Below are 57671 nucleotides of genomic sequence, written 5' to 3'. Positions count from 1 at the left end.
GCCCGTGCCCGCGGACGACTTCGCGCCGAACACACACGTGATCAGCCACCACGGCCGCATCCTCGCCCTGCAGGAGTCCGGTCCCCCGCCGTACGAACTCGACGACGAGCTGAACACGGTGGGGCCGTTCGATTTCAGCGGTTCCCTGGACGGCTCCTACACCGCGCACACCAAGTTCGACGCCCACGCCGACGAACTGCACGCGGTGACCTACTACCCGACGTGGGACCACGTGCGGCATCTGATGATCGACCGGACCGGCCGCGTGGTGCGGACCACCCGGATCCCGGTCACCGACAGCCCGATGATGCACGACTTCGGGCTCACCAAGAACTACGTTGTCGTCTTCGACGTGCCCGTCACGTTCGACCCGCGGCCGGGGAAAGTGGTGCCTTACAAGTGGAACACCGAGCACCCGGCCAGGGTCGGGGTCATGAAGCGCGAGGGCGGACCGGTGCGCTGGTTCGGGGTGGATCCGGTGTTCTACTCGCATACGCTCAACGCCTACGAACAGGGCTCCACGGTGGTGGTGGACCTGACCACGATGCCGGCGCCGTTCGAGGCGGCCGGTAAGCAGGGCTTCGGCGGCCCGTCCGCGTCCGGCCCGCCGGTGCTGGAGCGCTGGACGATCGACCTGACCCGGGGCCGTGTCCAGCGCCGCGTGCTCGACGACCGGCCGCAGGAGTTCCCGCGGGTCAACGAAAGCCTGGTCTCACGACGGCACCGGTACGGCTACTCGGCTTCCCCCGGTGAACTCTTCGACGTCTACCTGGACAAGCCCGCCGGCACCTTCGGCAACGCGCTGATCAAGCACGACCTGTTCAGCGGGCGTTCGGAGGTGCACCGCTTCGGCCGGGGCGCCGACGCGAGCGAAGCGGTCTTCGTGCCCTCGTCCCACGGTAAATCCGAGGACGACGGCTACGCCCTCGCCTATGTCGACAACCCTGACCGCAACGCCTCGGACCTGGTGATCCTCGCCGCACAGGACTTCACCGCGAAACCCTTGGCACGCATCCACTTGCCCAGGCCCGTGCCGCTGGGCTTCCACAGCAGCTGGGTAGCGGACTGAGGGTCCGGGCGGGCGCCGGTGTCCCCCGGCGACCGCCCCCGAAGGTCACACGCCGATGAGCACCTCCTCCAACGCCACCGCGGAGTCCGGATACCGCTCAAGCAGCGCCAGGCCTGCCGGGGCGGTGCTCCCCCACGGTTCGTCACAGCCCAGCAGGTTCGCCACCGCGTCACAGGTCGCCGGATGCGCGGCCAGGAGCGGCAAGCCGTTCCCGCCCGGCTTCCTCGATGCGGTAAGGGATTCCGGCTGGTTCTTCCAGGGCGGGACCCAGGCGTCGAGCGCCGCGAGACGGCCGGGGAAGACCCGTCCGGCTTCACGGACGAGCAGCGGAACGAGTTCCGCCCCGCGCGAGCGCAGCGTGGTGATCAACGTCGGCAGCCACGGCAGCAGCAACCTGTCCGGAAGCTCGGCGAAGGCGTTCGACACCGCCTCGACGACGAAGTCAGCCAGCCCTGGCGCTGGTTCCAGCGCGTGGACGAAACCACTCAGGTAGCGCGGATACGCGGGCAGCACCAACGGGTTCGCCAGCAGAGTGGCGCACCGCTCCCTCAGTTCCGCGCGAGAGAGCCGGCCGAGCTGCACCTGGGCCGCCCACAGCAGCGCGACCTTCGACGGCTCCTGCGGATGTGATCCGGCGATCGCCAACTCCAGCTGGGTCCGGTCGCATCCCAGCGACAGGGCGAGCGCCTCCATGCTGAACAGGAAGCCCAGCATCGCGGCGACCTGCTCGACACCGGCCTCCTCGTCGGTGAAAGCCGCCGGAAGCAGGGTGCAGTAATGCGCGTACCCCGTCCTGACGAAGTCCTCGATCCACCGAGGCAGTACCGGCTCGCTGGTCCGGTAATGCGCGAGCAGCCTCCGCACCCGCCGCAGGACCTCCGGCGCTCCGTCGACGCTGCGTTCGGTGGCCAGGACCTCCAGGGCACGCGTGCCCAGCTCCCCCGCCAGCCGGGCGCTGCGCAGATAGAGCGTCGCGTCTTCGACGGCTCCGAGCACCTTCGCCGCGGTGGCCCGCGGGTGGTACGCGGCCCGCCGGAGCCGTTGTTCCAGCACCTGTTCGATGCTGACACCCTCGTAACCCAGCTCGATGAGCGCACGCTGGTGGGTGCCCAGCGCCAGATCCCATGACTCCTGGATCGGCCGCTCACCGAGCCGCCGCTCCCCCATGATCGGCCGCGCCGCGCCGTGCGGCATCAGGTACCGGAGCATCCACAGCAGATCGGAGCAAGGCTCGAGCTCCGGTCGGGAAGCGATGTCGAGCAACGCCCGCTGCACCCCACGTTGCTGCAACTTGAGGTTCAGCGGTTCGAGCCTGTCGTGCACGTCGCGCGCCAGCGGCGGCAACGCGTCGTAACCGACTTGGCCGATCCGATCGCCGCCCATCATGATTTCGACGATGCGGCGCACGTCTCGCCTGCCCGGCACGACGTCCTTCTCGATGCAGGTGACCGCCGCGTCCTGGAAGTCGTACGGCGTGGGTTTCGCCCGATCGCGCAAGCCCGCCAGCAGGATCGAGGTCTCGAACACCGCGATGGCGTCGGCCGTCGACGACAGGTACCCGTTGCGGCGCGCCGCCCGCACGACCTCGACCGACCAGCCGAGCAGTTCGGCCTCGTCCAGCCGGTCCAGGACCGGAGGCCGTTGCAGGAAACCGGAAAGATGATCCGACGACGCCGGATCCGACGTGGGCGCGGGCAGCTCAGCGGCCTTCTTTCGCTTCGGCCCGCCCACCTGTCCTTCCAGCTGGAACTGCTTGACCTTGGTGCGCTTGAGGTTCTTCGCCCACTCGGTCGCGGCGATCGACACCGATCCCCCGGCGAGGCCGAACTGCGTCTCGATCGACGCGTGGCTCGATGGGATCAGCCCGTACTGCCAGGTGCTCCCGCTGCGCGGGCTGATCACGAACCCGTCCGTGCCCTCGACGCCGAACTCCGCGACCCGGCTGGCCGCGTGGAACGCGCCGCAGACGTAGAGGCAGTCCGCGGGATCGGCGCCCGAAGCGGCGAGGTGCTCGCGCATCCGGGTCCACATGTAGCGTTCACGGTCCTCGTCCACCCGCACGCGGCGGGTGTCCCCGGGGGCGAGCCGGCGGAACAGGCTGCCGATCAGGAACATGACCTGGCGATAGGTTTCATGGTCACCCTCGCCGAGCGGCAGCTCGACGTACTGGTGCCACCATTCCGACCAGTGCCGCACCCGCCCGTGACGCAGCAGGTGCTCCTCGAGTTCGGCGAAGCGGGGCCGTAGGTCACCGATCTCGACGCCGATCGCGTCGCCGTGCAGCGCCGCCTCTTCCTCGGCGGGCGGCGTGTCCGGATCCGCTTGGGGCTCGCGCTCGTCCCCTTGGAAGACGTGGTCGGCCGAGCGGTCGACGAGGACGAGTTCGACACCCGGGGTGTCGAGGGCGTACGCGATCGCCTGGTACTCGGCCGAGGCCTCGGTGATCGGCGCGACCACCGAGAGCGGCGCCCACTCCGCGGGGAATCCCTTCACGTCCGTCGCGAAAGCCTGGACGGCCACCGGGAGACGGCAGTTACGCAGCTCGGTCAGCAGTGGCGCCATGTCCTCGCACAGTTCGAGGTAGACCACCTTCGGCTGTTTCTCCCGCAACCGCCGTGCCATCGCCACGGCCGAAGCCGGGGAATGGTGGCAGACCGGAAAGATCTCCAAAGGCTCCCGCACCGCGCGGTCGACGTCGTCGACCAGTCCGAGCAGGATGCCCTCCAGAGCACCGGGTCCGTCGGCGAAGACTGCCGCGGCCTCCTGCAACTGACCGCGCAGCGCCTCGAAGGCGCCGCTCACGAGAGGGTGGCGATCGCGTCGCGGCCGCCGTCGAGGAACTCCGGCCAGTCTCCGCCCTCGTCCTTGCTGCGCGGCTCGACGACGCCGTGCAGGTACTTGTTGAGAATCGCCAGGTCCTCCGGCTCACGACGGGCGAGCGAGCCGACGAGTGAGGACGCCAGCGCGCGGGCCGTCAGCGCGCGTTCTCCGAAGAAGTTGCTGTGCAGTACCGCGTCTTCGAGGACGCCGATCTGTTCGGCCGTCGACAACGCGGACTCCAGCTTCTCGTCGTCGCTGCCCGCCGACGCAGCCGCGGCACGCAGGTCGCCGAAGCTGCGCAGGAGCACGTCGAGCAGTGTCGGCGGCACGTCCAGCTCGATCTGGTGGCGGCGAAGGAGTTCCTCGGTACGGAAGCGGACGATCTCCGCCTCGCTCTTCTTGTTCGTCACCACCGGGATGCGGACGAAGTTGAACCGGCGCTTGAGCGCGGACGACAGGTCGTTGACACCGCGGTCGCGGCTGTTGGCGGTGGCGATCACGGAGAAACCGGGTTTGGCGAAGACGATGCCGTCGCTGTCCAGTTCCGGGACCGAGATGTACTTCTCGGACAGGATCGAGATCAGCGCGTCCTGCACGTCGCTGGTGGAGCGGGTCAGCTCCTCGAAACGACCGATGGAGCCCGCCTCCATCGCGGTCATGATCGGCGACGGGATCATCGATTCGCGGGACTGGCCCTTGGCGATGACCATGGAGACGTTCCACGAGTACTTGATGTGGTCCTCGGTGGTGCCCGCGGTCCCCTGCACGACGAGCGTGGAGTTGCGGGAGATCGCCGCGGCCAAAAGTTCGGCGAGCCAGCTCTTGCCGGTGCCGGGGTCGCCGATCAGCAGCAGCCCGCGGTCGGAGGCGAGCGTGACGATGGCTCGTTCGACGATGCTCCGATCGCCGAACCATTTCTGCGAGATCTCGCGGTCGAGGCCGTCGGCGCGCTCGGCGCCGAGGACGAACAGGCGCACCATCTTCGGGGACAGGCGCCAGGCGAACGGTTTGGGGCTGTCGTCGATCGACTCCAGCCAGTCCAGCTCTTCGGCGTACTTGAGTTCGGCGGGGGCGCGCAGGACGTCGGACATGTCGTGCCTTTCGAGAAAAGTTCAGGAGGTGAGGAAGGTCTTGAGTTCGTGGACGAGCTTGGTGATGTGGCCGGAGATCACCGGGGTGCCGAGGTCTTTGAAGCGCTCGCGGAACCACGGGTTCACGCTGCCTCGGCCGGCGCTGGTGACCGAACCGACCGGGATGAACTTCGCCCCGGACCGGTGGATCGCGGCCATGCTTTCGAAGAGCTGCTCGACGCGGGTCTCGTAGAAGTCGGAGATCCACACCACCACGGTGTTGGCGGGCTCGGTGATCTTCGGCTGGGTGAGCGCCATCGCGACCATGCCGTCGTTGCCGCCGCCGAGATTGGTGCGCAGCAGGGTTTCGAAGGGATCGTGCACCCACGGCGTGAGGTCGAGTGCCTGGGTGTCGTAGGCGATCAGGTGAACGTCCACTTTGGGCAGTCCGGCGAAGATCGAGGCCAGCACGGCGCAGTTGACCATCGAGTCGACCATGGAACCGGACTGGTCGACGACCGCGATGAGCCGCTGCGGCGTGGTCTTCTTCGCGGTCTGCTTGTAGTAGAGGCGATCGACGTAGAGCCGTTCCTCTTCCGGGCTCCAGTTGGTGAGGTTCTTCCAGATGGTGCGATCGAGGTCGAGGTTGCGGAACACGCGCTTGGGCGGGACCGAGCGGTCCACCTTGCCCGTCGAGGCCTTCTCGACCTGAGTCCGCAGGACCTCCGCGATCTCGTCGACGTAGCGGCGGATCAGCGATTTGGCGTTGGCCAGCGCCACTCCGGACAGGTTGTCCTTGTCCCGCAGCAACTGTTCGATGAGTGACATGCTCGGGCTCAGCTTCGCCGCGAGCGCCGGATCGGCGAGAACCTCACGCAGACGCATCCGCTTGACGAGGTCCGCCTCGATGGCGCCGAGTTCGGGGCCGATCGCCGGGAGCAGCGTGCTCAGGTCGGGAGCACCGCCCCCGCCGGTGCCGCCGAGCCCGGTCGGCGCCCCGCCGGGACGTCCGCCACGCAGTTCCCCCGGACGGCATCCCAGCGAGCGCTCGAGCCAGCCCGCGTCGGCCTGCCAGCAGGACAGCTGGCCCGCGGTCACCGTAGGGGGCGCCGGAGCGAAGACGTTGAGGAGCACCTTCGACACGAGCGCCGCGCGCCGTACTTCCGCGGCCTTGTCCCGGCTGTCCTCCGCTTCGGGAACCATCAGCCCGTCGAACTCGGCGGCCAGTTCGGGATGACGCTGGACGATCGAGTCGACGGCGACGTTCGGGTCCAGCAACGCGGACGGCAGGCCGATGTCCTCGACCACGGCCACGCTCGCCGATTCGAGCGCGGCCTGCTCGTCGTTGTCGAAGAGCCGGGCGAGCAGCCGCCAGTACAGGACCTGGCGGCGGTTGTCCTCGGGTTCGGTCATTTCCGCAACAGCCTTCCGGCACGTTCACGCAGCACGGCCGCGGCGTCGGTGGCCGCCTTTTCGGCTTTCACCCCGGCCTTGTCCGTGGTCCCCCCGGCCCACGCCCCGGCGTGCACGGCGGTGGTCTTCTTGCGCACGGTGGTCTCGACGGCGAGCGGCTGGAGCCGGAAACCGCCGTCCCATCGGAGCAGGCCGATGCACGCGCTGGAGCCTACGACCGCCTTCGGGGTCAGCGGACCGGCGGCGGGAATGCGATCCGTCTCGACGGCGAGGTGATTCCCGGCGAAGGTGAACGTGAGCGCGTCTTCGTCGCCCTCAGTGCTGTAGCCCTCGAGGAAGACGGGCACGGCGATACGCGCCGGATGCCGGTCCAACGGCGTCACCGGCGGCGTGATGGCCTTCGGCAGGATGACCCGCGCGGTGGCGAACGCGTCCGCGGGCTCGCCAAGACGGGCGAACTCGTCCTGCCAGAGAAGATCGCCTTCCGCGGTCACCGGCATGTCGACGAGGTCCATCGAGCGCCCCTCACCGACCGCCGCGAGCAAGGACAACTGTGGGCGCAGCAGTTGCCAGATCCCGGCTCCGATGATCGTGTCCGGCTTCGGCACGGTCACACTCGCGCGCACAAGACGCGGCGCGGTGCCGTCGTCCGGTTCGAGCACCGCATGGATCTGGGCCTGGGCGGCCGTCGCATGCTCCAGCAGGTCGACCCCGAGCGGCAGCAGGCGGCCGGTGACGGTGCCGATCGCGGGCGTCGCCGCCACGCCGGGCACGGTCAGCAACATCCCGCGCGACCACAGGTCGTCCCAGCGCCGGACGGGGACGCGCTCCAGCGCCGCACCGGGGCAGGACGCCGCGAGTTCGGCAGCGAAGCCGTCGAGCAGGACCGCCAGCCGACGCAGGCCCGGTTCCGCGAGCAGCGCGGAGATCACCGGCGCCGAGGCCGAAATCAGGTCGTGGTCGATGCTCTGCCAGCCGGCACGGGCCAGATCGGACAGCCACGAACGAGCGGCGGCCAGCAGATTCGGCGATTCCGTCTCGGCGGCCGCTTGGACGATTTCCTCTCCAGACGGCCGGCCCGTGGCTTCGGCGGCCCGGATGACGAGGGCGTCGTGCACCGAGCCGAACACCGCGATCCTCGCCGCGGCAAGGGAAACGAAGTGTTCCTCCCCGGCAGCCCCGGCCGCGGTCTTCTCGGCGGCCTCGGCGACACGCGCCGCCAGCGGTGACCCCGCGACGGCGTCGGCCAGTTCGGTCAGACCGGCGATCTGTTGAGGACGAAGCAGCCCTGAGACGAGTACTCGATCGAAGGCGTCGACGGTCGCCAACGCCTCGTCGAGACCGGCGACGGGGTCGGTGAGCAGATCGGTGCGCATCACACCACCGTCCTGGTCGGCGGGAACCACTGCAGTTCCGGCACCGGCGCCGTCGACGGTCCGAATTCCAGGTATGCCAAGTGCCGCAAGAACTGGCTGAACACCGACGCCGCCGCGGTGTTGTCCCCCTGCGACGGCCGGGTCGCGCTCATGGTCTGCGAAATGGCCTGGGCGGTCAGTTCGTCCGGCTCCACACGCAAATAGCGCGCGACACGCTCGGCACCGTATTGAAGTACCGCTTCGTTGAGCAAGGCGAGGATGTGCTTGCAGAACATGCCCCGCGCCCCGCCGCAAGGCCGGTTGTTGTTGGTACTACAGGCGAATTCATAGGTGCCCGCCGCGACCGACGAGACGTACACCCGCCCGATGTCCGAACCGCTGGACACCACGCCCTGCACCCGTCCGTCGGCCAGTTCGACGAACGGGACCTTCGCGAGCTTGCGCGGGCGGGCAGGTGGCAACACCCGGGCCGTGCTGGCTCTTTCCCAGTCTGACAACGCATCTTCTCCTTGCGGGGTGCCTCGGTGGGGACTGGGAAGAACCTAGCGGGAAGCACCGACAGTTCTGATCAAGTCCCGTGTTTTCCGAGCTGAACGGCCAGATCGGCGAGGTCCTCGGCATGGAAGTCGAACCGATCCGTCGCCGACGGCGGGTCCCCGATGGGCCTGGCGACGTACGCGGTCCGGAGACCGACGCTCTGGGCACCCCGCAGGTCCCAGGCATGGGCGGCGACCATCAGCAGCCGCTCCGGCGATGCACCGGACACCTTGACTGCCAGTTCGTAGACGGCGGGATCCGGCTTGTAGCTCCGCACCTCCTCGGCGGAGAGCGCCTGATGCCAGCGGAGGCCCGCGTAGGCGTTCATCCGGAGCAGGGTCGTCCGGCTGGCGTTGGAGAGACCGATGAGCGGGTACTGCCCGGCAAGCCTCGTTAGTCCTTCGACAGTGTCAGGCCAGGGCGGCATCCTTCGGCCCGCTGTCGCGAGCGCATCCGATTGGGCTGCTTCGCGGTCAAGGACGTCACTCGCGACGTACGGCCTCTCCCCCGCGACGATGCGCCGCTGCTCGGTTCCGACGTGCTCCAGCCACCGCTCGACCAGCTCATCCGCGTCGGCGTCCGGTGCGGCCTGCCGGACGGCCGCACGAATCCCGGCGGGCTCGTCGACGAGCGTGCCGAGTATGTCGAACACCACCGCGTCGATCTCCACGGACAACCTCCTGGTAAGGGTTAAAGTAGTTTTTAACCAAGAAAATACGAGAGGTCGGTAAGGGATGCAAGTAGTGTTGGACGATTACGTCCGGGCGGCAGGCATCGCAACCGAACTGGTCAACACCGCGCCTGAGGTCTGGCATGGCGAAGACCACCTACTCGATCTCGCCGCCTTCGCCGACCTTCACTCTCTGCCCGAGCCCACCCGGCCCGGTGATCTGCGGGCCGTCCATCGGCTGCGCGCCACGGTGCGGGATTTGATCGATCACCCGGACCGGGCGCGCCTCATCACCGGTGCTTCCGCCCTCACTTCGCCCGCCGGTGGCGTGACCCTCGCCGACAACCCCCCACGCTGGGCAGTTTCGCTCCAGCCAGGCGCTTCGGTGTCAGACGCGCTGTCCCTGATCTGTGGCGTCGGGATACTCGGCGTTGTCCGGACTCTCGGCGCGGAACGGTTCCGTGCGTGTAGCGCGCCTACTTGCCAAGGCGCGTTCATCGACACGACACGGCCCGGACGGCGTCGCTATTGCATGCCAGGGTTGTGCGGAAACCGCGTCAACGTCGCCAACCACCGGGCACGCTTCAAGCGTCGCGGCGTTTGAAGCGGCCACTCCGGCGATCAGCGAGAGAACGTACGTGTCGTTCGTTCCCGTGAACTGGGGCACCGCCGGAGGTCGATCCAGCGCGGCTCGATGTCGACCGATTCCGGAGGACCGGGTGCGGAGCATTGGCGCCGTCTACCGGACGCCACCCCACTCGACGTTTCCGTGGGTTGGACGGAACAGGATCCGGGCCGGGGAGCGGTTCTCCAGCCACCAACCGGCGGGCGAACGCGAGGACCTCCTTGATGCCTTCCACCCGTTGCCGGAATCGTGGCGCGAACGCCTTGTCCGCACTGCGGCTGTAAGAAATATAGGCGTCGAACGCGTACTGCTCATCGCTGTCCGTCCGTGATCGCTTTCCCCTCCCGCTCGCACCCTGATCGGTCCGGCGAATGCCGTTGCCGCAACGACCAAGGGCTACGTGAAACGGACCGCCGGGCTTCTTCGTCCGGTAACGTGAGCCGTCGCTTGCCGAGAGGCGGTGAACCATCCGCCGCAGGGAGAAGAGGGTCATGGTCAGCACCGTCAGCACGTCCGCCGACGGCCGGATCTCCTCGATGGGAGCCCGATTGCTCGTGTTCGGGGGCCTCGCGGCGCTGACAGTGGCACTCGGTCTGGTCGGCTTCTCCGCTTATCTGCCGACACATCCGGAGTTCGGCCGCAGCTTCCCCGACCGGCTCTTCTACAGCATCCAGCTGTTCTTCGTCGCGGCCGAGCCGGTGAAGAGCGGTGGGCCTATGCCGCTGGCGCTGAACGTCGCACGCTTTCTCGGCCCCATCGTGACGGCGTCGGCGGTGATCGAGCTCATCGCCGCCGTTTTCACCGCCCAAAGGCAGCAGTGGCGGGCGCGCCTTTCGCGGCGTCATGTCGTGGTGTGCGGAAGCGGCGGAGACGCGTTGTTGCTCGTCAGCCGAATGCGCGGGCAGGGGACGACCGTGGTGCTCGTCGACCCGCGTCCCACCGACGAGGCGACGAGCCTGTGCCGTCGGATCAGGGTCCCCATCGTCGTCGGGGATCCGACGGGCCAGGCGGTACTGCGCGGCGCCGGAACCGCGAACGCGGACACCGTCTACGCGATGTCGTCCAGCAGTGTGGCCAACACCTCGATCGCGGTCGCTGTCCGTGCTGTCACCGCGGACCGTCAAACCCCACTGACCTGCTTCGCGCTGGTGCCCGACCGGGATCTGCGGGCCGCTTTGCTCGCTCGCGGTCTGGGCCGCACCGGGGACCGGGGGTTCCGGCTCGTGTTGTTCAGCACCGACGAGATCGCCGCACGGGTACTGGCGCAGAACAATCCACTCAAAATGGGCACGACCGGCAAGGCACCACACGTTCTCATCGCCGGTCTGGACGACTTCGGTCAGACACTCGCGCTCGAATTCGCTCGCCGTTGGCGAGTGCACGTCAACCTAAGACGGCCCCGGCTGGTGCTCACGGTGGCGGGCCCGGACGCGACGGCCTTCGTCGAGCTGCTCCACCGCCGGTTTCCGTCGCTCGACGCGGTCTGTGACGTCAGGTGTGTGTCGACGCGGTTGACCTCGCTTGTCGATGAGCACGCGGACCTGCTGGAAGCGGCGGACCGGGTGTTCGTATGTGCCGGTGACGACGTCACGGGCGTCAAGATCGGCTTGTCCGTCTTGCGGGTGCTACGTGACCATCAGATCCAGGTCACGGTTCGAGTAGGCGATCACGGGGCCGAACTCGACGAAGCGTTTCATGGGGAGAGAGGCAGGCTGTTCGACGACATTTCGGGGTCGTTGCGGATCTTCGGTGCCTTGGACGAAGCATGCCGTCCGGACGCGATCCAGGCCGGTGTCGCCGTGGAGGAGATCGCACGATCCCTGCACGACGAGTACATCGCGCAAGCCACGGCGAACGGTGCCACACCGTCGGACAACCCGTCCATGGAACCGTGGGAAGAACTCATCGAAGACCTCAAGGAGGCCAACCGGGCACAGGCGAGACACATCGGGGAGAAACTGAGCGCGATCGGGTGCATCGTGGTCCCCGCCTTCGACGACAAGGCGTCGTTCGCCTTCCGAACAGCGCCTGACGAGGTGGCGCGGCTGGCTCGGCTGGAGCACCTCAGATGGGTCGCAGAACGCCGGGCACAGGGATATGTGCACGGCCCGAACCGGGAAGAGCAGATGCATCCCAACCTCCTCGATTGGGACGAACTCCCGGAATCCGCCAGGGAAAAGAACCGGATTTTCATCCGCGCGCTGCCGGCGGTGCTGACCGGCGCCGGATTCCAGATCCTCCGAATCCACAGTCCGACGTCGTGACTCAGGGCCGAACGGCTTCGGCAGGCCAGCAGACCCGGACCGGGCGGCCGATCCTCAGGGCATAGGTCACCGCGGCATGGGTTCCGCCCGGCCCGCGTGGGGCCTCGCCGTCCCAGATGGCGACCAGGAGATCGCAATGGTCGGCTATGTACCGGCCGGCCGCCGAGTACGCATCCGGGCCGGGTTCGGCGAAGTCCAGCACGGTGACTTCGGCCGCAGCGGCCAACAACCTGCCGTAGCTCTCGCTGTCCCGCACCGTGGCTTCGTAGCCCGCCGCGGGCAGCACCACGTGCACCGCCCCGCCTTGCTCCAGGACGGACGCGGCGAACAGCTGGTCGGCGCCGTCGGCCAAGCTGGTCACACCGACCAACGGTCGGGGTTGCTCGCCCAGCACCGCGACGATCTTGGCACGCAGGTGTGTGGTGATTCCGGCGGTCAACTGCCGGTGGCCGGTCACTCCGACGATAGAAATATCCGCCTCCAACGCTTCGGTGGCACCGTTCCCCCGTACGGATGATAATCCCGGCTGCGGCGCAGCACAGGTCACAGTGGTGGCCGGGCACTGGATCGGCCCGTGTAACGCGACCACCTCGCGGACCGACTACGCCCAGCGCCCGGACAATCGCACCACGTCAGCCAGACGTCTGTAGGAGCAATGGGAAAAATACGACCTCACGGCCGCGTCGAGCCCGCATGAACGCTCCGCGTGTCTACGTGTCTTCGACCTACCAGGATCTGCAGGAGTGTCGGCATGCGGTCCGGGTCGCCCTGCAACGGATGGGCCTGGACGACATCGCCATGGAGACGTACACCGCCGGCGAGAAACGACCACTTGACCGGTGTACGGATGACGTTCGTTCGGCCGACCTGTACGTGGGTGTCCTGGCTTGGCGATACGGTTTCGTACCGGCCGGTCAAAGCAGGTCGATCACCGAACTCGAGTACCGCGCGGCGGGCGAGGCCGGAGTTCCGCGGTTGATGTTCGTGCTGGATCTCGACGCGCCGTGGCCTCGTTCGGCCATGGACAAGGACTCCACCCGAATCGACGCGTTCCGCGAACAAGTCCTCGACGCACACGGGTGTGACTCGTTCGCCTCCGTGGACGACCTCCGCGCCAAGGTCGCCGAGGCGGTGAGCAAACACTTGCGGGACGGGACCGGGTTCACCGCGGGTACGGACGCCGCGTGGGAGGCGTACTGCGTGCGCTTGGTCCAGGAATATCGCCGATTGGACCTCCAAGCGCTGACACCTCCGGACCGCGACGAGCATTTGCAGATCGCCCTCAAGGATGTCTTCGTCGAGCCGGACGTCCGGGAAGACATGCCGGACACCGAACTGCCCAAGGAACTGCTCCGCAAACTCGCCGAAGCGGCGAATCCAGCACATTCGGAGCTACCCCGGGGGCTGGACCGGCGAATCGTGGACCAGGCGCGCGACTCGTATCAGCGCCAGCCTGCCCGGGGCGCGTTCGACGGACTCACCTCGCCGTTGGCCCGGACCTGCGTACTGCTCGGCGATCCGGGTGCTGGCAAGTCGACGCTCGCCCGGTACCTGGTGCTGGCCCTGGCCGAACAGCGCACCGGAACGGCTCTCGCCGCACTCGAAGGCCTGCAGCCCATCCTCATCGAATTACGCGACTACGCGCTAAAATGTGAAGAATACGAGACCTTCGGCAGCTATCTGGACTATCGCAAACGCACCGACGGGCTGGGACTCGAGCAGGACACGGTCGAGTCCTACCTCCGCGAGGACGGACGCGCGCTGGTCGTCTTCGACGGCCTGGACGAGATCTTCGAACTGCGGTTACGCGAGACGGTGTCCCGGCGCATCGTCGGGTTCGCGGCGCAATTCCCCGCCGTCCGGGTGATCGTGACCTCCCGGCTCGTCGGTTACCGGCCGCGTGTCTTCCGTGGCGCGGGCTTCGTGCAGTACACGGTGCAGGACCTCGATGCCGACAAGATCGATTCCTTCCTGCACAGCTGGTACCGACTCGCCTTGCACGACCGGCCGGCCGCGGTCGAGATGCGCAGGGAGCGGCTCACCCGGGCGATCACCGACTCCGCTCCCATTCGAGAGCTGGCGGGCAACCCCCTGCTGCTGACCATTCTCGCGATCATCGGCAAGCATCAGGAGCTGCCCCGTGAGCGCTGGAAGGTCTACGATCACGCCGCCGGAGTGCTGGTCCAGCACTGGGACGTGAACAAGCATCTGGTCGACGAGGACATCGACGCGGACGTCATCCGCGAGGACGACAAGAAGGAACTGCTGCGCAAACTCGCCATCCGGATGCAGCAGGGAAGCCACGGATTCGCCGGTAACAGCCTGCTGGAAGCCGATCTTCTCAAGGACATCGAAAGCTACCTGGTCGGCCGCTTCCGGTACGAGCCGGCGAAGGCGGCCGCGATCGGCACGGCGATGGTCAAGCAGCTACGCGAACGCAACTTCATCTTCGCCCGGTACGGTTCGGGAATCTACGGCTTCGTCCACCGCGCCCTGCTGGAGTTCTTCAGTGCCGGCGACATCGTCAACCGGTTCGAAAAAACCCGCACCCTGTCTGAAGACGGTCTGATCAAGCAGATCATCCTGCCGCGCAGTGAGGACCCGGCTTGGGCGGAAGTGCTCCGGTTGATCGTCGGCATGGTCGACGCGGTGGTGGCGACCCGGCTCGTCGATCATCTGCTCACCAGCACCGGCACGCATCGTTCGTCGGCGTTGGATCGACGGCCACTCGCCACGACGGCCCTGGCCGCGCAGTGCATCGCGGAGATCCGCAACGTGAACGCCGCGGCCAGCGCGGCCGAAGGCACGCTTCGAGCGATCATCGAGCTGCTCGAGTCACCTACCCGGTCCTTCGGTGACGACCTGCGTGAGGCACATCTCGAAAAGACTGTCCTTCCCGCGCTGAATTCCGTTTCCGCGTGGCCAGGGCGTTCCGCTTTCCGCGACTGGTTCGTCCAGCGGGGCCAGTACGCCACGATTCCCCCTGCCTCGAAGCTCGGCGCGCGTTTCCTGGCCGCACTGTTCCCGCATGACGATGAGGTGCACCGTCTGCTGTGCGAAACAGCCCGTAGCGGGATTCCACAGCAGCGGGAGGCCGCGCTACTGGGCATTGCCCAGTCCTGGAAGAACGACCCGAAGACCCTTCCACTCGTGATCGAGGGATTCTCCGACGAGGAACCCTTCGTCCGCCGCAGCGGCCTCGATGTCCTGGTCGCCAACTGGCCGGGCGACGAGCGGGTGCACGAGGTCATGTTCCGTGCCACCAAGGACGTGGACGATCAGGTACGCAGCCGGGCGGTAGCCGCGCTGGCCCAACACGCCGCCAAGGTGCCGAACGTGTGGCCGACCGTGGTCGCGGTCATGCGGGGAGATTCCAGTCAGTCGGTACGCAGCGCGGCCATGACCGCGCTGGCGTCCGGATCCACGGGTCCGAAGGACACGATGTCGCTTCTGCTCCAAGCCTGCTCCGACCCGGCGTGGCAGGTGCGGCGCTCGGCCCTGCGCTTGGTGGTGGCCCGCTTCGCGACGAACCGCGCGGTGTTCGACAGAGTGTTCGTCGCGACGCGGGACAGCGACGAGGACGTACGGCAGACAGCAGTCGAGCTGCTGACCGATCGGTGGCCGGAAGATCCCGCGTCCGTCGACATCGCCTGCCGCGCCGTCCGTGACAGTGATCCGAACGTACGGTTGGCGGCGGTCCAGGCCATGGCCAAACGATGGCGTGACGACCCGGCGATCCTGGACGCCTTGAAACACGCGCAGACCGATCACGACGGCGATGTGCTCGTTGCCGCCTCGACCGCCTGGTCAGACCCGATCAACCACGCGGCGGAGTACGTCGCCATCTTGGAATCGATCGTCGCCGACGATCCGGTCGCCGACGCCCGGCGGGCCGCCCTCGAAGCGTTGGTGTCGAACTCCGCCGAATACCACGGCCCGGCCTTGGCCCGTGGGATCGCCGACCCCAGTGCCGACGTCCGGTCGGCTGCCCTGCGGAGTCTGTCAGGCGTGACACCCCGGCTGTCCGACTTCCGCCCCGCCGTACTGCGGTTGTGCGAGGACGCCACGGACAACGTCCGCCGTCAGGCCGTCGAAGTCGCGGCGCGGTTCTGGGGCGATCGAGCCGAAACGGTACGAGTCCTGCACCGGGTCGCCCGGAGCCGATCCTGGTTGCTGCGCAGGACGGCCTTGGAATCACTCGCCGCGCGTCGGCCCGACGCGACAGACACAGCTCGCGCGTTGCACCGCGGACGCCGCGATCCCTCGGACTCCTTGCGCTACACGGCAACGACCATACTGGCGAGTCTCGCGCCCGGGGTCGTGGAACTCACGACCCTTGTCGACGCGGCCTTGACCGACCCTTACTACCAGCTACGGCGATGGGCGGCTTCGCTGGCCTGCACCCTCGCGGCGAATACGGTTCGGCCGTGTGGTCAAGCCGACGGACCCACCGGGAACCCCAAGCTTCGCCGAGCGGCCTTGCACACCGCGGCACGGTCCGGGTTCGACGAGAACGTCCTGTCCGCGGTCCGGTCCGCGACACAGGATCCCGAGCCGGACGTTCGCCTCGCGGCCGCTGAAATAATCAGCGCGCGACGCGAGAAGTTCCCTGATGCGATCGACTTGATCGCCGGGTTCTCGCGCGACGACGATTCAGAAGTCCGCTTCCACGGCTTGGCCGCGTTGCTGGCGGCCTGGCCGGACCATGCCGAGACGAGCAACGCACGCGAACGGGGGCTCACCGACTCGTCGGACGAGATACGCCGCATCGCGCTCGAATCGTTGATCGTCACCGAGCAGGACGCCACGATGGTCCACCGCGCCGCGACCGCGGCCACTACCGACCTCGACTGGTCCGTCCGGCGGCTCGGCCTGGACTCCCTCTGCGTCCGCTGGTACGAGGATCCGGAGACCGTCACAAGACTACAAGCGGTCTTGCACCACGAGGACCGCAACGTTCGACGGGCGGCAGGCGCCGCTCTGCGGGGAGCCTACGCGGACGAGGATTCGATGTTCGACACCTTGGCCGACGGCGCACGGGATCCGGAACCTGACCGTCGGATACAGGTATTGCGCGATCTCGCCACGAGCGGACCACAGGACAGCCGGGTCCGGGAACTGCTGGAGGCAGCCCGTCATGACGGTGATCCGGAAGTGGCCGTGGCAGCGTGGGAACTGCAACGCGGCGTGGCGGGCGGCGATGCCTTCGACGAGGCATGCGGATCCGCAGACCTTCGCCACCTCGACGTCGTCTCTCGTCAGTTGGGCGCGGTACGACTGGCACGCCTGTCCTCGATCACCGACGAATCCGAGAATCTTTTCCGTATCGGAATCAGCGACAACAGCGACAGCGTCCGGTCGCTCACGCAATTCGCCCTGACGTCGACAGTAGGAGAGCAACAGGCGAGATCGATTCTGCGAAACGCGGGAACTCACCCGAACTATCGCGTGCGCCTCGTCAACCTGGAGGTGAACGTCGCACGATGGCCCGGATCGAGCGCATCACTCGACATCATTCGACACTCTGTGCACGACTTTCATTATCTGGTGCGCCAGACCGCGCTGGAACTGCTCATCGAAGCCAAGCCCGAGGACGCTTCATCCTTTGACATCGCCGTCCGAGCACTCAGCGATCCTGTATGGACCGTGCGGTCCGCCGCGGTCCGACTGGTCGCCACCTACTGGCCCGGCGAGCCACGAACACTGCGCGTTCTGACAACCGCCTGTCGCGACTATAGTCCGGGCAACCGGCAAACAGCCTTGGAGGCCCTGCTGACAGGTTGGCCCAGGCATCCAGCGACGGCAGCCGCGATGGCGGATGCGGAAACGGACGTCACCCTGTCCGTGGTGGAATTCGCCAGGAGCACTCGAAAGCGGGAACAACTCGAACCGTCTCCTGCCCAGGCACGGATCGATGATCCGCGATTCGCCGCCCTCGAGCAGATCCGGAACGCCGACGTGCGAGTTCCGGACGATCCGGGATCCAGGCGGGTTGTGCTGGACCTGACCGAGTCGGTGGCGTGGCAGGTCCGCCAGGACGCCCTGGAAGTCTTGACACGTCGGTGGCCGGGCTGGCCGGAAACCAAGTCGGCGCTGGCAAAGGCCACCGACGACGACAATCAGCACGTTCGTCAGACTGCCGCGCGCTTGTCGGCGGGAATGCTCCCCGGTGCCGCTGTCACGATTCCGATGCTGCGCGAAGCGACGCGTAAACCGCATTGGACGGACTGGGGCAACGCAGCCGATCTGCTCGCGTTATGGCGCACTCCGGAAACTCAGGAGGCTCTGTTCGAAGCCGCGCGAGACCAGGAGATCAGGGTTCACAACTCGGCCATCCAGGCACTGGTCTCCGGCTGGCCGGTCGATGACCGGACAAGTGACGCCCTGGGCTGGGCCGTCTGTTCGTCGTTCGAATGGCTGCACTACATGGCCTACGAGCGCCTCAGCGGGAGCAAGTCCGCCGGAGAACACGATCGGTCGGAGCTACTCACCGTGCGACATGTCAGCGACCTCCTGCTCTTGGCATCCTGGTGGGGCGAGGATCCGGAGGCTTCGGCCGTTCTGCGCGAGCACTCGCCGCATCACGACATCGTCCGGGCGGCTTCGCTGTCAACCGCCCTGGCGTGGTCGAACGCGACCCCAGAAGTCAGAAGCCTGCTTCTGTCGTCCGCGAAGGACGAGTGTCCTGCAGTCCGACGACTCGCGCTGGAGGGGCTCCTCCGGCTGGGCGACCCGGCATGGAGAGCCGCCGCCACCGAAGATCCGGATCCGTATCTCCGATTTCTGTTGTCCTGTTCCCGCAGTGTCACCGACAAGTCCACGCGGTTCTCCGCCGAACTCGTCGACGCGCTCCGCGGTGATCCTGACGGCACCTTCGCTCGCTGGTTGTTCGACATCGCGGCGGCCCGGGCGTCCGCCGGCCTGCTCGACCCCGCGGCACTGGCAGAAGTGACACGAGAAACGAGCTACGTGCACCCTGCCGACCGGGACTGGCTTCAATGGCTGGTGAGGGTAACCACCACCGCGGCGCCATGAAAGCCGGGCAGAGCCATTCCAGGTCCAAGTTCGGTCGGCGAGCGCTGGGAGGAGCAATGATCGAGACCTGTGGATTGGCCGGGCAGGGGCGTACCTTCCCTGGTGATCCGGTGAAGGTTTCGATCAAGACCGGCGTTGCGGCCTCGGCTGGGAAGGTTCGACCCGATGCTCACCGTGGTCCCTGATCCTGCTGCTGACGATGGCCGTCCAGTGGCCGGTTCGTCGATGGCGAATGCCGGCTGAAGCCTTGCACTACGACGCCCAGTTCACCGACGAGCGCAGTCGCAGGTTGATGGTGTGTAACGGCTATCTGCACGGCCTGTCGAGTGGGGACTTCGTGCCCGCGTTGGAGCAGTTCCTCGGCTCGGCCAAGGGCTTGTCAGCGGCGATGATCACGAAACTGACCGGGCAGCGGCTGTTCGCCGAGCGTGATCTGTCCGATGTGGACTACGTGTATCCGTGGGCAGACGGCGTCCACGTCAAAATCCGCCTCGAAGAACTGTGCCTATTGGCGATGATCGGTGCGCGCGCCGACGAACTACTCGCGTCCTACGACCATCCGGCCGAGCACAGGGACCATCTGCGCACCACCGACCCGATCGAGTCGATTTTCGCCACCGTTCGGCACCGGACCGAGGTCACCAAAGGCCCCGGGTCGCGAGCAGCCGGCCTGGCCATGGCCTTCAAGCTCATCGAGTCCGCTCAGGCCCGCCGGCGCGTGGTCGACGCACCCCACTTGGTCGCACTCGTCCGTGCCGGTGCCCTTTTCCGCGACGGCGTCTTGGTCGAACGCCCCGAGCAGGACGCCGCGTGAGCGTCATCGGCCTGCGGCCGGCCATGCCCGCCGACAGCGAGTTCTGCTTCGAGCTGCACAAGGCCGCCATGGGCGACTACGTCACCGCGGTCTGGGGGTGGGACGAGCACGCCCAGCGGGACTATCACACCCGCGGGTTCGATCCGGACCAGTGGCAGATCATCACCGCCGACGGCGCTGATATCGGCATGCTCAACGTCGAGTACCGCGCCACCGAGATCTACCTTGCCCGCATCGAGATCCATCCCGACCATCAAGGGCGCGGCATCGGCACCCACCTCATCACCGCGCTGCTGAGCGAGGCCGACCAGCTACGCCAGGACTTGGTCCTGCACGTCCTAGCGGTCAACCACCGCGCATACGCCCTCTACCGGCGACTCGGCCTGCGGGAAACAGCACGACACGGCGACAACGACATCAAGATCACGATGCGCTACCCCCGGCCGCCCGGGTAACCACCACACCGCATCCACAAGTCTTGACTATTGCTCCGCTTGGAGTGCCCGAAGGTTGTCTTCGAGCATGGCGGCCGAGGTGAGGGTGTCAGGGTGACTGTCGCCGAGCACGGCCTTTCGGCGGCGAAGAGTGTCTTCATTGAGTTCGTGTGCCTGCACGAACTCGCCCAAGCGCAGCAAGTCGAGGGCGAGGTTCGCCGCCGTGGTGAGAGTGTGGGGGTGATCGTCGCCGAGTACCCGCCGACAGCGACCGAGGGTGTCCGCATTGAGCTCGCACGCCCGCTCCCGCTGGCCGACGCTCCACAGCACGAGCGCGAGATTCACTGCCGAGGCCAAAGTGTCCGGGTGATCGTCACCGAGAAGGCGCCGGTAGTGGTCGAGAGTGTCCTCGTTGAGTCCGCGCGCTCGCTCGAACTCACCGAGACTCCAAAGGCTCACGGCCAGATTACCGGCCGAGATGAGCGTGTCGGGGTGATCGTCACCGAGTACCCGCCGGTAGCGGTCGAGAGTGTCCTCGTTGAGTCCGCGCGCTCGCTCGAACTCACCCACGTCCCAGAGCGTGAGCGCGAGATTCCCGGCCGCGGCGAGAGTGATGGGGGCGTTCGGGCCTGACTCGGCACGGCGATGGCGATAGACCTCTTCGTAGAGCCGTTTGGCAGGCCGAGGTTCGCCTCGAGCCCGCAGGTAAGCGGCGGCGCCCTCGAGCAGGGAAAACGATTCCTCGACCGCGACACCGGTCGAACGGGCCAGTTCGGTCACCGCGAGAACATGCGGCAAGAGCTGCCGCCATGCCGGCCACACCGACGGGTTGGCCCCCGGAGCTTCCGGTGCGGCCTCCGCGAGCAGGCGCGCAACGCCTGCCACCCAGCCGTCTCCGGTAGTCGATTCATCGTCGCAGGTGCGAGTCCGCAGCAAGACGGCGGGAACACGGTGGAGCTGCACCGTCCGCGGGGTGATCCGGGCCAGGGCGTGGCGGCGCAACGTGGCGGTGACCGTGGCGAACGCCAACGGGTCCCTGACAGCCTCGGCCAGCGCGTGCGGAAGGTGGTCCGGGTGCTCGGTGAAGAGGGTGAACGGAACGGGTTCGGGAGCCAGCCAGCTGGTCATCGTCAGCATCTGCAGCGCCGCGAGGTTGTCGGTCGCGAGTTCATCGAACGCCAAGGCCCAGGAGCCTGCCAGGGACACCCGGTAGCCGGCCGCTGGCTCGCCGTGGGCCAGGATCTGATCGGCCCTGTCCTTCAACAACGCCAGGTAGGACGGCGCCGTCCAGCCGGTCTCCGACAGCAGGGCGGCGGCCTGGTCGATCGCCAACGGCAGGTCGCCGAGTTCCGTGGCGATCCGGTCCGCGTCCGTCTCACTCAGATGGGGTGCCTGCGCACGGAGTACTTCGATCGATTCGGGCCTGGTGAAGTCACCGATCGCCAGCGGGCGCCCCATACCGGCCCAGTCCGGGTTCCGGGAGGTGATGATGACGTGGCCAGGCCCGCTCGGGAGGAACTTGTTGACCGCCGCCGGGTTCTCGGCGTTGTCGAAGATCAGCAGCCATCGCTTTCGCAGCCGCAGCGTGCCCAGCAGCCGAGCCAGCGCGACGTCCGGCTGATCGTCGGCCGTGGCCACCCCGAGCGCCCGCGCCAGTTCCGCGAGCCGCTCCAGGATCAGTGCGGGCTCCGCGGGGATCCACCACGCCACGTCGTAGTCGTCGCCGTATCGATGCGCGTACTCCAGCGCGGCTGTCGTCTTGCCGACTCCGCCCATGCCGTGCACAGCCTGGACCACGGCCCGGCGGTCGGTGCCGAGCGCGGTCCTCAGTTCGGCCAGGAGGTCGTCGCGGCCGGTGAACTGGACGGAACGCGCCGGAACGCCCCAGACCCGCCCGGCGGAAGAGGTCTCCGCTCTCCGCGGGGAGAGCGCGGTCAGCGCCTGCAACACGGCGGTTTCCAACTGGTCCGGCGACGACACGATGGTCGTGGTGACACCGACGTCGTGCAGCCGTGCCCGAAATCCCTGTTGACGCGATCCGAAGCGAGTGTCCGAGAGAAGTTCGGCGGTGCCGACAGTGTCGGCACCGAGAAGAAACACCAGCCTCGGCAGTCCCGCCGCGGTAGCCGCTTCGAACTCGAGTTCGGTGTACGAGAGTTCAGGACGATCACGTACCGGCGTGCCGTAGCAGAACCCCGCGATCAGCAGGTAGACGTCGGCATCTGCCACCGTCTTCCGGCACACGTCCGCCGGCTTGGCGTCCTGTGCGGAGAAGTACGCCATGTCGATCGGGGTGTCACCGGCGCGGTGAATCGCCGACTCCGCGGCTTCGACGAACGAGCGCTCGGCGGGCAACCGCCGCAGCTCAGAGGTGTGGCTGACGAACACCCGTCGTGGTGGTGGCTTCTCCTCCGTCACGGTAGCCAGCATCTCAGGTCCCGGACGAGTTCAGGCACCAGCCCTCACCCACCGCGGACCGGCACACACGAACACGCACGGCGTCATTCCCCTATACCCTTGCCGTGATTTCCGACAGAGAGAATTCCGACCTCGCGACGGCGAGCAGCGCGACCAGTGAGATGTCGTTGACCGGCGTCGTCACTCCACCGCCGATCGACCCGGAAAACGAACCGGCACGAAGTAGGTCGACACAGGAATCCGAGGTGAAGGGAACACTGTCCACCTGAACATTTTCCCCTCGCCTGAAATGAAGGCCGACATCCTTTGCGGTCAGATTCGGTATCTTCACCTTGACCACGAGGTTCACGAGCATCTCGGACCACTCCGTGGCAATGGCGATCAACTGCAGCCGCGCTGATCCCAGCAGCTCGGAAGGGAGATTGAGCTCGTCTCGTTCGGACAGGCAGCGGCGCGCGGTCGCCGCCGGATGCGGCACCCCGGCGGAGGTCAGGTCCTGCTCCCAATCCATGCTCTCGCCGACGGAGACCATCCACGTTCCCGGCTCCGTGGCGACATGCCGCCCGCGACGGGTGAGGATCATCGTGCCGTCGCCTTCGGCGATGACCACGAGGTGCACGTCGAGACGTCGTGCCATCCGCAGCAAATCGATATTTCCACCGCGAACTTCCTGCTGAATTCGCGGAATCGATCGCTGCGTCGCTTCCGACAGCCAATAATCGGTTCTGATCACGTCGAGAGTCAAAATGTCGCCCTGGTCTATAATCGGCGCGTTCCAATCCACCAGATGCACTTTAGGGCGATTCGGCTTCGGCTCCGGACTCTTCCGCTTCTCGTCGAGAACGAACTCCGGATGCAAGACATTACCGTCGGCGACACCGGCGTGCTCGACCTTCACATTATCGAGAGCCAACCCGTCGTAATCACAGATCGCGGAGTCCAGAACAATCGAGCCTGCCACGAGCTCGGCACCCAGCTGGTACGCCTCGATGCCGACACGATTCGGCAGGTTCAGGCTTTCGAGCTGCACTGTGGAAAACCCATGGCCAGCGCCTCTGCCGTGTTCGCTCGTGGCACCAGACGACAGATTTCTTGATTCTGGACCAGTCAGCAAGTCGGACATTCTTTGAGAAGATGCTCCTAAATCGGATGAAAAATCGTGCAATACTTGCGAATTCGGGTCATCGATTTCGAGGGCAAGTCGCTGTTTTTTTATTTTCTCACTGATATCCCGTATAGCGGCCTCGATGACCGGACGCCTACCGGCCGGGACTCGCGGAAGCTCACGTCTGGCATCCAGGAGCTGCACCTCGAGTTCCGAGAGAACTCCCTGAGGAGTACGCATCCAGGCAAGATGCTGCCGAAGTCGTGCGAGCCCGGACGCGAAGTCCGCGAAATCGATGTACTGGCGACTGCCGAGCCGGAACGGCATCTCGGCGTCGACATCGAAACGCAACGGCAAGATCGGCTTCTTGTGGGTCAGCGCCCGGCTCCACTCCTGCTTGCACACCGACTCGGCTTTGACGCTGTCTTTGGTCATGACGAAAAGGAGTCCGCGACACAGCCGCAGCGCTTCGGCTATCTGCTCATCCCAGTCCTCACCCGGCCTCAAGGCGCGCCGGTCCAGCCACGCCGGGTAGGACGGAGGACCAGCTTCCAACGTATCCGCCAGCCTCAGTGCGAATTCTTCACCATCGACCGACGAGTAGCTGATGAAGTACCCCGCGGATGCCATGGTTTCTCCCGCCACTCATGGTGTTCGTAAGTTCGTCGGCCAGGAAACCACACACGCTCGACAGGGCATGAAGTACACCGTCAGCCTCTTTGGTCTCGCTCCCACATCGTGGGCTCCGCCATTTGCCCCAACGGTCCACACCGCTGCGACGCCGGCCTGCCTCGATCGCGGTTCCTTCCAACCTCGCCGTCGCGCTCTCTCCGCGACTCCGTGTCCTTCACGTGACAAGCATCGCACGGTGCAGATCGGATTGGCGCCATGACCCGAAGAACCGCAGGTCACTTGGTGCTGGCCACCCATTCGTGACTCCTCGATCCGACGCGCCGCCACGGGCCGCGACGACCTCGAATGCATAGCCCGTCTCCCCCAAGGTGATCGTCGACCTGGACGAAGGCCGATACCGCCACATGGGCGTACACGATGAAGCCGTCCGGACCGGCTCATTCACCGAAGCGAATGGCCCGTGCCGAATGGCGATATCGAATACGCAACCGGTGGCCACAGAGGTTGCCTCGGCAGGCGATCACCTGCGACGGTGCTCCTGGCACGTACCGCATTGCCTACACGGGTGGCGAACGCCGACGACCACAGGAGCGGGACTTCGATGGACCTCATGCCACATTCGCTGTTCGGTCGGGCAGAACGAGCCGCCATCTCGAAGGTGCTGACATCAGGGCAGCTTTGGCGAGGCAACGGCGCCGACTGGGGGAGTCAAGAGGAAGGCAAGGACGGCGGCGCGGCGGACGAACTGGAAGATGTTTTCTGCGAATGGACCGGACTCGCCTATTCCCACGGCGTCAACTCCGGGACTTCCGCGAACGAAGCGGCTATCGCCAGCTTGGGGCTCGAGCCTGGCGACGAGGTTCTCTGCCCGGCGATCTCCCCCGCGTTCGTGCCGCTCTCCATTCTCGCCGCAGGGTGCATTCCGGTATTCGTCGACGTGATTCCGGAAACCTTACTCATCGACCCCGAGCTGATCGAGCCTTCCCTCAGCGACAGAACCCGAGCGGTGGTCGTGGTCCACTTATGGGGCATGCCCGCCCCGATGGCAAGGCTGATGGACTTGGCAGGCAAGTTCGACCTGAAGGTGGTCGAAGACTGCGCACAGGCCTTCGGCACCACTATCGACGGACAACTCGTCGGCAGCTTCGGTGACGCATGCTGCTACAGTTTTCAGCAGTCCAAACACATAACCTGCGGCGAAGGTGGTATTTTCGCCACAAACAATGCCGACGGCTACGCGCGAGCCGTTCTCTATTCGAATGCCGGCATACCGAGCTTTCGCTTCGGTGTACCCCCGCCTTCCGGCAAACAGCCGGACGGCGCACGCGGACATCTTGTTTTCGGCCACAACCACCGCATCAGCGAACTGCAGGCAGCAATCGCCATGACCCAACTGGGGCGCATCGACGAGTTCAACCGGCGAAGGGTCGAGCTCGTCGACACGATCAACGAAAAACTGCGAGACCACCCGACTCTCGAACTCGGGCTTCCACCCGAGTTCCCCGGCTGCACCGTATCTTATTGGAGATATCCGATCAGGGTGCCACCCGGTCGAGGTACGTTCTTGGGCGTCTCCTACCTGGAGCAGGTATTCCAGCACATGAACGAGTGCCGACGTACTCCGTTCGGAGTGCAACTGCCGCGTCACCTAAGCTATGCACCTGGTTCTTGCCCGAGAGCGGAAGCGGGCGCGTTGCAGGTCCGCGCCTTACCCATCCACCATGGATTGACAGACGAAGACTTGCTGACACTGATGGACGACTGCTTCGAAGATCTACACACCGCGACCATGGCCGATTGAACCGGGGCACAAGTCGGAGTCCGATTGTCAGAAAGTAGTCGGCCTGATCGGGATTCACGCGAATATCGGGGAAACTTGCGACACTACAACGTGGTTGTGATCGGTTCGGGACCAGCGGGCGCCGCCATTGCCGAACGACTGTACGAGGCACACCCTTCCGTATCGATCGCCATCATCGAACAAGGACCGTTCCTTTTGGATCGACATTTCTACGATTCAGGAGGAACGATCCAGGATCGCGACAAGTTCCTCTCCGATCATCTGCATTGTCCTTGGGACGGCGATCTGCGGGACGGAGGCGCACTACTCCCTGCCGTCGGCGGCCGCGGAATCGTCGGAGGCAGCCAACTCCATCGGTTCTACGAAACCGATTTCTCCCTGTGGGACAATGGAGAATGGCGCTTCACAGAAGCCGACCTGCTACCCTACTTCACCGAAGCCGAGAATCGTCTGCTCGGCCCCATTCGATGCGTGGGAACCTCCCAAGACTACGCTTTCCTGCACCTGGCACGGTTTCACGCAAGACATCCTCCGTCCGCCTCGACCTCCGTGGTCCAAGGGGGACCGAATCTGGGGTTCCCACATCGGAGTTCGGTCGAGCGCATACGTACGCTCATGACAAGGGACGCCCTGTCACGGACTCCTCGCGTTTCGCTGATAGCCGACACCACCGTGGTGCGACTGCTGACCAGCAAGGTGAATCCTGCCCGTATCTCGCGCGCGCGATGTGCGTCGTCGAGCAGGCCCGACGCCGAATCGTTCGACATCCATGGAGACACTTTCATCGTCGCAGCCAGCCCCGTGGAGTCGGCGAGACTGGTTCTGAACTCCGAACTTGATTTCGTCAAGTCGAACCAGTCCGCCATCGGGCACTACTTGGCGGAACACATATACTGCAGGGGATACCTGGACGTCTCGAAGAGCCCCGAGCTCAACCTGGGTCCAATCAACATTTTCATCCCACCGCTGAGCGCGGCCCTCAAGGATCGCTTCCAGATCGAGATCCGCTCCATACGGCGACCTGCCGACCGAAGTCAGATTCTTCGCCTGACCGGCTCCGCGGCGATGGATCCGAACTGGGACAACCGAGTGGAAATCGCACCCGGGCGCGTCGACAGGCACGGGACACCGATGGCGTCGACCATACTGAAAGCCTCATCACCTGACGAAGAGCGCACGAAGACGATGCTCGACGTGTTGCACGAGGTCGCATCCAGTCTTGGCGGCAAGTGGTCGTCTCGGCCGCTTCTGCTTCCTCGCGGCGCCAGCTATCACGAGGCCGGAACGTTGCGCATAGCGCTCAGCGAGAACGAAAGCGCCGCGGACGCCGACTCACGGCTGCTTGGTGCGAGCAATCTCTTCGTCGGGGACGGTGCCGCCTTTCCGAGCATCGGTGTCGCGAATCCGATCCTGACCCTGACCGCGATGGGCTACAGACTGGCGGACCGGCTTGTCGAACTGGCTCGCGCATGAGGCGCGCGGAGTAGTCATGGCACTCTGAGCCGGACGACACGGAGCCCTCCCCGGCAACCACCGAGAAGGGCTCCGCTGTATCCCAGGCGTCAGACGCCGGCGATCTGCTGAATCCAGGGCCGGTACCGCGTGATGTTCGTGTACGCCGTGGTCGTCTGCCGGTCGCTGGTCGACGCGACCCCGACCTGGCGGCCGGAGGCGAACATCGGGCCGCCCGAGTCCCCGCCGGCGGTGATGCCGTCGCCGCGGCGCGCGCACACCGCGATGCCACCGTTGTAGTCACGGCAGGAGACCGACGTGACCGAGACGTTGGCGACCTTCAGGTAGCGCGACTGGCAGTTGATCTCCGAGCCGCACTGGCTGGTCGCGCCCCAGCCGTAGACCTGCACGGTCTGGCCGACGGAGACGTTGGCGGTGGTGCCCAGCGGCGAATACGTGGCGGACACCGGCGCGGTGAGACGCACGATCGCGAGGTCGGCGCTCGCGTGCCGGGTCACGGTCGAGCCGGTGGCCATGGTGCCACCGCTCTGCTGGTCGAGGCTGCCGATCCGGAAGGTGAACGTGCCGCCGCTGGCCACACAGTGTTTCGCGGTCAGGATGTACTCCGGCGCGATGATCGTCGAGGTACAGGTTTGACGGCCGTTGGCGAAGAGTCTGGCCGCCCACGGGCCGCTCGACGCGTTCTGGCCGCCGATGATCATCGGCTGGACGTCGGAGGACGGTTCCGCGGCGGACGCCACGGGGGCGGTCACGCCGAGCAGCGCCGCGAAGGCGGTGCCGGCGATCAGGGCGAAGGAGCGCAGTCGCATGGTTCCGGCTCATTTCTGCGGCCCGGGGTTCAGCCGCGCGAGAGGGACGGGTGTGCTGATTCTGGGACGCGGCAAGAGAAACCGGACACCGACGAAAGTCGTGCAGTAGGTACCTATCTCTTCGCCGCGGCGACCGCTAAGGGGCCCTCTAGGTATCGGAACGAGCCCAGGATTGGGCTGCCCGGCGTCCGTCCACTGGGGACAGATGGCGGCATAACGCCAAGGGCATAACCTGTCGGCGGGGCTTCCGGTGGGCCACAATCGGGATCATGACCGCAGCACAGTGGACCCCGACCTACGGCGACCCCTTCGAGCCGGTGCCCTACCGGCCCGCTCGCCTGTCCGAGGAAGAATCGCTGGCCACCGCCGCCGATCTGCGCCGCCGCATGGACACCCGCCGCACCGTGCGGATGTTCTCGACCGACCCGGTGCCCGAGCAGGTGCTGGTGGACGCCATCGCGGTGGCCGCCACCGCGCCCAGTGGCGCGCATCAGCAGCCGTGGACCTTCGCCCTGATCAAGGACCCCGCGACCAAACAGCGTATCCGCGAGGCCGCCGAAGAGGAGGAACGCGTCTCCTACGAGGGCAGGCTCGGCGAGGAGTGGCTGTCCGCGTTGCGTCCGCTGGGCACCGACGCCGTGAAGACCCACCTCACCGACGCCCCGTACCTCATCGTGGTCTTCCAGCAGCGCTACTTCCTCGACGAGGACGGCACCAAGCACAAGCACTACTACGTCGACGAGTCGGTCGGCATCGCGGTCGGCATGCTGCTCACGGCGTTGCATCTGTCCGGGCTGGCCGCGTTGACGCATACGCCGTCGCCGATGCGGTTCCTCGGCGAGCTACTCGAGCGGCCGCGGAACGAGAAGGCGTTCGCCGTCATCCCGGTCGGCTATCCGGCGGACGACTGCGTGGTGCCGAACCTTGTGCGCAAGTCGATCGACCAGGTGCTGATCCACCGCTGAGCGGACGGGTGACCCGGGTGTGTGCGCGCACCCGGGTTGCGCGAAACATCCGATTCCGCACAGTCAAACTGCACATTGGTGCAGTTTACTGCGCTCTTTGACGCATCTCTTGACATATCTGGCGGCGGTTGGACACAGTTTGGGCATCGAAGGCGACACGAAGGAGTGTTCTTCATGGCCGACCTGCCCTCTGTTTCCCGGCGGACCCTGTTCGGTGGCGCGCTGGCCGCCGGGGCGCTCGCCGCGATCCCGGTGAGCGCCGACGCCGCAGAGACCACCGGAGCGGAAAGTTCACCTCGCCGCCCTGGTCAGCGCAGCATGATCGGGGTGCCGTTCGAGCGGCACCAGACCGTCCGGATCGGGCTCATCGGACTCGGCAACCGCGGCATGTCCATGATCGGCGGGTGGAGCGCCGTCCCCGGCGCCGTGGTCACCGCGGTCTGCGACATCCGTGCCGAGCGCGCGAAGGCCGCCGCGGACAAACTCGCCGCCGACGGACGACCGCGCCCGGCCGAGTACGGCGGATCCGCCGACGCCTTCAAGAAGATGCTCTCCCGCACCGACATCGACCTCGTCTACATCGCGACGCCGTGGGAGTTCCACTACTCCCAAAGCAAGGCCGCTCTGCTGTCCGGCAAGCACGTCGGGGTCGAACTGCCGATCGCCACCGAGCTCGACCAACTGTGGGACCTCGTCAACACCAGCGAGCAGACTCGCAAGCACCTGTTCCTCGCCGAGAACTGCAGCTACGGCCGCAACGAACTCGCCATCCTCAAGATGGCGCACGAAGGCGTCTTCGGCGAGGTCACCAACGGTCACGGCGGCTACCTGCACGACCTGCGCGAACTGCTGTTCTCCGACACGTATTACACCGACGCGTGGCGCCGCAAGTGGCACACCCGCAGCACCGCGAGCTTCTACCCGATGCACGGTCTCGCCCCGATCGCCGCCTGCATGGACGTCAACCGCGGCGACCGGTTCGCCACGCTGCGCGCCACGGCGACCGAGCCGAAGGGGCTCGCCGACTACCGGAAGCGGCACATGCCGCCGGGTCACCCGTCGTGGAAAGAGACCTACATCAACGGCGACCTGGTCAGCTGCTTGATCGAGACCGAGCAGGGGCGGATCATCCGCGCCGAGCACGACGTCAGCTCGCCGCGTCCGTACAGCCGCATCAACAGTCTCGCGGGCAGCCGCGGCATTGTGGAGGACTACCCCGCGCGTATCTACGTCGAGCCCGATCACAGCGGGCACGCGTGGAAGGACTTCGGGCCGTACCGCGAACGCCACGACCACTGGCTGTGGAAGAAGCTCAAGGACGACCCGAACCTCGGCGGGCACGGCGGCATGGACTACGTGCTGCAGTGGCGGATCGTGCAGCAGATGCGCGCCGGGCTGGTGCCGGACATCGACGTCTACGACTCGGCGGCCTGGTGCTCCCCCGTGCCACTGAGCGTGGTCTCGCTGGCTCGCGGCGGTAGACCGGTCGCGGTGCCGGACTTCACGCGCGGCGGCTGGTCGAAGCCCCGCGCGGGGCTGGATTCGCAGCCGTCGGACATGCCTAAGTAGCCGAATAGCGAGGTACGACGCGGTAGACCTGGAGATCCTTCGGGGTCCCCTTGGCACGGAAGTTCCGGCGCGGGCGCACGATGACGGCGTCCGCGTCGAGTTCTTCCACGACACTTCCGCTGGCCAGCACCTCGTCGCCGTCCGCGGCCGCCATGATCCGGGCGGCGATGTTCACGTCGACGCCGAGGTAGTCGTCGCCGACCCGCTGCGGGTTGCCCCGATGCAGGCCCGCCCGCAGGTGCGGCAGATAGCCCTCCGCCTTGATCACGCTCACGGCGGAGCACGTCTCGTAGGCGGCGTTCACGGCTTCGCCCGGGTCGGCGAACACGGCCATCACACCGTCACCGAGCCCCTTGACGACGCTCCCCCGGTGCCCGGTGACGATCGACTCGGTGACGTCGGCGACCGCGCGGAGCAGTTCGAGGACGCGGTCGTCGCCCGCGTGCAGCGCCCAGGTCGAGAAGCCGACGAGGTCGGTGAACAGCACCGTGATCCCGGTCGTGGCCCGCGGCCGCGTGCCGGAGCGGCGGGTGGCGGCCTGCCAGGCCTGGACCGCCGCCAGCCCCAGCTCACGGGTGGCGCTGGGCCGGTCCGCGCCCGCCTCCGCGAGCAGGCGGGCGAGCCGGTCGGACGAGCGACCTGTCGACGGAGCCAGCGGATCGCCGGGCGCGTCGTCCCCCGGGACGAGCTTGCGGAGCAACCGCGCGCCACGCACCAGTTCGCCACGCTGATCCGTCGCCCGCAGGAACTTGCGGGTCCGGAGGTGCCACGGCTCGGGTCGGTCGGTCACGATCATGACGATAGCCGGTCACCCCAGGGCCGGAGCACCTGTCACCGGGGTGACAAGGAACTCCACCGCATTTCCCCTTTCCGCTTTCGCATGACAATTCACGATCAAACCATTCCGCATACGCGTGACAAGATCGGCGTGTAAAGAAAACGCACGCGATCTTTCCCTTTCCTCGTTGGTGACTTTCCACCTAGATTCGGCGTCGAGCCCAGTCAACGACGAAAGGACCTGACATGACGGAAACCCTCGTGCGAAAGGGTGTTCGCCGGTTCTGCGCGGCCGGGATCGCGGCCGCGGTCGCCGGAACCGTGATGCTCACCGCGGCGGGAACCGCGGCCGCCGTCGAAAAGAATCTCACGTACAAGGGCGGCTTCCCCCTCATCGGCGACCAGCAGGTGGCCGTGGTCGTCAAGGCGGAAATCCCGGCGACCGCCCAGGCCGGAACGCCGATTTCGGTGCCGTTCACCCTCGACGTCGATTCCGGGCAGGCCGCGGGCGACGGGCTCCGGCTGGTCGGCGCCAAGAAGCTCTCCGGCACGATCAGCTCGAAGGTCAACGTCGCGCTCGGCGAGCAGAAGGTGTCGATCCCGATCGAGCTGCCCATCCCGGACACCGAGGTGCCCGCCGAAGGACCGTTGAAGTTCACCGCGTCGGGCCAGGTCGACTTCACCATCCCGGCGGGGACCCCCGCCGGTGAGGCGACCAGCAGCGTGGACCCCGCGGCGACCTCGCACATCGTCACCGACAGCTCGCTCGGCGAGTTCGACGTCCAGCTCACCCTCGACCCGCCCGACCAGGACGCCGTCCTCGGCAAGACGACCGTCAGCTGATCGCCCGTCTTCCCCCTGCTCGCCGAGCCGGGGGAAGACGCGTCTTGACCTCCAGCGCGCTGGAGGTTGCACCCTGTCGATCATGTGGATTTGCGACAGGTGCGGGATCGAACATCCCGCCACCCCGGAGCCGCCCCGGTGCGTCCTCGACCGCGGCGAGGTCGGCATCGAGGAAGCCGGTGACCTCGGCGCGCACACCGGACGCTGGTGGACGCACGAGGAACTGATCTCCGCGCCGCACAAGACCTCGCACCGTGATCACGGCCGCGGCCTGCACAGCATCAAGCGGGACCCGCATTTCGCCATCGGGCATTGGTCGTTCATCGCGGTGACCCCGGCGGGCGCTCTGCTCTGGGACCCGCCGTCCTGGTTGGACACCGAAGTGCTCGACCTCGTCCGCGGCTTCGGAGACGTCACCGCGATCGCCACCAGCCATCCGCACATGTTCGGCGCCCAGCTCGGCTGGAGCCGCGCACTCGGCGGGGTCCCGGTGCTGGTCAACGAACGCAACCGCGAGTGGCTGCCCGCGCCCGACCCGGCGTTCGAGTTCTGGGACGAGCGGGCCGAACCCTTGCCCGGCCTCGAACTCGTCCGCCTCGGCGGGCACATGCGCGGCAGCGCCGTGGCCCGCACGCCGGACGGCAGCATCCTGGCCGGGGACACGATCACCGGCGGGCTCGCGCCGAACTGGGTGTCGTTCCAGCGGAACTTTCCCAAGCACATCCCGATGTCCGCCGCCGTGGTGCGCCGCATCGTCGACCGGCTCGACGACTTCTCCTACGACCGGCTCTACACCCTCGGCGGCGACACCATCGACCGTGACGCGCGCGCTGTCGTGCGCCGAAGCGCCGAGACCCACATCCGGTGGGTCCGCGGCGACTTCGACCACCTCACTTGATCGCGTTCTGTTCCTTGCGGCGGAAGGACAACGCGATGAAGCCCGCCATCGCCATGAAGAACGCGACGGCCCACATCCCGGCACGGAAGCTGCCGGTCAAACCCTGTAGCCAGCCGGTGAGATAGGGGCCGACGAAGCCCGACAGGTTGCCGAACGAGTTGATCAGGCCGATCCCGGCGGCGGCGCCGACGCCGGTGAGGAACGCGTTGGGAAGCTGCCAGAACACCGGGATCGCGGTGAACACGCCGACCGCACAGAGGGTCACCGCGATCATCACCAGCAGTGGCGAACCCAGGTACAGCGCGACGGCGATCGACACCGCGCCGACGAACGCGGCGATGGCCACGTGCCCCGCCCGTTCGCCGGTGCGGTCGGAATGGCGTGCCCACAGCACCATGGCCACGGCGGCCACGGCGTAGGGGATCGCCGTGATGAGCCCGATCTCCACGACGCTGTACGTGGTCTGGAACTGCTGCTGGAAGCCCTTGATCACCTGCGGGAGGAAGAACGCGAGCACGTAGAGGCCGAAGATGATTCCGAAGTAGACGGCGCTCAGGGCGAGCACACGCGGATCGGTCAGCGCCGATCGCGTGCTCACCTCCTTGCCGACCTCGCGGGTGTCCTCCGCGTCGATGGCCGACTGCAACGACGTGCGCTGCACCGGAGTCAGCCATTTCGCGTCCTTCGGCCGGTTCGGCAGCAGGAAGAACACGGCCACGCCGAGCAGGATCGACGGCACTCCTTCGGCGAAGAACATGAAGCGCCAGCCCGCGTCGAAGCCGAGGACGCCTTCGCCGTTCTGGATGAGCAGGGCGGAAACCGGGCTGCCGATCACCGACGAGAGCGGCACTGCGAGGAAGAACAGCGCGACGATCTTGGCTCGCTGCTTACGCGGGAACCAATAGGTCAGGTACAGGATGATGCCGGGGAAGAACCCGGCCTCGGCGATACCGAGCAGCACCCGGACGATGTAGAAGCTGACCTCACCCTGGATGAACGCGGTGGCCGAGGCGACGATTCCCCAGGTGACCATGATCCGCGCGATCCAGACCCGGGCGCCGACCTTGTGCAGGATGACGTTGCTGGGCACCTCGAAGAAGAAGTACCCGACGAAGAACAGGCCGGCGCCGAGCCCGTAGGCGGCCGAGGAGATGCCGAGGTCGGCGTTCATGGTGAGCGCCGCGAACCCGACGTTGACCCGGTCGAGATAGTTGAGCAGATAAAGCAGCCCGAGGAACGGGACCAGCCGGATCATCGCTTTGCGGACCGCTTGAGAGGTGGACACCTCTGCCGTCTGTTCGTCCATCCGCGGGAGTGTAGAGGGCGGTCAGAACAGCGGGGGCAGGAAGGCACCGAGGTTCCCGCCCGCGGCCCGGTCCGCCGGGTCCGGATCGACCTGGACCGTGTCGGGGTCGTGCGGGTCGTAGGTGACCTTCACCGTCGAACCTCGGGACGGAGCCCGCATCGGTGGCGTCATCATCGTCGTGGTCACCGTCCGCTCCCCGGTTTCCGTGGGGAACCGGACCCGCACGGTGAACCTCGGATTCCCCATCACCCAGACGTTCGCGAACTCGACGCCGATCACGTGCCCGGTCACCTGACGGCCGGTCCGGGCCAGCGCCTGCGCGCGGTCGTCCGCCTCCGCCCTGGTGACGAAAGCCCGCCCCAGCACCATGACCATGACCAGCGCCGTCACCCCGGCCACCCCCGGCACGAGATACGGTTCGTAGTAGACGATCCAGTCGACGTCGGTCCACGGCTCGGCCGCGCCGCCGCTGACCGCCAGCCGCTGCCCCACCGACTCGGGCGGCGTCCACGACGGGATCGCGAAACCGCTTCCCAGCGCCACACCGAGGGACGCGGCGAGGCTGCTCGCCCGGAAGCCGACGCCCATCCCCCGCAGCGACATCCCGCCGCCCCACAGCATCGCGAACCCGAGCGAAGACGCCACCGTGATCGAGATGCTGAAGAACAGGACGAGCGAGACCGCCGGGCCCGCGTCGGTCCCCCACGCGTCGACGCGGTTCAGCGACATCAGCCGGAAGCCGTCCAGCAGCCCGAGGGCGCCCGACCAGCCCACGACCGCCCAGGCGAGCGTCGTGGGCACGCCGAGCAGCCACAGGCGCAGGCCGGAACGGCGAGCCCGCCGGGGGTCTTCCGGCAGGCCGAACTCGAAGGACCCGAACATCACCGCCGCCTGTCTGTTTGGTTGGTGAACCCGCGACCGCGATCGACGTCGGCAGGGCGCGGCTTGGCAAAACACGCTACGGAGCGGATAGGGCGCCCTGCCACCGCGACAGCGGGACCTTCGGCCGCGCGGGTTCACGCGAATGGTCACTTCCCCGAACCTCTCAGCTCCGCCGACCGGCGCTAGCCGATCGGCCCGAACACGGCGACCTTCGCCGGGTCGGCGGGGTCGACGCGGGCTTCGTGCCGGGTACCGGGCGCGTACTGCTGGATCGTCGCCAGCGGCGTGATCAGCTGGGCCACCGTCCGGTAGGTGGTGCCGTCGGTGCGGGTGACCTCGAGCGTCGCGGTGTACTGCGCCTGTCCGGCGATCTTCCGGCCTGTCGGCTCCAGGCCGCGGATCACCAGGGTGGCGGGCTCGCAGGTGTCGTAGAGCCGCCGCAGTTCGGTGCCGTAGGCCTGGAGTTCCTGCTGCTGGCGCAGCTGCTCCTCCATCGGCAGCGCCAGGAACGCGGCCATGTCCGGGTCGGCGTTCATGTTCCGGAACGCCTGCGCGGCCAGCTGCGGCGTCGGCAGCTGCGGGGTGATGTCGTGCCCCTGCGCGGCGGCGGCCTGCCGGAACTGCTCGGCGTGGCGCTGGAAGTCCTGCGCGCCGCGCGCCATGCCCTGCTGCGTCGCGTCGTTGATCTTGTCGCGGATCTTCTTGAACATCGGGTCCCGCCTTTCGCTGTGCCGTTCTCGATGAACACAGCTTCGGCGAGGGCGGCTGCTACCGAACCCAGGTTTTCCCGTCGTCGGTCGCGTCGAGGCAGGTCAGGGGCGCCCAGAAGACCGGCGACGCGGCCGGTTCGGGGTTCTCGCGCCAGCGCGCGAGCCTCGACCGCTGCCAGGCGTTCAGCTCGGAGACCGGGTCCTCACCGGCGAGCGCGGTGTCGACGGCGATGACCAGTTCGGCCATCGGGTCCGCATCGGGCACGGCGGCCGACGTCGGCAACGCCCAGACGGTCGCGGCGACCAGTCCGGCTCCGGCCGCGACGGCGGCGAGCAGCACCCCGAACGGTTCCGCCAGGCCGTAATCGCTCGCGCTGGCGCAGCCGATCAGGGCCACCCTCGCGGGCATGGTGTCCACTTCGGACAGTGCGAGGTCGGCGGCGGTGTACGGCCGGTGCGAGCCGATCGGCTCCGCCGTGCCGGGGAGATCGGCCGAACAGGACAGGTGCAGCGCGGTCTGCGCGCCGTACTCATCACGGACGCGGCTGACATGTCCCACGAACACCAGCCGCGAACACGGCTCGGACAACAGCGACGTGAGCAGGCGCCGGTCGGTGTCGGTGCGGCGGACCAGATCGAGCCCGCGGGCGGCGGCGGGCAGGACCGGGCCGCCTGCCAGTCGCGCGTCCAGATGCCGGATGAGAGGTGACGTCGCGTCCTGCTTGCCGAGCACGGACCCCAGGTCGCCGAACGCGCTTTGCCCGGGGATCCGCGGATCGAGCAGGTAGACGGGCGGGCCGTCGGCGGCCGGCGGACGACGCGGGATCCCGGCCGGGGCGAGCAGCGAGACGTCGGCGATGTCGAGGACGCGCTCGTCGCTGTCGAAGCAGGTGCCGATCTTGCTGTCGAGCACGTGATCGGCCCGCCGGTCGGGCAGGGCCAGCAGGCCCCACGGGACCCCGGCGAGACTCGGCGACGGCTGGACACGCAGGAGCGGCCGGTTTCCTCCGGCGGCGGCACTCCGGAGCCGTTCGACCAGGTCGGCGGGCAGGAGATTGAGGGCCAGAACGCGGGCCAGGCGTTGTTCACCGGCGAGGCTGCCGAACGCGTCTTCGCTCAGTGAGCGCCGGACGGCGTCGGCGACGCTCTCGCTTTCGTGCGGGGTCGGGGAAGCGGCGTCCAGGTACTGGCGAGCCGTTCCGACCAAGGCGAAGTCGAGGGGATGGGTGTGGACGGTGTCGAGATCCTCGGTGGTCCGCCAGGTGAGGAAGGTGTGCCCGGCGTCGGCGAACCGCAGGAGGAAGGTCTCACGTCCGGGCTGGGCGGCGGGCCAGGTCTCGACGGTTTCGGCGGCGAGCCGCGTCAGGCGATACCGCTCGGTGGCGAGGCGGTGCCACCGATCCAGCTCCATCGGCGAGGACGGCGACCAGCGCAGGGCGGGTGGCGGGGCGAGTCTGAGCGGCAGCGAGGAGGTGACGGAACCCAGCGCCGCCAAAGGAAGCCGATCGTCCTCAGTGGACGGGAGCACTTCGAGGCTCGGCAGTGTCCCGGTCAGGTCGAGCGACGGCCCCTCCACTCCCGTGTACGCACCGACCGCGCAGGTGCGCTCGATCAGTTCGGCCGCCAGCCTCGGTTCCTTCAGCTGGGCCAGCAGCGCCAGTGCCAGCCCCATCGTCGGAGCCGCGATCTCCCGCGCCCAGGCCGTGCGCGCCGGTGGCGAGCTGAACTCGAACCGGTACTCCGCCGCCGCGAGCGTCAGCGGGAGCACCAGATCCAGCAATGCCCGCAGGTCTTCCCCGCGGGCGAACCCGATCGTGGCCGCCACGAAATCCGTGTGCAGGTAGTCCGACCAGTCCCCCGACGCCCGCGCCGATTCCCTGGCGCGGGTCGCGTAGTCGTCCGCCGTCGCCCAGTCGCCTTCAGCCGCGGCACAGCGGGCCAGTGCCGTGTCGACGAGCCGCAGGCCCGGAACGTCACCGTTGGCCGTCCTGATCGTTTTCGCGTGCTCGAACTGGTCGCGAGCCTGCCCCACCTCACCCGCCATCAGTAAAAGGCAGCCCAGCGCGTGGCTCGCCTCCGCGACGTCGCCGGTCAGACCGGCCGCCGCGAGTTCGTCGCGGGCGGCGACGATCACGGCGACCGCGCCGGGGAAGTCACCCGCCAGCGCCCTGGCCTCCGCCAGCCCGATGTCGGCCTTCGCGGCCACCGGGGCGCCCGCGTGCTGAGCGCTCAGCCTCAACAGGTCGGCTCGCGCGTCCGCGTCCTCACCACCCGCGTGGCGGATCCGGGCCCGCTCGGCCCTGGCCATGGCCTGCTGCTGGATGGCCCGCTCGCGGACCTCGTCGATCTCGGCCATGGCCTCCAGCGCCGCCATGATCTCCTCGAGCGCGGCCCGCGCACCCGCCAGATCTCCGGCCGCGATCTGGACGCGCACGTCGAAGATCCGCAGTTCCATCTCGTCGGAACCGTGGACGTCGAGCAGCTCGGGCGGATACTGTTCCGGCCCCGCTTCCTTGCGGAACGCGGCCCGGCGGCGCTGCCCGGCGATCAGTTCACGCGCTTCGGCGACGTCACCTTCCTCCGTGGCCAGTGAGATGAGCACGCGCTCGGCGACCTCCCGGGAGCCTTCGATCATCCGCACCTCGGCGTACTGTCCGAAGTGGACGATGGCGGCGGTGCTCACCTTGAAGACCTGGAGTACGGCCTCGGCGCATTGCCTCGCGTTGCGCAGATCGCCCGCGGAGTAGCAGACGTGGGCCAAATCGCTGACCGCGGCGAGGTCGAGGTCGGTCCGGTCGAGTTTCCGCGCGATCTCCCGCATCCGCGCGTACTTCCGGTGCGCGCCGTCGACGTTCCGCAGCGCGGCGAGCCGCTTGGCCTGGTCCTGGACCTTGGCGGCCTCCATGAGCAGCTTGCGGTACTTGTTCTCGGACAGCGAGCACGCGGGCACTTCGCCGTACGGAGCCGGGTCGAGACCGAAATGCCTTGCGACACAACGGCAGTTGTAGCCGTGCGAGGTCGCGGGACTCAGTTCGGGCGGGAGCGGGCGGTCCGGCGGCGTCTGGGGCGGCGGCATGCCGACGAGCACGTCAGAACTCCTCTGCGGTGGAAGCGGCCGCCGCCCGTTCGGCGAGTGTCCGGTCTTGCGGCGGCCGGGCCCGCACGAGCATGACCACTTCCGCCCGGTCTTCCGCCGTGGTGCCGGTCACGCCCTCGGCGGCCACGCCGACGACAAGCCCGATGCGTCCATTGTGGACACTGTGGATACTCGCCGCGAGACGGGACGCGGCTTCGTCCAGTTCCGCCGCCCCGGTGAACCGCCCGGCGCCGAGCGCCAAGGACACCTCCGCGAACGGCACGCCGTCGTGGGTCGCGACCGCGGAGAGCGTCGCGTCGGCGAACGCCCCCGCGACGTCGACTTCGAGCCGGGTGGTGGCCGCGGCCGTGACGATCCGCCAGGTCACCGTCTCTTCGGCGGCGTCCAGAATCCCCGGCGGCACCCGTGCCCAGTCCACGCTCGCGCGTCCACCCGCGAGCACGCCTTCGCCGGGCGCGACGGGATCGGTGCCCGCTGCCAGCGCGTACGCGCGTTGGCCCGGTACCGCGGTTTCCAGGCGTGCCGGCATTTCCACCGCGGCCTCGGCGCGCACGACGTCGTCCTGGCCGTCGAACCAGGCCGCGAGACGGGCGCACAGGTCTCGGACCTCGTCGGCGACCGGCGGCGCGGCGGCCAGGAGGGCGCCGTCCGCGATCGCGGTGTCGAACAGTTCGCCGGGAGACGCTTCGAAACCGTCGAGAAGGCCTTCGGCGATGTCCTCGACCGCGGCCGTCGCGGCAGCCGTTTCGAGGTCGAGCAACGCGGGGTCGAGCGAAGGAACACCGAGCGACGGACTCGCAGGCCACCAGCGGCGCAGCCACAGCAGCAAGGCGAGCCTGCCCAGTTCCGGCCTGATGGGGAGGTCCGCCTGGCCATGACCGAGCACGGCGAGGCTGGTTTCCGCGCCCACGAGCCGCGTCAGCCACGGTTCGGCGGCCTCGGCGTCGGTGAGTTCGAGCCGCATCGAGGACGCCCGGCCGGTGAGCAGCTCGGCGAGGGCGAACCGGAAGAGGCCGCCGTCCGCCGCGACGACGGGGGTGTGCACCGGATGCGTCACGACACGGCCTCCAGATCCGGCAGGCGGGCCACGAGCGCGCGGCGCACTTTCGTCCGCAGATCCAGCGACGTCGACCGGACCACGCCGGTGACGAGGTCACGCACGTCGGCCGCGTCGGCCGGCAGGTCGCCGCGGACGTCGAAACCGTGCAGCCGGACCCACAGCCTGCTGAGGAACTGCTTCGCGAACTCACGCAGATCGCGCAGAAGGTCGGCGTCGGGCCGCGGGGTGAGCGGCGTGGCACCGGCAAGGGCTCGGCGGGCGTGCAGCACGTAACCCTCTCGCGCGACCTGGGCGTTGAGCCGCCGCGCGAATTCGGGGACGCCCGCGGGCGCCGCGCCGTCGAGCGGACGCAACGCGGGCGCGAGAACGACACCGAGCGCGAAGCAGGCGGCCAAGGTGGGCAGGCCTAGCCCGAACCCGGCGGCGACGCGGGCGAGTTCGTCGTCGACGAGTTCGGCGACGGGAGCGCGCTCGTCCGGTGGAAGGCGGCGCAGGGTCGCGCGGACCCGGCGCTCGACACTGCGTTCGAGGAGTTCGGCGCCGGTTTCGTCGCGCCGGCTCAGTGGCGGGACAGCGGTGCGGTCGCCGCGTTGCAGGCCGAGGTCCGGAACCGGCAGCCCGGAGATCTCTTGGACGGCCTGGCGCAAGGCTCGCGCCCCACCCGGCCTTCGCAGCGCGAGCCCGAGTGCGTGCCCGGTGGCCGAATCGGCGAGAGCCCGCCAGGCGGTGTCGGAAAGACCCTCGACGAACGCTCGGAGCGCGGTGATGTCCTGTGGTGCGGCGGACTCGGCGTGCCAGCGGCGATGCAGCTCCGCGGTCAGATCGGCCGACAGCCGGGGATCCGCGAGATACCCGGTGAGCTGATCGACGCCGGCCGCGCCGCCCTCACCGTGCAGGTCGCGCAACGCCGCCGCGGCCGTCTCCGGCGCTCCCGGACCCGGCGTGCCGAAACCCGTCGCCAGCTCGTACGCCAGCGGGAAGCACACGTCCTGGACGTTGCCCGCCGTGATGCGCAGGGCACGGCGCTGCCGTTTCAGGTGGGTGAACCACGCGGCCGTCGCGCTCAACCGGTCCGCGTCGGCCAGGAGCAGTTCCGTCAGCTCCGTCGCCGCGATCGGGTCCAGCACCGGACGTCCGAGCCGGGAACGCGCCGCGGTGCGGATCACCAGCGGGTCGATGATCTTCTTGATCGTCCGGGTCAGCGGGCCGCCGTCCGCCGACGACAGGACCTCCACCCCGGGGATGTGCTCCCACGCCCGCGCGAGAACGGCCGACCGCAGCCGGGACTCACCCGATCCCGTCGTCATCGCCCTCCCTCGCTCTGACCGCACTCTAACCGAGCAGACGACGCGGACGGCCACTCCCGGCCCTTCCCCCCAACGCGTTACCGACCGCAAGTAGTCCTCTAGTTGCGGTAGTCAGACGTCTGACTACCGCAACTAGAGGACTACTTGCGGTCGGTTGTCGCGCGATGCCGAGGATGGTCCAGCGGTGGCTATCGTGGGCTGGTGCGTGAAACACCCGAAGAACTCAATGAGCTCCAGGCCCTGCTCGACGCCTCCCTTTCCCGCTCCACCGATCACCTCCGTTCGATCGTCACCGAGAGCACTTCGACCGCCGAGCAGCTCACCCGGATCCTGACCGGCATGTGCACCCTCGCCCTGTCCACCGTGACGGCGAAGGGCGAGCCGCGGATCAGCGGCGTGGACGGACACTTCCTCCACGGCAAGTGGTACTTCGGCACAGCACGCAGCGCCGCCAAGGCCCGCCACCTCGCGGCCCGCCCCGCCGCCAGCGTCGCGCACATGCGCGGCGAGGACCTGGGAGTGTTCACGCACGGCACGGTGGAGATCCTCAACCCCGAGGACGACGAGCCGGCCGCGGACTGGCCAGACCTGCTCACGTACTTCAAGGACTTCTACGGCGATCACACCGAGTGGGACAAGGACGTGTTCTACTACCGGCTGCGTCCGCACTGGATGACCGTCTACGCCCCTGACGCCGCGAAGCTCATCGCCACTTGACCGCCGGCTCATGAAACAGGCCTCTGGGCGGCTGGTGTCGAACCGCAGCGGCAGCAGCTCGCCGACCCGCCGAACTCACCGCCGGTGGTGGTGTCGAGGGCGTGGGCGTAGGGGCCGAACACGGCCAGGAACGTGGTCGTGGGCCGACGGCGGCACTGTCGGGAGAAGAACCCCTTGAGCCGCAACAGGTTCGGCAGGTGGCGGGGGCAAAACACCGCCAACGGACACAACAGGCAGGCCCACGGCCGCGTGGGGCAGGGCTTGCCCGCCGGACCGACTCCAGAATCACGGTGACCCGGGCGAGAACCCGAGGTTCCGCAACATCTGGATCGAGCCGGTCGCCTGACGAAGCTGATCGCCTGTGCGACGCCGGTTCCCACCGGCGCGCACAGGCGGTCAAGCTCGTCCTCAGCGTACTTCGTGAGGCTCACGCGCGGTCGGCGTGAGGACTTCCCGGGCGACGAGCACACCACCGACGAAGCCCACCGGCATCACGATCAGCGCGGCGAAGGGAATCAGGCACAGCAACGACACGGGAAGCCCGAGCCCGAGGGCGAGCGCGCGGCGTTTCCGCAGCAGTCGCCGCCGTTCCTTCAAGCCCATTCCCCGCCGGTAGAACGGCACGGCGATCAGTTCCAGCGCCAGGAACCACGCCGTGACCAGTGCCAGCAGGACCGGTACGACGGTCTGCCCCACCACCGGGATGAAGCCCGCGACCAAGAGCGGGATGGTGAACACCAGCGAGCGCAGCACCAGCGACAGCCCGTCCTTCAGGCCCATCACCAGCAACCGCCACCCCGACGACTCCACCGCGCCGGGAACCCCGCCGAGATCGTCCTCGACCTTCTCCGCGATGTGCTCGTAGAACGGACCGCCGATGGCCAGGGTGATCGCGGTGAACCCGATCATGGCGATGGCCAGCGCCGCCCCGAACACCGCGACACCCGCCGCCACCCGCACCGCTGTCCGCAGGCCCGCGTCCCAGCCGTCCGCGAACGGAGTGAGCAGCAGCGAGAGATCGTCGATCCAGAACGCCAGCGCGACGACCCCGCCGATCAGCAGCAGTGTGGTCAGCACCGCGGGCAGCGCCCCGATCAGCAGCAGTCTCGGTGACCGCAGCAGGAAGCCCAGGCCTTGCCCGAACATCCGGAAACCCTTGAAGAAATCCCGCATCGGACATTTCTACCAGGGACCGTGATCACCGCCGCCGTTGCCGATGATCTCCGGATCCGGCAGGTCCCGCAGCCGGCGGCGTGAGGTGATGCCGAGTTTGCGGAAGATGTTGCGCAGATGGGCGTCCACCGTGCGCGGGCTGAGGAAGAGGCGCGCGGCCACTTCTTTCGACGTCGCGCCGGTGGCGACCAGCCTGGCGATGTGCACTTCCTGGAGGGTGAGTTCGTCGCGGCCGGTGGTGGAACGGCCACGCGCCACCTCGCCGGTGGCACGCAGCTCGTCGGCGGCACGACGGGCGAAGGCCTCCATGCCCATACTGGACAGCAGTTCGTGAGCGATGCGGAGATGTTCGCGGGCGTCCCGTCGCCTGCCCTCGCGACGCAGCCATTCCCCGTAGAGCAGATGAGCCCTGGCACGGTACGGCATCATCGGGCTCGCGGCGAGACGCTCGACGGCTTCCCGGTAGTCGGCTTCGGCGCCGGTGACCAGTCCTCGCGCGTACGCGGTAACGCCGAGGCCCCACGAGGAACCGCTGGGAGTGGTGCGCGCGGTCAAGAATTCCAGTGCTTCCGACGCCGGATCGCGTTCGCCGCAGCGGATCGCGGCCTCGATCAGTTCGGGCAAGGCGACTCCGGCGAGGAACAGGTCGCCGGGCTCGGCCGCCTGCCGTGCCGCGGCCAGCGCGGCCGGGTACTCGGCAAGGCCGTTGTACAGCACCGCCGACGCCCAGTGAACGTTGGCGATCAGCTGGCCGCCGCCCTCGGCGGCCGCGGAGTCGAACAAGGCGACGCCTTCCCCACGGCGCCCGCGCATCGCGGTGAGGTGCAGTCGCGGATAGCGCAGCGCCGGAACGCCGAGCGCGTCCGCGATGGCCGCTTCTTCGGCGATGGCCGACATCGCCTTGCCGAGGTCACCGGTGACCACGGCGGCGACCGCCACCTGCGCGAGGCCGAGCCGAAGCGGGTGCGGCGAACCGGTTTCGCGCGCGGTCTCCATCAACCCGTCGACGATCCCCGCGTGGGTTTCGAGGTCCCAAAGTTCGGCCGCGATCATCGTGGCGAGCGCGGGCCGTCGTGTCCACATCGGACGGTCGGCGAGAATCCGGCGCAGCACCGGGACGGCCGCCCGGTGCCCTTCGGTGGCGAGCAGGATCAGCGCGTCGAGGACGTCGGGCTGGGACGACGCGGGCGGCGCCGAACGCGCCTCGCTCACCACGGTGTCCATCACCCCGCTCGCCCGTCCGACGACGAGGCTCACCTCCAGCGCGTCGAGGAAGCACTCGCGGGACCATTCCGGATCCACCTCGGCGAGGCGATGCGCCGCGCGGAGCATGAAGTCCGCCCCGAGCCCGTCGGTGTGCCGGGTGAACGCGATCCGCCCGCGCAGCAGGTCGACCTTCGCCAGGCCGAGTTCGTCTTGCGAGCCGGTCTCCACGGTGGTGAGCAACTCGGCCGCGGCGTCGGCGGCTCCGGCGTCGAGTTTCGCGCCGACCGCCCCGAGGGTGTGTTCGGTGCGCAGACCGGCGTCCAGCGACAGCGCCGCCGCCCGCTCCAGGAACGCCGCGGCCGCCGCGACCCCACCACGTGCCTGGGCGCGGGAGGCGGACCGGGCCAGTGCCGCGGCGAGGTCGTCGTCCGGGCCGGTGGCCGCCTGCGCGAGGTGCCACACTCGCCGGTCCGGGTCGACGGCGGGATCGGTCACGCTCGCGAGGGCTCGATGGGCTCGCCTGCGGTCCTCGGCCGAGGCGGCCCGATAGACGGCCGAACGCGCTAGGGGATGACAGAACCGCACCCGGGTCGCGAACTCGACCAGCCCGGACGCCTCCGCCACATCCGCGCTCGCCGCCACCTCCTCCCCCAATTCCCGGGCGGCGGGCCACAGCAGGCCGGGATCACCGGTCGGGTCGGCGCTCGCGAGGGTGATCAGCAGCCGGGAGCCGGCGGGCAGTCCGGCCAGTCTCGCCGCGAAGCCACGCTCGATCCGGTTCGGCAGCGACGACGTGTCGGGGAGCGCGAACCCGCCCGACTTGGGCAGTTCGAGCAGCGCCAGCGGATTGCCGCGCGCCTCGGCGATGACGCGGTCGCGCACCCGCGGGTCCAGCGTGGAAACGCCGTCGGCCAGCAACGTCCGTGCGTCGGTGTCCCGCAGTCCTTCGACCGTCAGCCCCGGCAGCCCGCCGGGGCCGCCGCCTCGGGTCGCGAAGATCATCGCGACCGGCTCGGAGGTGATCCGCCTGGCGAGAAAGCTCAGTGCCTTCGACGAGGCGTCGTCCAGCCAGTGAGCGTCGTCGATCACGCACAACAGCGGACTTCTCCGCGTCGCGGACGAGAGCAGGTCCAGTGCCGCGAGACCGATCCGGAACAGGTCCGGTGTTCCGGTCGCGAGGCCGAAGGCGACCTCGAGAGCCTCCCGGTGGCGGGGGGACAGTTCACCGAGATGCCCGAGCACCGGCACGCAGAGCTGGTGCAGCGCGGCGAACGGGAGTTCGGTCTCGAACTCCGCCCCGGACGCCTCGATGACCCAGAAGTCCGGCGCGCTCCCCCGCACTTGGTCCAGCAGCGCGCTTTTGCCGATACCCGGCTCGCCGTGGAGCACCAGCGCGCCCCCGTCGCCCTTCCTGGCGGCGGCGATCACCTCGTCAAGGGCGCTGATCTCGGTGGCCCGGCCCACCAGCGGTGTCGGCATACCGCGAACATAGGCGATTTTCGCCGACGCGAAGCGGGCGGTGCCGCTGCGAAGGTGGTGGGGTGACGAACCGAGCAGACACCTCGACGCCGACGAGGGTGGCTCGCGGCACCGTGCTGGCCGCGGCGACGCTGACCATCATGGCCGCGGCGATCATCGCGCCCAGCCTGCCCGCGATGCGGGAGGTCTTCTCCGGCACGCCCGGGGCCGGTCTTCTCGTGCGGCTGGCGCTGACCGTGACCTCTCTCGCGATCGCGATCAGCGCGCCGCTGTCGGGGATCGTCGCCGACCGCGTCGGCCGTCGTCCGCTGCTCCTGTCCGGCCTGGTGCTCTACGCGGTCACCGGCACGGCCGGGTTCTTCGTGAGCGACCTGTATCTGCTGCTGGTGACCCGGGCCGGGCTCGGGCTCGCCGTCGGCGGGATCATGACCGCGGTCAGCGCCCTGATCACCGACTGGTTCTCCGGCCCGGACCGTGCCTCGTTCCTCGGGCTGCAACAGGCGTTCGCGAGTCTTGGCGGCGTCGTTTTCCTGCCACTGGCCGGGTTGCTGGCCACGACGAGCTGGCAGGCGCCGTTCTGGATCTACTCGGTGTCGGCGATCGTGGCCGTCTTCGCGATCGTGTCCCTGCGTGAACCGCACCGGAGCGGCCTCGCCGCGACCGAGGTTCAGCGGACACGCCTGCCCGGACGCATCATCGGCGTGTACGTCCTGGCGCTGGTCGCGACGCTGGTCTTCTACATGGCGCCGACGCAGTTGCCGTTCCTGTTGGAAGGCTTCGGCAGCGGTCCCGCCGTCATCGGCGCCGTGGTCGCCGGAAGCACGCTGACCAGCGTCGCCGGTGCTCTGGCCTTTCCCCGCCTGCGCAACCGCCTGAGCCCCACCGCGATCACCACGCTCAGCGTCGCGCTGCTCGGCCTCGGCTGGCTGCTGGTCGGTACGGCGGGCACGGTCGCCCAGGTCGTGGCCGGGCTGCTGGTCGGGGGCTTCGGCGTCGGGTTCGTCGTCCCGAACCTCAACCTTCGCCTGGCCGAGTTCGCCCATCCCGCGCACCGCGGCCGGGTGCTTAGCGGCCTGGTCACCGGGATCTTCCTCGGGCAGTTCCTGTCCCCGCTCGTCGTCCAGCCACTCGTCCAGACCATCGGCATCGCCGACGCCTTCACCTGGACCGGCGTCGCCATGGGAACGGGCGCGGCACTCGCCGCCCTCGTCTCGAACCGAAACAACCGAAAGGAAGCACGATGATCTACCACGGCAACCGTTTCACCCTCCGGCCCGACGCCTCCCCGGAGCAGATCGAGGAAGCCTTGGAAAGCCTCCGCACTCAGGGCCGGGTCATCCCGTCGGTGAAATCCTTCGTCGTCGGCCGCGATTTCGGCGGCGAATACGAATGGGGCGCCGTCTTCGTGATCGAGGATCTCGAAGGCTACTGGGAGTACCTCATCCACCCGGCGCACCGGAACACCGACCGGGTCGGTCTCCCGCTGGTCGACAGGTTCGCGTCGTTCGACATCACCGACGACGCGGACCCGGAGATGGCCGCGAAGATCGCCGAACTGCACCAGCGCCGCTACGACAACGACGCCGAGCTGACCAAGCTCGTCTCCGATCTCGGCGAGTACTCCGGCAGCGCCGCGCCCGGAAAGCACGGCGCCTGAATCTTCCGGTCAGGACACCGTGAAGGAACTGAGCACGGCCAGGTGGTCCGACGGCCAGCCGGTACCGCCGCCGAAGGTGCGGCTGCTCTCGGGCGTGCCGCCGCGGTAGAAGACGAAGTCGATCCGGTCCTGCGGTTCCGGCCTGCCCTGGTTGTCCTTGACCACCGGGGACGCGTGAAGGGATGGACGGCACGCGCGATGTCCCCCTGGACACGCGTGTCGTCCATCCCGTCACACGTGTCGTCCCGCCACTCACGCGAAACCGCCGACTAGCCCGGGAGCGAGCCACTGCCGTCCGGTCCGGTCACGACGACGCGGAGGCTGACGTCGCCCCCGAACGGGACGGCCGTGACCTGCCAGGTCCGCGGCGACCCGACGTCGATCGTGGTCGTCGCCCTCTTGACCAGGGCCGGGACGCGGTCGGCGGCCAAGGCGCGGAGGTCGAAGCGCGGCACCTGAGCCTCGGACGGCGCGAAGACCACGGTCAGCCGCCGTTCCTCGACCACCGCGGTGATCACCTGCGAGACGTCCACGGTCCGCGCCAGCCCGTCGATCGCCCGGCGCAACTCCCCCTCGCCCAGCAGCGACCGGTCGACGGTGACCGTGGCGGAGCCCGACGAAGACGTGGTCACGCTGGACTGGATTTCTTCCGCCCGCGCGGGTGCTTCCGGCGCGAACAGTTCCGCGCGGAACAGGAACAGCACGAGCGCCGCACCGAGCAGCACCCCGAGGAACGCGAGCACGCCGAACGCGCAGCCCTCCGGCGGCTCTTGGATCAGGCTGGACTCCGGAGCGGATTCGATCGAGGCTTCGGCCACGCGGCGCTCCCACGCCGGGGACAGCCGCTCCACGACCGTCGCTTTCCACGGCCGGTCCGGCGGGTACTGGACGACGAGGATGCCGCCGGGCCGGTGGTTCGGGATGTCGACCAGGTTGACGCCGTGCTGGATCTCGACGCGGTGGGTCGCCGCGCCGTCGGGCGCGACGGTGAGGACGAAGTCGACCGGGATGTCGCCCGTTTCCGTGCCGCTCGCCCGCAGGCTCTCGATCTTGGCGAGCGCGACCACCGGGACGACCGCCGCCTCGCGAGCGCGACGCGGGGCACCGGCGAGGTGGAGCAGGATTCCGTAGACGAGGGGAAGCCCCAGGCCCGCGATGATCAGCGGGACGTACTCGATGATGATGCCGACGACAAAGGCGCACAACGTCGTCCCGCTGGTGATTCCGGTGAGAAAGCCGCGGACGAAGACGAGCGGACCGGGTCTGGCCGGTACCTGGACAGCCGACATGAACGTAACTCCAGACTTTCAGGCCGCGGGCAGCCAGTCACTGAGGGCGGGATAGCGCCGGAGCGCCACGAAGATCTTCTTCTCGTCGGCCGGAGAAGCCGGATCGAACAGCACTTCGGCGGTCGTGATCGTGGTGTCCCGGGTGCGGCGGGTCACCCAGCGTGAAACTCCCGCGACGTCGGCGAAGCGCAGTGTGACGGTCGTGCCGACGACCTTGGTCCCCGATTCGTCCCCGCCGAGGTGCACCTTCACGTCGACGATCTGGGCAGGTACCCGGCGGCCGTACGTCAGTAGCCAGTCCCTGGTCCGGACCATCTCGGCGTACCGGCGGGAGACCTGGATGGCGTACCACAGCACGAGGAGCGTCAGGACGAACATGAACGCGGGCATCCACAGGTCCGCGTAGTACATCGACCATCCCCAGAATCCCCACTGTTCGTCCGTGTGGAAGACCGGGTCGACCGCGACACCGACGGCGAGCGGGGGAAGCCACTCCCGCGACGAAACCCAGAGGCCGAGGGTACTCATCGCGAACAGCGGCACGACCGGGAACACCGGTCCCGACGGGCGTCCCTGGTAGCGCCGCATCGCGGCACCGGCGAGGCTCACCCCGGCGATACCGCCGAGGACGGCGAAGGTTCCCCACACCGGGCCGTACGGCGGGTCACCGTCGCCGCGGTCGTCGAAAACGCTGTCGATCGCCATGGTCCGGAACACCTCGACGAGGTCACCGAATCCGCGCCCGGCCAGGAAACCGCAGACCAGGGCGACAGCCGAGGCCGCGATCGCACCGGCGAGCAGGCGCCGGTCTCCCCGCCGGCGCTCGATGCGGTCGTGCCGGGCCTGGGCCGGGTCCACTGTGTTCATCACGCTCACCTCCGTTCGGACTGTGTCCAGCTTCCGTCAGGGCGGGCGCTACCGAACCCAGGTTTGATTCCTAAGAGTATTAGGCAAGTCCAGAATGGACTATGGTAACGTGGCCGGCATGGCACGAGCGGGACTGACCACGGAACGCGTGGTCCTGGCGGGAGCGGAAATGGCCGACGAGATCGGCTTCGAGCAGGTGACCCCGACCGAGCTCGCCAAACGGTGCGGTGTCAAGACCGCGAGCCTGTACTCGCATGTGAAGAACGCCCAGGAACTCAAGGCCGGGATCGCCCTGCTGGCACTGGCCGAACTGGCCGACCTGGCCTCCAGGGCGGTGGCCGGGCTGGCGGGCCGGGACGCGCTGATCGCCTTGGCGAACGTCCACCGCGACTACGCCCTCGAACATCCAGGACGGTTCACCGCCGCGAGGTTCCGGCTCACCCCGGAGCAGGCCGCCACCAGCGCGGGCGCCCGGCACGCCGAAATGACCCGCGCGATCCTGCGCGGCTACGACCTGGCCGAACCGCACCAGACGCACGCCGTGCGGCTGCTGGGCAGTGTGTTCAGCGGCTTCGTCGGCCTGGAGTCCGCCGGCGGCTTCAGCCACAGCACTCCCGGCTCGCAGGAGAGCTGGACCGAAATCCTCGACGCGCTCGATGTCCTGCTGCGCGCTTGGCCCCGAAGGAAATGAACCAAGAAATGCTCACCACCCCGATCACCGCCGACCTCGTCCGCGGCGCCCTCGACCTGGAGTACACCGAACGCGGCATACTCCCCCACCGGCTGCCCGCGGCGGCACGGCAGCGGATTCCCGACGGTCAGCTGGCCATGGCGGAAGCGCAGCCGTCCGGCGTCCGGCTGGTCTTCCGCACCGCGGCCACGCTCGTCGAACTGGACGTCATCGCCACCAAACGGGTCTACGCCGGCATGCCACCGCGGCCCGACGGCGTCCACGAACTCCTCGCCGACGGGCGGCTCGCGGGGCAAGCGAGTGTGCCCGAGGGTGACACGCTCACCATCGACATGGCCACCGGCACCATGCGCACCGAGCCCGGTCCCGTGCGGACCTTGCGTTTCGGTGACCTGCCGGGCGAGGAGAAGGACGTCGAGATCTGGCTGCCGCACGACGAAAGCACTCAGCTGGTCGCCTTGCGCACCAACGCACCTGTCCACAGTGTACAGTCCGGCGATCGCAAGACCTGGTTGCACCACGGCAGTTCCATCAGTCACGGCTCCAACGCGGCGACCCCGACCGGCACCTGGCCGGCAGTGGCCGCGGCACTCGCCGGAGTGGACCTGGTCAACCTGGGTTTCGGCGGCAGCGCGCTGCTCGACCTCTTCACCGCCCGCGCCATGCGGGACACGCCCGCCGACCTGATCAGCGTCAAGATCGGCATCAATCTCGTCAACTCCGACGCGATGCGGCTGCGCGCGTTCGTCCCCGCCGTGCACGGTTTCCTCGACACCATCCGGGACGGGCACCCCACCACGCCGTTGCTGGTCGTCTCGGCGATCCACTGTCCGATTCACGAGCACACTCCGGGTCCCTGCTCCTTCGACCCCGCTGGGCTGCGCGAAGGAAAGGTGCGGTTCACCGCGACCGGCGATCCCGCCGAGACCGCCGCCGGAAAGCTGACCCTCACCACGATCCGCGACGAACTCGCCCGCATCGTCAAGGAGCGGAGCGCGACCGACGCGAACCTGCGTCACCTCGACGGCCTTGCCCTGTACGGCGAAGCGGACCACGCCGAGCTTCCGCTCCCCGACAACCTCCACCCGGACGCGGCGACGCACCGGCTCATCGGGGAACGCTTCGCCCGGCTCGCCTTCGACGGCTGGTCGTGAAGGAATCCTTCACAACCCGCCAACCGGAACGTACCCGCTACCGCCGCTGAGCTGTCCTGGGGCCCGACCGCCAGCGCGACACCTTCGCCCTAACCCTCGAAGAACAAGAATCGCCACTCACGACCACGTAGCGAACCCCGTACCGCTCTCCGGGACCCGTGCCGAGAGGCGCGCACGGAACGATCTCTAGGCCGGCCGTGTGAACACACCGGTGTTACGGCGCCGTTTGCTCTGCGCGGATACGTCGGTAGGCGCAGCGGCGGGTACCTATCTTTCTTCCTGTCCAACGAAAGTCGGTACCCCGCGCCGGTGGACACGATCACCCTGATCGACACCGGATCACCGGTGCCGGGCCACCTTGGCCGTGCCCGGCTACCCACTGTGTCCAGTGCGGCCACCCCTCGCGCTGGATCCTCCCTCGCGAAAGTGAGTTCCCGGTATGCGCACAAACCCCTTAGCCCGTACCGCCACCACACTGGTGGCGGCGGCCGCGGTCATCGGCTTCCTCGCCCCGTCCACGGCCACCGCCACCACCATCGAGGGCTACTCCCCCACCGTGCAGCGTGAGGCCGTGACGTCCCTCGCTTCGGACGCCGGCATCAGCGAAGCCGCCGCCGTCGACTTCCTGCGGGCGCAGACGGCAGGCGTCGAGACGGTGCAGAAGGTCACCGCCGCACTCGGCTCCCGTGCCGCCGACGGCTACCTCGACGCATCCGCCAAACCCGTGGTGAACGTGCTGGACCAGGCCGCGGCGGACCAGGTGACCGCGACCGGGGCGCAGGCCCGTGTGGTCAAGCACTCCACCGCGGCGCTTTCGAGCGCGCAGAACGCCTTGCAGGCGCTGCCCACGGTCACCCACACCTCGATCGGTCTCGACCCGAAGTCCAACCAGGTCGTGCTGACCGTGTCCGACGCGGCCAAGGGTTCCGAAGCCCTCGTGAAGGCCGCCGAAGCGCTCGGCGACCGGGTCCGGGTGGAGCGGACCACCGGCGAGATGCACACCGCGATCTACAACGGTGAGGCCATCACCGGCGGCGGCACCCGCTGCTCGGTCGGGTTCAACACCAACAAGGGCGGCCAGAACTACATCCTCGACGCCGGCCACTGCACCCGCGCGGTGTCGCAGTGGAACGTCGGACCGTCGCAGGGCGCCAGCTTCCCGACCAACGACTACGGCCTGATCCGCAACACCTCCGGCAGCGGCCCCGGCGCGGTCACCCTCTGGAACGGCTCCACCCAGAAGATCGCCTCCGCCGGTACCGCGACCGTCGGGCAGCGGATCAGCAAGAGCGGCAGCACCACCCGCCTCACCTCGGGCTCGGTACAGCGGCTGAACGTCACGGTGAACTACGCCGAAGGTTCGGTGCACCAGCTGATCCAGACCAACGCGCTGGCCAACCCCGGTGACTCGGGCGGCTGCCTGTTCTCCGGCAGTGTCGGCCTCGGCATCACCTCCGGCAAGGGCAGCGGGACCTCGTACTTCCAGCCGGTCGGCGAGGCCCTGAGCGCTTACGGCGTCACGCTCAACCCGTAACACCTCCCGAAGCCGGGTCCTGGTCAGTCCGACCGGGGCCCGGCTTCGGCCTGTGTGCGGAAGTGTTCGACGATGTGGTCGCGAAAGCGTTGGGCGGCGGCGGAAAGGTACGTGTCCTCGCGCCACGCGACGCTGAGCACACGACGGCATTCGGGGTCGTCGACGTCCAGCCAGACCACCGTCGGGCTGATGGCGGACCGCAGCCCGACGGAGGGCACGAACGCGATGCCGAGACCGGCGTCGACGAGCTGGAAGAGCACAGCGGCTTCGTCACCCTCGCAGACGATGCGGAGTTCGAGACCGGCCTTCGCGAAAAGGTGATCGGCGAGCGCGCGCTGCCAGTAGCCGGGCCGGGTGGTGAGGAACGGCTCTCCCCCGAGGTCCGTGAGGCCGACACGGCCGCGTCCCGCGAGCCGGTGACCGGACGGCACGCACAGCTTTACCGGCTCGTCGAGCAGCACCCGGCTCCGGATGTCGTCGCCGGACAAGGGTTGCGACGTGACGCACAGGTCGGCGTCGCCGGACCGCAGGTGCTCCGCCATGCCCTCCGCCGATGCCTGGGACAGCCGCACGTCCACCAGCGGATGGCCGGGGACGAAGGTGCGAAGCGGGTCGGTGAGGACGAGCAGGCTTTCGGCCGCGACGGTCACGGTGCCGCGTTCCAGCCCGGCGGCGTCGTCGAGTTCCTGCCGGGCGTCGTCGAGTTCGGCCAGTACCCGGTCGACGCGGCGGAGGAAAGCGGCGCCGAACCGGTTGAGCCGGATCCGGCGGCCGTGCCGATCGAACAGGGGCACGCCGAGGTCGTTTTCCAGCCGGGCCAGGGTCCGGCTGAGCGAGGGCTGCGCGACACGCAGCTTCTCGGCGGCGCGGCCGACGTGTTCGAGCCGGGCGACCGTCTGGAAATACCGGAGCGCCAGAAGATCCACTGCTGATACCTCATCTGTTATGACCAGATAACCGATTTCGTCTTGGACAGCATAAGACCTCGGCTCTTAGGTTCGATCACGTGAGTGGAACCGTGACTACCCGAAGCCGGAAGGCGAGCGGGACGCTGGTGGTGAACCGGGTGCTCGTGAGTGCCCACGCCGTCGCGATCATCGGCCAGCCGGTGTTCGCCGGCGGCTATCTCGGCGGCGACTACGACATGCTCTGGCTGCACCGCTGGGGCGCCGACGCCGTGTCTTACCTGGCGTACGCGCAGATCCTGGCGGCCTTGGTCCTGTGGCTGGTCCGCGGGCCACGCTGGCTGTTCTGGATCAGCCTGCTGCTCGCGGCGGGCGAGACCGCGCAGTACCTCGCCGGGATGGCGGGCGCGCTCGATCTGCACGTCCCCCTCGGCGTCGCCCTCGTCACCGGGGTGGTGCTGACGACCATCGCCGTCTGGCGGCCGCAGAACTGGCGGGCCGCCCGATGAGTCGCCGCCTTCCCCGGAGGACGTTCTTCGGGCTCGCCGGTGGAGCCGGTGTCCTCCTCGCCGCGGGACTCACCGCGCCGCGGCTGCTCGCACAGGGTTCACCGGGAACCGGCGAGTTGCTGCGCAGCGGGCTCCCCCTGCCGGAACCGTTCCGGGTGCCGCTGCCGATCCCGCCGGTCCTGCGTCCACAAAGGACCGTAGACATCGATCACCACACGATCACCCAGCGGGCGGCGACGGCGGAGATCCTGCCCGGTGTCCGGACGCCGATCTGGGGTTACGACGGGATCTTCCCCGGCCCGACGATCGAATCGCGGCGGGATCGCACGACCGTGGTGCACCACCGCAACGAACTCCCCGTCCCGACCGTGGTCCACTTGCACGGCGGGCACACGCCCGCCGAGTCGGACGGCTACCCGACCGACCTCGTGCTCCCGCGCTCCGGCTGGGAAACCGGTCACGCCGCGCACGGCATGGTCGACTCCCGTGCCCGGATCTCGAACGGTGAACGCGACTACGTCTTCCCGTTCCGGCAACGGGCCGCGACCCTGTGGTACCACGACCACCGCATGGACTTCACCGGTCCCGCCGTGTACCGGGGCCTCGCCGGCTTCCATCTGGTCCGCGACGACGAGGAAGACTCCCTGGGGCTCCCGTCCGGGGAGCGCGAACTGCCGTTGATGATCGCCGACCGCGCCTTCGACGAGCACGGCGCCTTCGCCTACCCCTCACTCGACCGGACGCTGCGGACCACGCCGGGAGTGGAAAATGCTTACGTGGAGGGGGTTTTCGGTGACGTAATCCTCGTCAACGGGGCGCCGTGGCCGGTACACGAGGTGGCGGCCGTGCGGTACCGGCTCCGCGTCCTCAACGGCTCCAACGCCCGCCGCTACGACCTGGCACTGGACCCGCCGCCACCCGGCGGAGGCGGGTTCGTCCAGATCGGCAGCGATCAGGGACTCCTCGACACCCCGCGCGAACACGATCATCTGCCGATCGCCCCGGCGGAACGGTACGACCTCGTGGTCGACTTCGGCCGGTATCCGGTCGGTACCGCGGTCACCCTCGTGAACCGGCTCGGCACCGGCTCGACCGCGCAGGTCATGCGGTTCGCCGTCACCCGTCGCGCCCCGGACGAGAGCCGGGTTCCGGCGAAACTCGGCGAAATCCCGCCGCTCACCCGCGAACAAGCGACGATCACTCGCGAATTCTCGTTCCGCGCCGGGACCGTCCACGGGCGCGCGGGCTGGGTGATCGGCGGCGAACCGTTCTCGCCGGAGCTGATGTCGGCGAGCCCGCGTCTCGGCGACACGGAGATCTGGCGGTTCGTCGCCGACATCCACCACCCCGTGCACCTGCACCTGGTCGGCTTCCGGATCCTGTCTCGCGGCGGCCGTCCGCCGGGGCCGTTCGACGGCGGCATCAAGGACACCGTCGACCTGAGCCCCGGCGAGTCGGTCGAGGTCATCGCCCGCTTCGACGGCTACCGCGGCCGGTACGTCTTCCACTGCCACAACGCCGAACACGAGGACATGGCGATGATGGCGAACTTCGAAGTGGTGTGAACACGGACCCGGCCGGTGCCATCCGGGCACCGGCCGGACCGGATCAGGAACTGACGGTCGGCATGATCATCGCGCTGACGATCTCGCCGTCGGTCGTCGACTCGTCACCGTTCTCGACCAGTGGGGCCCTGGTCGTGGCCAACGCGCCCGCCGGTCAGAACGACAAGGCCTTCCGCGGCCTGATGATCCGGGGCTTCAGCCGTCCGATGTGGACTTCTGATCAACGAGCCCGGCGCCCGGCCAGCCACTACTCGGATTCGGGACTGCCGCCGTCGAGTCGATCGACCACTTCGTCGAAGAAACTGCCATGCCTATGGGCGGCCAGCGCCTTCAGCACCGCATCGGGATCGCCGCCCTCGATGATCGTGAGCAGTTTCGCGGTGCCGTTCGACGCGTGAGTGGTACGTCACTTTGCGCTGGATTGGACTTTTCGTCCAAGCCTTATACGGTAAGTCTCGTGTCCAACGAGCATCCGTATCCCCCGGCCTTCCGCAGCGACGATCTGGTCTCCGTGTCCGGACGGCTCGGCCTGACCGAGTCGGGCGCCCTGGTGCCCGGCGGCTTCGACGCCGAATGCCCGCAGGCCTTCGCCAACCTCGACGCCGCGCTGCGCTCGGTGGGCGCGAGCCGGGCCGACGTGGTGAAGGTCGTCGTCTACCTGATCGACATCGCCGACCGCGACCGCCTCAACCGCGTCTACGAAGAGTTCTTCGCCGAACCACGACCAGCCCGAACCTGCGTCGGGGTGGCTTCCCTTCCCTACGGCGGCGCCGTCGAAGTCGAGGCCCTCGCCCGAGTACGCGATGCCTGAGCAGGACGCGATCCTCGACGCGCTCGCGCCGGTCGCCGACGGCATCGCCGCCACGCTCGGCTCGTTCTGCGAAGTCGTGGTGCACGACTTCCGCCGCCCGGAGGAGTCGGTGGTGGCGATCGCCGGTTCGGTCACCGGCCGCGGTGTTGGCGGGTCGATGAGCGAGATCGGCATGGGCTTGCTCGCCCGTGGCGACGACGCCGAAGACGAGCTGAACTACGTCACCCGGACGGCGTCCGGGAAGCTGGTGAAGTCCTCGACCATGCTGCTGCGTGACAGCGGCGGCTCGGTGTTCGGCGCGCTGTGCGTGAACCTCGACGTCACCGCTCTCGGC

Annotated in this window: 45 protein-coding genes and 1 pseudogene (2 of these 46 only partly in view); 23 read left to right on the top strand and 23 right to left on the bottom strand. The window is 68.2% G+C overall.

Annotation, left to right across the window (positions count from 1 at the left end; translation table 11 throughout):
* A protein-coding gene (locus BS329_RS31140) for a carotenoid oxygenase family protein (protein WP_076165193.1) crosses the window boundary here: on the top strand, positions 1–1069 show its 3' portion. Its footprint begins 398 nt before the window's first position; the window shows 1069 of its 1467 coding nt (coding positions 399–1467); its start codon lies off the left edge, out of view; the stop codon is at positions 1067–1069.
* Positions 1070–1114: 45 nt separating this feature from the next.
* Here BS329_RS31140 and BS329_RS31135 read toward each other — a convergent pair whose 3' ends face one another.
* From BS329_RS31135 to BS329_RS31110, 6 genes are all read right to left on the bottom strand, one after another.
* Positions 1115–3871 carry a DUF5682 family protein gene (locus BS329_RS31135; protein ID WP_076165191.1) on the bottom strand — a complete coding sequence of 919 codons (2757 nt, stop codon included), beginning with the start codon at positions 3869–3871 and terminating at the stop codon, positions 1115–1117.
* Positions 3868–4980, bottom strand: a complete 1113-nt coding sequence (locus BS329_RS31130; RefSeq protein ID WP_076165189.1) for an ATP-binding protein — start codon at positions 4978–4980, stop codon at positions 3868–3870. Before BS329_RS31130 ends, BS329_RS31135 begins: the two co-directional genes overlap by 4 nt.
* A gap of 21 nt (positions 4981–5001) precedes the next feature.
* Complete coding sequence (locus BS329_RS31125; protein WP_076165188.1) at positions 5002–6372, bottom strand: VWA domain-containing protein; 1371 nt, start codon at positions 6370–6372, stop codon at positions 5002–5004.
* The gene (locus BS329_RS31120) at positions 6369–7748 is read right to left on the bottom strand and encodes a hypothetical protein (RefSeq protein ID WP_244197363.1); all 1380 of its coding nucleotides are present in this window, start codon (positions 7746–7748) and stop codon (positions 6369–6371) included. The genes BS329_RS31125 and BS329_RS31120 overlap by 4 nt, the downstream gene beginning before the upstream one ends.
* Positions 7748–8245 (bottom strand): hypothetical protein, encoded by a 498-nt coding sequence (locus BS329_RS31115; protein WP_076165184.1) that lies wholly within the window; start codon positions 8243–8245, stop codon positions 7748–7750. The genes BS329_RS31120 and BS329_RS31115 overlap by 1 nt, the downstream gene beginning before the upstream one ends.
* A gap of 71 nt (positions 8246–8316) precedes the next feature.
* Positions 8317–8955 carry a haloacid dehalogenase type II gene (locus BS329_RS31110; RefSeq protein ID WP_076165182.1) on the bottom strand — a complete coding sequence of 213 codons (639 nt, stop codon included), beginning with the start codon at positions 8953–8955 and terminating at the stop codon, positions 8317–8319.
* A gap of 64 nt (positions 8956–9019) precedes the next feature.
* Between BS329_RS31110 and BS329_RS31105 the strand changes: the two genes are divergently transcribed.
* Both BS329_RS31105 and BS329_RS31100 read left to right on the top strand, forming a co-directional pair.
* Complete coding sequence (locus BS329_RS31105; RefSeq protein ID WP_076165181.1) at positions 9020–9559, top strand: CGNR zinc finger domain-containing protein; 540 nt, start codon at positions 9020–9022, stop codon at positions 9557–9559.
* 512 nt (positions 9560–10071) lie between these two features.
* Positions 10072–11844 (top strand): NAD-binding protein, encoded by a 1773-nt coding sequence (locus BS329_RS31100; RefSeq protein ID WP_076165179.1) that lies wholly within the window; start codon positions 10072–10074, stop codon positions 11842–11844.
* Position 11845: 1 nt separating this feature from the next.
* Here the strand turns inward: BS329_RS31100 and BS329_RS31095 are convergent, their stop codons facing one another.
* Entirely contained in the window at positions 11846–12301 is a 456-nt protein-coding gene (locus BS329_RS31095; RefSeq protein ID WP_244197362.1) for a hypothetical protein, read from the bottom strand.
* A 236-nt stretch (positions 12302–12537) separates the two neighbouring features.
* Between BS329_RS31095 and BS329_RS31090 the strand changes: the two genes are divergently transcribed.
* The 3 genes and pseudogenes from BS329_RS31090 (at position 12538) to BS329_RS31080 (ending at position 20148) form a co-directional block, all read left to right on the top strand.
* Complete coding sequence (locus tag BS329_RS31090) at positions 12538–18879, top strand: HEAT repeat domain-containing protein (RefSeq protein ID WP_076165177.1); 6342 nt, start codon at positions 12538–12540, stop codon at positions 18877–18879.
* Between the two features lie 307 nt (positions 18880–19186).
* Positions 19187–19693 (top strand): annotated as a pseudogene (locus BS329_RS31085) (IS256 family transposase); the annotation flags it as partial.
* Complete coding sequence (locus tag BS329_RS31080) at positions 19690–20148, top strand: GNAT family N-acetyltransferase (RefSeq protein WP_076165173.1); 459 nt, start codon at positions 19690–19692, stop codon at positions 20146–20148. The pseudogene BS329_RS31085 and the gene BS329_RS31080, both read left to right, overlap by 4 nt.
* 27 nt (positions 20149–20175) lie before the next feature.
* Here the strand turns inward: BS329_RS31080 and fxsT are convergent, their stop codons facing one another.
* Both fxsT and BS329_RS31070 read right to left on the bottom strand, forming a co-directional pair.
* On the bottom strand, positions 20176–22545 hold the full coding sequence (fxsT, locus tag BS329_RS31075; RefSeq protein WP_143253286.1) for an FxSxx-COOH system tetratricopeptide repeat protein: 2370 nt from the start codon (positions 22543–22545) through the stop codon (positions 20176–20178).
* 91 nt (positions 22546–22636) lie between these two features.
* On the bottom strand, positions 22637–24295 hold the full coding sequence (locus BS329_RS31070; protein ID WP_143253285.1) for a toll/interleukin-1 receptor domain-containing protein: 1659 nt from the start codon (positions 24293–24295) through the stop codon (positions 22637–22639).
* A 553-nt stretch (positions 24296–24848) separates the two neighbouring features.
* On the opposite strand from BS329_RS31070, the gene BS329_RS31065 reads away from it, so the two are divergent.
* A complete protein-coding gene (locus BS329_RS31065; RefSeq protein WP_076165167.1) occupies positions 24849–26084 on the top strand; it encodes a DegT/DnrJ/EryC1/StrS family aminotransferase in 1236 nt (411 codons plus the stop codon).
* A 75-nt stretch (positions 26085–26159) separates the two neighbouring features.
* A complete protein-coding gene (locus tag BS329_RS42065) occupies positions 26160–27557 on the top strand; it encodes a GMC oxidoreductase (RefSeq protein ID WP_143253284.1) in 1398 nt (465 codons plus the stop codon).
* An 89-nt stretch (positions 27558–27646) separates the two neighbouring features.
* On the opposite strand, the gene BS329_RS31055 is transcribed toward BS329_RS42065, so the two are convergent.
* Positions 27647–28366 (bottom strand): S1 family peptidase, encoded by a 720-nt coding sequence (locus BS329_RS31055; RefSeq protein ID WP_076165163.1) that lies wholly within the window; start codon positions 28364–28366, stop codon positions 27647–27649.
* Between the two features lie 269 nt (positions 28367–28635).
* Between BS329_RS31055 and BS329_RS31050 the strand changes: the two genes are divergently transcribed.
* Together BS329_RS31050 and BS329_RS31045 are read left to right on the top strand one after the other, a co-directional pair.
* Complete coding sequence (locus tag BS329_RS31050; RefSeq protein WP_076165161.1) at positions 28636–29331, top strand: nitroreductase family protein; 696 nt, start codon at positions 28636–28638, stop codon at positions 29329–29331.
* 174 nt (positions 29332–29505) lie between these two features.
* Positions 29506–30900, top strand: coding sequence for a Gfo/Idh/MocA family protein (locus BS329_RS31045; protein WP_076165397.1), 1395 nt, complete (start codon positions 29506–29508; stop codon positions 30898–30900).
* Here the strand turns inward: BS329_RS31045 and BS329_RS31040 are convergent.
* Positions 30893–31696, bottom strand: a complete 804-nt coding sequence (locus BS329_RS31040; RefSeq protein ID WP_076165158.1) for an adenylate/guanylate cyclase domain-containing protein — start codon at positions 31694–31696, stop codon at positions 30893–30895. The two genes, BS329_RS31045 and BS329_RS31040, sit on opposite strands and share 8 nt — an antisense overlap.
* A gap of 227 nt (positions 31697–31923) precedes the next feature.
* Here BS329_RS31040 and BS329_RS31035 point away from each other — a divergent pair, with 227 nt between their 5' ends.
* A complete protein-coding gene (locus tag BS329_RS31035) occupies positions 31924–32520 on the top strand; it encodes a DUF6801 domain-containing protein (protein ID WP_076165156.1) in 597 nt (198 codons plus the stop codon).
* 82 nt (positions 32521–32602) lie between these two features.
* Positions 32603–33418, top strand: coding sequence for an MBL fold metallo-hydrolase (locus tag BS329_RS31030; protein WP_244197361.1), 816 nt, complete (start codon positions 32603–32605; stop codon positions 33416–33418).
* On the opposite strand, the gene BS329_RS31025 is transcribed toward BS329_RS31030, so the two are convergent.
* From BS329_RS31025 to BS329_RS31000, 6 genes are all read right to left on the bottom strand, one after another.
* Entirely contained in the window at positions 33411–34724 is a 1314-nt protein-coding gene (locus BS329_RS31025) for an MFS transporter (RefSeq protein WP_076165153.1), read from the bottom strand. The genes BS329_RS31030 and BS329_RS31025 overlap by 8 nt on opposite strands.
* 21 nt (positions 34725–34745) lie before the next feature.
* A complete protein-coding gene (locus BS329_RS31020; RefSeq protein WP_076165151.1) occupies positions 34746–35606 on the bottom strand; it encodes a DUF3592 domain-containing protein in 861 nt (286 codons plus the stop codon).
* A 182-nt stretch (positions 35607–35788) separates the two neighbouring features.
* Positions 35789–36316 carry a hypothetical protein gene (locus BS329_RS31015; protein ID WP_076165149.1) on the bottom strand — a complete coding sequence of 176 codons (528 nt, stop codon included), beginning with the start codon at positions 36314–36316 and terminating at the stop codon, positions 35789–35791.
* Between the two features lie 58 nt (positions 36317–36374).
* Complete coding sequence (locus tag BS329_RS31010; RefSeq protein WP_076165146.1) at positions 36375–39404, bottom strand: hypothetical protein; 3030 nt, start codon at positions 39402–39404, stop codon at positions 36375–36377.
* A gap of 1 nt (position 39405) precedes the next feature.
* Positions 39406–40470, bottom strand: coding sequence for a hypothetical protein (locus BS329_RS31005; RefSeq protein ID WP_076165145.1), 1065 nt, complete (start codon positions 40468–40470; stop codon positions 39406–39408).
* Positions 40467–41780 carry a hypothetical protein gene (locus tag BS329_RS31000; RefSeq protein ID WP_076165143.1) on the bottom strand — a complete coding sequence of 438 codons (1314 nt, stop codon included), beginning with the start codon at positions 41778–41780 and terminating at the stop codon, positions 40467–40469. Before BS329_RS31000 ends, BS329_RS31005 begins: the two co-directional genes overlap by 4 nt.
* 201 nt (positions 41781–41981) lie before the next feature.
* Between BS329_RS31000 and BS329_RS30995 the strand changes: the two genes are divergently transcribed.
* Complete coding sequence (locus tag BS329_RS30995; protein WP_076165142.1) at positions 41982–42497, top strand: pyridoxamine 5'-phosphate oxidase family protein; 516 nt, start codon at positions 41982–41984, stop codon at positions 42495–42497.
* A gap of 408 nt (positions 42498–42905) precedes the next feature.
* Here the strand turns inward: BS329_RS30995 and BS329_RS30990 are convergent, their stop codons facing one another.
* Both BS329_RS30990 and BS329_RS30985 read right to left on the bottom strand, forming a co-directional pair.
* On the bottom strand, positions 42906–43670 hold the full coding sequence (locus BS329_RS30990) for an EI24 domain-containing protein (RefSeq protein WP_076165140.1): 765 nt from the start codon (positions 43668–43670) through the stop codon (positions 42906–42908).
* A 9-nt stretch (positions 43671–43679) separates the two neighbouring features.
* On the bottom strand, positions 43680–46355 hold the full coding sequence (locus BS329_RS30985) for a helix-turn-helix transcriptional regulator (RefSeq protein WP_076165139.1): 2676 nt from the start codon (positions 46353–46355) through the stop codon (positions 43680–43682).
* Positions 46356–46417: 62 nt separating this feature from the next.
* Between BS329_RS30985 and BS329_RS30980 the strand changes: the two genes are divergently transcribed.
* Positions 46418–47599, top strand: a complete 1182-nt coding sequence (locus tag BS329_RS30980; protein WP_076165137.1) for an MFS transporter — start codon at positions 46418–46420, stop codon at positions 47597–47599.
* Complete coding sequence (locus BS329_RS30975) at positions 47596–48012, top strand: Dabb family protein (RefSeq protein WP_076165136.1); 417 nt, start codon at positions 47596–47598, stop codon at positions 48010–48012. The genes BS329_RS30980 and BS329_RS30975 overlap by 4 nt, the downstream gene beginning before the upstream one ends.
* A gap of 9 nt (positions 48013–48021) precedes the next feature.
* On the opposite strand, the gene BS329_RS30970 is transcribed toward BS329_RS30975, so the two are convergent.
* The 3 genes from BS329_RS30970 to BS329_RS30960 form a co-directional block, all read right to left on the bottom strand.
* Positions 48022–48177, bottom strand: a complete 156-nt coding sequence (locus BS329_RS30970; RefSeq protein ID WP_244197360.1) for an endonuclease/exonuclease/phosphatase family protein — start codon at positions 48175–48177, stop codon at positions 48022–48024.
* A gap of 104 nt (positions 48178–48281) precedes the next feature.
* Positions 48282–49301, bottom strand: coding sequence for a hypothetical protein (locus BS329_RS30965; protein ID WP_076165134.1), 1020 nt, complete (start codon positions 49299–49301; stop codon positions 48282–48284).
* Between the two features lie 18 nt (positions 49302–49319).
* Positions 49320–50168: a hypothetical protein gene (locus BS329_RS30960; protein ID WP_076165132.1), complete on the bottom strand. Its 849-nt coding sequence runs from the start codon at positions 50166–50168 to the stop codon at positions 49320–49322.
* Between the two features lie 118 nt (positions 50169–50286).
* Between BS329_RS30960 and BS329_RS30955 the strand changes: the two genes are divergently transcribed.
* The 3 genes from BS329_RS30955 to BS329_RS30945 all read left to right on the top strand — a co-directional run bounded on the left by BS329_RS30955 (position 50287) and on the right by BS329_RS30945 (position 53547).
* Positions 50287–50859 (top strand): TetR/AcrR family transcriptional regulator, encoded by a 573-nt coding sequence (locus BS329_RS30955; RefSeq protein ID WP_076165130.1) that lies wholly within the window; start codon positions 50287–50289, stop codon positions 50857–50859.
* Positions 50860–50867: 8 nt separating this feature from the next.
* Entirely contained in the window at positions 50868–52013 is a 1146-nt protein-coding gene (locus BS329_RS30950) for a GDSL-type esterase/lipase family protein (RefSeq protein ID WP_084750409.1), read from the top strand.
* Positions 52014–52452: 439 nt separating this feature from the next.
* Positions 52453–53547 (top strand): S1 family peptidase, encoded by a 1095-nt coding sequence (locus BS329_RS30945; protein ID WP_076165127.1) that lies wholly within the window; start codon positions 52453–52455, stop codon positions 53545–53547.
* 23 nt (positions 53548–53570) lie between these two features.
* Here BS329_RS30945 and BS329_RS30940 read toward each other — a convergent pair whose 3' ends face one another.
* Positions 53571–54473, bottom strand: coding sequence for a LysR family transcriptional regulator (locus BS329_RS30940; RefSeq protein ID WP_076165126.1), 903 nt, complete (start codon positions 54471–54473; stop codon positions 53571–53573).
* A gap of 80 nt (positions 54474–54553) precedes the next feature.
* Here BS329_RS30940 and BS329_RS30935 point away from each other — a divergent pair, with 80 nt between their 5' ends.
* The 5 genes in view from BS329_RS30935 to BS329_RS30915 are tightly spaced (at most 59 nt apart) and all read left to right on the top strand, a layout consistent with a single transcriptional unit that may run on beyond the window.
* Entirely contained in the window at positions 54554–54961 is a 408-nt protein-coding gene (locus BS329_RS30935; protein WP_076165124.1) for a hypothetical protein, read from the top strand.
* Positions 54958–56526, top strand: a complete 1569-nt coding sequence (locus BS329_RS30930) for a multicopper oxidase family protein (RefSeq protein ID WP_076165122.1) — start codon at positions 54958–54960, stop codon at positions 56524–56526. Before BS329_RS30935 ends, BS329_RS30930 begins: the two co-directional genes overlap by 4 nt.
* Positions 56523–56924 carry a hypothetical protein gene (locus BS329_RS44205; RefSeq protein WP_076165120.1) on the top strand — a complete coding sequence of 134 codons (402 nt, stop codon included), beginning with the start codon at positions 56523–56525 and terminating at the stop codon, positions 56922–56924. Before BS329_RS30930 ends, BS329_RS44205 begins: the two co-directional genes overlap by 4 nt.
* 59 nt (positions 56925–56983) lie before the next feature.
* Positions 56984–57337 (top strand): RidA family protein, encoded by a 354-nt coding sequence (locus tag BS329_RS30920; RefSeq protein WP_076165119.1) that lies wholly within the window; start codon positions 56984–56986, stop codon positions 57335–57337.
* Positions 57330–57671, top strand: the 5' portion of a protein-coding gene (locus BS329_RS30915) for a helix-turn-helix transcriptional regulator (RefSeq protein WP_076165117.1). The gene runs 306 nt beyond the window's last position; only the first 342 of its 648 coding nucleotides appear in the window; it begins with the start codon at positions 57330–57332; its stop codon lies off the right edge, out of view. The genes BS329_RS30920 and BS329_RS30915 overlap by 8 nt, the downstream gene beginning before the upstream one ends.

The sequence above is a fragment of the Amycolatopsis coloradensis genome, from assembly GCF_001953865.1.
Lineage (GTDB): Bacteria > Actinomycetota > Actinomycetes > Mycobacteriales > Pseudonocardiaceae > Amycolatopsis > Amycolatopsis coloradensis.
The sequence above is the reverse complement of the archived record's forward strand: the minus strand, read 5'-3'. Positions and strand labels throughout refer to the sequence as shown.

What these genes read in the sequence shown, in the direction of transcription:
- BS329_RS31130 (WP_076165189.1), bottom strand. Translation starts at nt 4,980, where the DNA reads ATGTCCGACGTCCTGCGCGCCCCCGCCGAACTCAAGTACGCCGAAGAG.
- BS329_RS31125 (WP_076165188.1), bottom strand. Translation starts at nt 6,372, where the DNA reads ATGACCGAACCCGAGGACAACCGCCGCCAGGTCCTGTACTGGCGGCTG.
- BS329_RS31120 (WP_244197363.1), bottom strand. Translation starts at nt 7,748, where the DNA reads ATGCGCACCGATCTGCTCACCGACCCCGTCGCCGGTCTCGACGAGGCG.
- BS329_RS31105 (WP_076165181.1), top strand. Translation starts at nt 9,020, where the DNA reads ATGCAAGTAGTGTTGGACGATTACGTCCGGGCGGCAGGCATCGCAACC.
- BS329_RS31100 (WP_076165179.1), top strand. Translation starts at nt 10,072, where the DNA reads ATGGTCAGCACCGTCAGCACGTCCGCCGACGGCCGGATCTCCTCGATG.
- BS329_RS31090 (WP_076165177.1), top strand. Translation starts at nt 12,538, where the DNA reads ATGAACGCTCCGCGTGTCTACGTGTCTTCGACCTACCAGGATCTGCAG.
- BS329_RS31055 (WP_076165163.1), bottom strand. Translation starts at nt 28,366, where the DNA reads ATGCGACTGCGCTCCTTCGCCCTGATCGCCGGCACCGCCTTCGCGGCG.
- BS329_RS31050 (WP_076165161.1), top strand. Translation starts at nt 28,636, where the DNA reads ATGACCGCAGCACAGTGGACCCCGACCTACGGCGACCCCTTCGAGCCG.
- BS329_RS31045 (WP_076165397.1), top strand. Translation starts at nt 29,506, where the DNA reads ATGGCCGACCTGCCCTCTGTTTCCCGGCGGACCCTGTTCGGTGGCGCG.
- BS329_RS31040 (WP_076165158.1), bottom strand. Translation starts at nt 31,696, where the DNA reads ATGATCGTGACCGACCGACCCGAGCCGTGGCACCTCCGGACCCGCAAG.
- BS329_RS31035 (WP_076165156.1), top strand. Translation starts at nt 31,924, where the DNA reads ATGACGGAAACCCTCGTGCGAAAGGGTGTTCGCCGGTTCTGCGCGGCC.
- BS329_RS31030 (WP_244197361.1), top strand. Translation starts at nt 32,603, where the DNA reads ATGTGGATTTGCGACAGGTGCGGGATCGAACATCCCGCCACCCCGGAG.
- BS329_RS31025 (WP_076165153.1), bottom strand. Translation starts at nt 34,724, where the DNA reads ATGGACGAACAGACGGCAGAGGTGTCCACCTCTCAAGCGGTCCGCAAA.
- BS329_RS31020 (WP_076165151.1), bottom strand. Translation starts at nt 35,606, where the DNA reads ATGTTCGGGTCCTTCGAGTTCGGCCTGCCGGAAGACCCCCGGCGGGCT.
- BS329_RS31015 (WP_076165149.1), bottom strand. Translation starts at nt 36,316, where the DNA reads ATGTTCAAGAAGATCCGCGACAAGATCAACGACGCGACGCAGCAGGGC.
- BS329_RS31000 (WP_076165143.1), bottom strand. Translation starts at nt 41,780, where the DNA reads ATGACGACGGGATCGGGTGAGTCCCGGCTGCGGTCGGCCGTTCTCGCG.
- BS329_RS30990 (WP_076165140.1), bottom strand. Translation starts at nt 43,670, where the DNA reads ATGCGGGATTTCTTCAAGGGTTTCCGGATGTTCGGGCAAGGCCTGGGC.
- BS329_RS30985 (WP_076165139.1), bottom strand. Translation starts at nt 46,355, where the DNA reads ATGCCGACACCGCTGGTGGGCCGGGCCACCGAGATCAGCGCCCTTGAC.
- BS329_RS30975 (WP_076165136.1), top strand. Translation starts at nt 47,596, where the DNA reads ATGATCTACCACGGCAACCGTTTCACCCTCCGGCCCGACGCCTCCCCG.
- BS329_RS30965 (WP_076165134.1), bottom strand. Translation starts at nt 49,301, where the DNA reads ATGTCGGCTGTCCAGGTACCGGCCAGACCCGGTCCGCTCGTCTTCGTC.
- BS329_RS30960 (WP_076165132.1), bottom strand. Translation starts at nt 50,168, where the DNA reads ATGAACACAGTGGACCCGGCCCAGGCCCGGCACGACCGCATCGAGCGC.
- BS329_RS30955 (WP_076165130.1), top strand. Translation starts at nt 50,287, where the DNA reads ATGGCACGAGCGGGACTGACCACGGAACGCGTGGTCCTGGCGGGAGCG.
- BS329_RS30950 (WP_084750409.1), top strand. Translation starts at nt 50,868, where the DNA reads ATGCTCACCACCCCGATCACCGCCGACCTCGTCCGCGGCGCCCTCGAC.
- BS329_RS30945 (WP_076165127.1), top strand. Translation starts at nt 52,453, where the DNA reads ATGCGCACAAACCCCTTAGCCCGTACCGCCACCACACTGGTGGCGGCG.
- BS329_RS30930 (WP_076165122.1), top strand. Translation starts at nt 54,958, where the DNA reads ATGAGTCGCCGCCTTCCCCGGAGGACGTTCTTCGGGCTCGCCGGTGGA.